Annotated in this window: 67 protein-coding genes, 2 rRNA genes and 2 other annotated features (2 of these 71 cut by a window edge); of the genes, 68 read left to right on the top strand and 1 reads right to left on the bottom strand. The window is 41.8% G+C overall.

Features of this window, described 5'->3' with window-relative positions; genetic code table 11:
- From QNH43_RS00540 to rpsI, 68 genes are all read left to right on the top strand, one after another.
- A 23S ribosomal RNA gene (locus QNH43_RS00540) occupies positions 1-1426 on the top strand; it begins 1506 nt to the left of the window's first position.
- Between the two features lie 64 nt (positions 1427-1490).
- Positions 1491-1606 (top strand): 5S ribosomal RNA (gene rrf / locus QNH43_RS00545).
- Positions 1607-1968: 362 nt separating this feature from the next.
- Positions 1969-2430 carry a CtsR family transcriptional regulator gene (locus tag QNH43_RS00550; protein WP_048677843.1) on the top strand — a complete coding sequence of 154 codons (462 nt, stop codon included), beginning with the start codon at positions 1969-1971 and terminating at the stop codon, positions 2428-2430.
- 21 nt (positions 2431-2451) lie between these two features.
- Complete coding sequence (locus tag QNH43_RS00555) at positions 2452-3003, top strand: protein-arginine kinase activator protein McsA (protein ID WP_283916481.1); 552 nt, start codon at positions 2452-2454, stop codon at positions 3001-3003.
- Positions 3000-4076, top strand: coding sequence for a protein-arginine kinase McsB (locus QNH43_RS00560; RefSeq protein WP_283916482.1), 1077 nt, complete (start codon positions 3000-3002; stop codon positions 4074-4076). The genes QNH43_RS00555 and QNH43_RS00560 overlap by 4 nt, the downstream gene beginning before the upstream one ends.
- A 130-nt stretch (positions 4077-4206) precedes the next feature.
- Entirely contained in the window at positions 4207-6648 is a 2442-nt protein-coding gene (gene clpC, locus QNH43_RS00565) for an ATP-dependent protease ATP-binding subunit ClpC (RefSeq protein ID WP_076372907.1), read from the top strand.
- Positions 6649-6856: 208 nt separating this feature from the next.
- Positions 6857-8245, top strand: coding sequence for a DNA repair protein RadA (radA, locus tag QNH43_RS00570; RefSeq protein ID WP_076372905.1), 1389 nt, complete (start codon positions 6857-6859; stop codon positions 8243-8245).
- A 2-nt stretch (positions 8246-8247) separates the two neighbouring features.
- Positions 8248-9321, top strand: a complete 1074-nt coding sequence (gene disA / locus QNH43_RS00575) for a DNA integrity scanning diadenylate cyclase DisA (protein WP_283916483.1) — start codon at positions 8248-8250, stop codon at positions 9319-9321.
- A 225-nt stretch (positions 9322-9546) separates the two neighbouring features.
- Positions 9547-10644 (top strand): PIN/TRAM domain-containing protein, encoded by a 1098-nt coding sequence (locus tag QNH43_RS00580; RefSeq protein WP_076372901.1) that lies wholly within the window; start codon positions 9547-9549, stop codon positions 10642-10644.
- Between the two features lie 21 nt (positions 10645-10665).
- Positions 10666-11355, top strand: coding sequence for a 2-C-methyl-D-erythritol 4-phosphate cytidylyltransferase (ispD, locus tag QNH43_RS00585; RefSeq protein ID WP_283916484.1), 690 nt, complete (start codon positions 10666-10668; stop codon positions 11353-11355).
- Between the two features lie 14 nt (positions 11356-11369).
- Entirely contained in the window at positions 11370-11849 is a 480-nt protein-coding gene (gene ispF / locus QNH43_RS00590; protein ID WP_283916485.1) for a 2-C-methyl-D-erythritol 2,4-cyclodiphosphate synthase, read from the top strand.
- Between the two features lie 90 nt (positions 11850-11939).
- Positions 11940-13397, top strand: a complete 1458-nt coding sequence (gene gltX / locus QNH43_RS00595; protein WP_283916486.1) for a glutamate--tRNA ligase — start codon at positions 11940-11942, stop codon at positions 13395-13397.
- A gap of 42 nt (positions 13398-13439) precedes the next feature.
- Positions 13440-13688, top strand: a binding site (T-box leader).
- 85 nt (positions 13689-13773) lie between these two features.
- Complete coding sequence (gene cysE, locus QNH43_RS00600) at positions 13774-14424, top strand: serine O-acetyltransferase (RefSeq protein ID WP_076372893.1); 651 nt, start codon at positions 13774-13776, stop codon at positions 14422-14424.
- 1 nt (position 14425) lies between these two features.
- Positions 14426-15823 carry a cysteine--tRNA ligase gene (cysS, locus tag QNH43_RS00605; RefSeq protein ID WP_076372891.1) on the top strand — a complete coding sequence of 466 codons (1398 nt, stop codon included), beginning with the start codon at positions 14426-14428 and terminating at the stop codon, positions 15821-15823.
- A 3-nt stretch (positions 15824-15826) separates the two neighbouring features.
- On the top strand, positions 15827-16249 hold the full coding sequence (locus QNH43_RS00610) for a Mini-ribonuclease 3 (RefSeq protein ID WP_076372889.1): 423 nt from the start codon (positions 15827-15829) through the stop codon (positions 16247-16249).
- Positions 16246-16989 carry a 23S rRNA (guanosine(2251)-2'-O)-methyltransferase RlmB gene (gene rlmB / locus QNH43_RS00615; protein WP_076372887.1) on the top strand — a complete coding sequence of 248 codons (744 nt, stop codon included), beginning with the start codon at positions 16246-16248 and terminating at the stop codon, positions 16987-16989. Before QNH43_RS00610 ends, rlmB begins: the two co-directional genes overlap by 4 nt.
- Positions 16990-16993: 4 nt before the next feature.
- The gene (locus tag QNH43_RS00620) at positions 16994-17503 is read left to right on the top strand and encodes an NYN domain-containing protein (protein ID WP_283916487.1); all 510 of its coding nucleotides are present in this window, start codon (positions 16994-16996) and stop codon (positions 17501-17503) included.
- A gap of 85 nt (positions 17504-17588) precedes the next feature.
- Positions 17589-18221 (top strand): RNA polymerase sporulation sigma factor SigH, encoded by a 633-nt coding sequence (sigH, locus tag QNH43_RS00625; protein WP_094246690.1) that lies wholly within the window; start codon positions 17589-17591, stop codon positions 18219-18221.
- A 199-nt stretch (positions 18222-18420) separates the two neighbouring features.
- Positions 18421-18570, top strand: a complete 150-nt coding sequence (rpmG, locus tag QNH43_RS00630; RefSeq protein ID WP_076372885.1) for a 50S ribosomal protein L33 — start codon at positions 18421-18423, stop codon at positions 18568-18570.
- 50 nt (positions 18571-18620) lie between these two features.
- Positions 18621-18803 (top strand): preprotein translocase subunit SecE, encoded by a 183-nt coding sequence (gene secE / locus QNH43_RS00635; RefSeq protein WP_076372883.1) that lies wholly within the window; start codon positions 18621-18623, stop codon positions 18801-18803.
- Between the two features lie 257 nt (positions 18804-19060).
- Entirely contained in the window at positions 19061-19594 is a 534-nt protein-coding gene (gene nusG, locus QNH43_RS00640) for a transcription termination/antitermination protein NusG (RefSeq protein ID WP_048677866.1), read from the top strand.
- A 175-nt stretch (positions 19595-19769) separates the two neighbouring features.
- Positions 19770-20195, top strand: a complete 426-nt coding sequence (gene rplK, locus QNH43_RS00645) for a 50S ribosomal protein L11 (RefSeq protein ID WP_063235791.1) — start codon at positions 19770-19772, stop codon at positions 20193-20195.
- 104 nt (positions 20196-20299) lie between these two features.
- Positions 20300-20992, top strand: coding sequence for a 50S ribosomal protein L1 (rplA, locus tag QNH43_RS00650; RefSeq protein WP_076372881.1), 693 nt, complete (start codon positions 20300-20302; stop codon positions 20990-20992).
- Positions 20993-21041: 49 nt separating this feature from the next.
- Positions 21042-21192: a sequence feature (ribosomal protein L10 leader region), on the top strand.
- A gap of 39 nt (positions 21193-21231) precedes the next feature.
- Positions 21232-21732 (top strand): 50S ribosomal protein L10, encoded by a 501-nt coding sequence (rplJ, locus tag QNH43_RS00655; RefSeq protein ID WP_076372879.1) that lies wholly within the window; start codon positions 21232-21234, stop codon positions 21730-21732.
- Between the two features lie 62 nt (positions 21733-21794).
- Complete coding sequence (rplL, locus tag QNH43_RS00660) at positions 21795-22154, top strand: 50S ribosomal protein L7/L12 (RefSeq protein WP_034305050.1); 360 nt, start codon at positions 21795-21797, stop codon at positions 22152-22154.
- A gap of 195 nt (positions 22155-22349) precedes the next feature.
- Positions 22350-22955: a class I SAM-dependent methyltransferase gene (locus QNH43_RS00665; RefSeq protein ID WP_283918262.1), complete on the top strand. Its 606-nt coding sequence runs from the start codon at positions 22350-22352 to the stop codon at positions 22953-22955.
- Positions 22956-23193: 238 nt separating this feature from the next.
- Positions 23194-26763 (top strand): DNA-directed RNA polymerase subunit beta, encoded by a 3570-nt coding sequence (gene rpoB, locus QNH43_RS00670; RefSeq protein ID WP_283916488.1) that lies wholly within the window; start codon positions 23194-23196, stop codon positions 26761-26763.
- A 184-nt stretch (positions 26764-26947) separates the two neighbouring features.
- A complete protein-coding gene (gene rpoC, locus QNH43_RS00675) occupies positions 26948-30547 on the top strand; it encodes a DNA-directed RNA polymerase subunit beta' (protein WP_283916489.1) in 3600 nt (1199 codons plus the stop codon).
- Between the two features lie 293 nt (positions 30548-30840).
- Positions 30841-31089 (top strand): 50S ribosomal protein L7ae-like protein, encoded by a 249-nt coding sequence (locus tag QNH43_RS00680; RefSeq protein ID WP_034305040.1) that lies wholly within the window; start codon positions 30841-30843, stop codon positions 31087-31089.
- A 104-nt stretch (positions 31090-31193) separates the two neighbouring features.
- A complete protein-coding gene (gene rpsL, locus QNH43_RS00685) occupies positions 31194-31616 on the top strand; it encodes a 30S ribosomal protein S12 (protein WP_034305038.1) in 423 nt (140 codons plus the stop codon).
- A 41-nt stretch (positions 31617-31657) separates the two neighbouring features.
- Positions 31658-32128 (top strand): 30S ribosomal protein S7, encoded by a 471-nt coding sequence (rpsG, locus tag QNH43_RS00690; protein WP_048677878.1) that lies wholly within the window; start codon positions 31658-31660, stop codon positions 32126-32128.
- 44 nt (positions 32129-32172) lie between these two features.
- The gene (fusA, locus tag QNH43_RS00695) at positions 32173-34251 is read left to right on the top strand and encodes an elongation factor G (RefSeq protein ID WP_214751057.1); all 2079 of its coding nucleotides are present in this window, start codon (positions 32173-32175) and stop codon (positions 34249-34251) included.
- A 120-nt stretch (positions 34252-34371) separates the two neighbouring features.
- Positions 34372-35559 carry an elongation factor Tu gene (tuf, locus tag QNH43_RS00700; protein WP_048677883.1) on the top strand — a complete coding sequence of 396 codons (1188 nt, stop codon included), beginning with the start codon at positions 34372-34374 and terminating at the stop codon, positions 35557-35559.
- A 422-nt stretch (positions 35560-35981) separates the two neighbouring features.
- Positions 35982-36290, top strand: coding sequence for a 30S ribosomal protein S10 (gene rpsJ / locus QNH43_RS00705; RefSeq protein WP_019244375.1), 309 nt, complete (start codon positions 35982-35984; stop codon positions 36288-36290).
- Positions 36291-36330: 40 nt separating this feature from the next.
- Entirely contained in the window at positions 36331-36960 is a 630-nt protein-coding gene (rplC, locus tag QNH43_RS00710) for a 50S ribosomal protein L3 (protein WP_192207443.1), read from the top strand.
- A gap of 25 nt (positions 36961-36985) precedes the next feature.
- Positions 36986-37609 carry a 50S ribosomal protein L4 gene (rplD, locus tag QNH43_RS00715; protein WP_192207444.1) on the top strand — a complete coding sequence of 208 codons (624 nt, stop codon included), beginning with the start codon at positions 36986-36988 and terminating at the stop codon, positions 37607-37609.
- A complete protein-coding gene (rplW, locus tag QNH43_RS00720) occupies positions 37609-37893 on the top strand; it encodes a 50S ribosomal protein L23 (protein WP_034305023.1) in 285 nt (94 codons plus the stop codon). Before rplD ends, rplW begins: the two co-directional genes overlap by 1 nt.
- A gap of 26 nt (positions 37894-37919) precedes the next feature.
- Positions 37920-38750: a 50S ribosomal protein L2 gene (rplB, locus tag QNH43_RS00725; RefSeq protein WP_034305021.1), complete on the top strand. Its 831-nt coding sequence runs from the start codon at positions 37920-37922 to the stop codon at positions 38748-38750.
- A 60-nt stretch (positions 38751-38810) separates the two neighbouring features.
- A complete protein-coding gene (rpsS, locus tag QNH43_RS00730) occupies positions 38811-39089 on the top strand; it encodes a 30S ribosomal protein S19 (RefSeq protein ID WP_034305018.1) in 279 nt (92 codons plus the stop codon).
- A 17-nt stretch (positions 39090-39106) separates the two neighbouring features.
- Positions 39107-39448 (top strand): 50S ribosomal protein L22, encoded by a 342-nt coding sequence (gene rplV, locus QNH43_RS00735; RefSeq protein ID WP_283916490.1) that lies wholly within the window; start codon positions 39107-39109, stop codon positions 39446-39448.
- A gap of 3 nt (positions 39449-39451) precedes the next feature.
- A complete protein-coding gene (rpsC, locus tag QNH43_RS00740; RefSeq protein ID WP_034305014.1) occupies positions 39452-40108 on the top strand; it encodes a 30S ribosomal protein S3 in 657 nt (218 codons plus the stop codon).
- A 1-nt stretch (position 40109) separates the two neighbouring features.
- The gene (rplP, locus tag QNH43_RS00745; RefSeq protein WP_034305012.1) at positions 40110-40544 is read left to right on the top strand and encodes a 50S ribosomal protein L16; all 435 of its coding nucleotides are present in this window, start codon (positions 40110-40112) and stop codon (positions 40542-40544) included.
- Positions 40534-40737 carry a 50S ribosomal protein L29 gene (gene rpmC / locus QNH43_RS00750; RefSeq protein ID WP_034305010.1) on the top strand — a complete coding sequence of 68 codons (204 nt, stop codon included), beginning with the start codon at positions 40534-40536 and terminating at the stop codon, positions 40735-40737. Before rplP ends, rpmC begins: the two co-directional genes overlap by 11 nt.
- An 18-nt stretch (positions 40738-40755) precedes the next feature.
- Positions 40756-41019, top strand: a complete 264-nt coding sequence (gene rpsQ / locus QNH43_RS00755) for a 30S ribosomal protein S17 (RefSeq protein WP_048677887.1) — start codon at positions 40756-40758, stop codon at positions 41017-41019.
- 41 nt (positions 41020-41060) lie between these two features.
- Complete coding sequence (gene rplN / locus QNH43_RS00760; protein ID WP_034305005.1) at positions 41061-41429, top strand: 50S ribosomal protein L14; 369 nt, start codon at positions 41061-41063, stop codon at positions 41427-41429.
- Positions 41430-41472: 43 nt separating this feature from the next.
- On the top strand, positions 41473-41784 hold the full coding sequence (rplX, locus tag QNH43_RS00765) for a 50S ribosomal protein L24 (RefSeq protein ID WP_034305002.1): 312 nt from the start codon (positions 41473-41475) through the stop codon (positions 41782-41784).
- Positions 41785-41813: 29 nt separating this feature from the next.
- Positions 41814-42353 (top strand): 50S ribosomal protein L5, encoded by a 540-nt coding sequence (gene rplE, locus QNH43_RS00770; protein ID WP_048677889.1) that lies wholly within the window; start codon positions 41814-41816, stop codon positions 42351-42353.
- Positions 42354-42378: 25 nt separating this feature from the next.
- Positions 42379-42564, top strand: a complete 186-nt coding sequence (locus QNH43_RS00775) for a type Z 30S ribosomal protein S14 (protein WP_034304998.1) — start codon at positions 42379-42381, stop codon at positions 42562-42564.
- 30 nt (positions 42565-42594) lie between these two features.
- Entirely contained in the window at positions 42595-42993 is a 399-nt protein-coding gene (rpsH, locus tag QNH43_RS00780) for a 30S ribosomal protein S8 (RefSeq protein WP_034304995.1), read from the top strand.
- Positions 42994-43023: 30 nt separating this feature from the next.
- Positions 43024-43560: a 50S ribosomal protein L6 gene (rplF, locus tag QNH43_RS00785; protein WP_207439805.1), complete on the top strand. Its 537-nt coding sequence runs from the start codon at positions 43024-43026 to the stop codon at positions 43558-43560.
- 32 nt (positions 43561-43592) lie between these two features.
- The gene (gene rplR / locus QNH43_RS00790) at positions 43593-43955 is read left to right on the top strand and encodes a 50S ribosomal protein L18 (protein WP_076372859.1); all 363 of its coding nucleotides are present in this window, start codon (positions 43593-43595) and stop codon (positions 43953-43955) included.
- Between the two features lie 22 nt (positions 43956-43977).
- Positions 43978-44478 (top strand): 30S ribosomal protein S5, encoded by a 501-nt coding sequence (rpsE, locus tag QNH43_RS00795; RefSeq protein WP_034304987.1) that lies wholly within the window; start codon positions 43978-43980, stop codon positions 44476-44478.
- A 16-nt stretch (positions 44479-44494) separates the two neighbouring features.
- Positions 44495-44677 carry a 50S ribosomal protein L30 gene (rpmD, locus tag QNH43_RS00800; protein ID WP_076372857.1) on the top strand — a complete coding sequence of 61 codons (183 nt, stop codon included), beginning with the start codon at positions 44495-44497 and terminating at the stop codon, positions 44675-44677.
- Between the two features lie 32 nt (positions 44678-44709).
- Positions 44710-45150, top strand: coding sequence for a 50S ribosomal protein L15 (gene rplO, locus QNH43_RS00805; protein ID WP_034304982.1), 441 nt, complete (start codon positions 44710-44712; stop codon positions 45148-45150).
- The gene (gene secY, locus QNH43_RS00810) at positions 45150-46445 is read left to right on the top strand and encodes a preprotein translocase subunit SecY (RefSeq protein WP_034304981.1); all 1296 of its coding nucleotides are present in this window, start codon (positions 45150-45152) and stop codon (positions 46443-46445) included. Before rplO ends, secY begins: the two co-directional genes overlap by 1 nt.
- A 58-nt stretch (positions 46446-46503) precedes the next feature.
- On the top strand, positions 46504-47157 hold the full coding sequence (locus QNH43_RS00815; RefSeq protein WP_076372856.1) for an adenylate kinase: 654 nt from the start codon (positions 46504-46506) through the stop codon (positions 47155-47157).
- Positions 47158-47722: 565 nt separating this feature from the next.
- Positions 47723-47941: a translation initiation factor IF-1 gene (gene infA, locus QNH43_RS00825; RefSeq protein ID WP_028390440.1), complete on the top strand. Its 219-nt coding sequence runs from the start codon at positions 47723-47725 to the stop codon at positions 47939-47941.
- 40 nt (positions 47942-47981) lie between these two features.
- A complete protein-coding gene (gene rpmJ, locus QNH43_RS00830; protein WP_003156543.1) occupies positions 47982-48095 on the top strand; it encodes a 50S ribosomal protein L36 in 114 nt (37 codons plus the stop codon).
- A gap of 22 nt (positions 48096-48117) precedes the next feature.
- The gene (gene rpsM, locus QNH43_RS00835) at positions 48118-48483 is read left to right on the top strand and encodes a 30S ribosomal protein S13 (protein ID WP_034304978.1); all 366 of its coding nucleotides are present in this window, start codon (positions 48118-48120) and stop codon (positions 48481-48483) included.
- 22 nt (positions 48484-48505) lie between these two features.
- On the top strand, positions 48506-48895 hold the full coding sequence (rpsK, locus tag QNH43_RS00840; RefSeq protein WP_028390438.1) for a 30S ribosomal protein S11: 390 nt from the start codon (positions 48506-48508) through the stop codon (positions 48893-48895).
- Between the two features lie 177 nt (positions 48896-49072).
- A complete protein-coding gene (locus QNH43_RS00845; protein ID WP_034304976.1) occupies positions 49073-50017 on the top strand; it encodes a DNA-directed RNA polymerase subunit alpha in 945 nt (314 codons plus the stop codon).
- Between the two features lie 83 nt (positions 50018-50100).
- Positions 50101-50463: a 50S ribosomal protein L17 gene (gene rplQ / locus QNH43_RS00850; protein WP_034304973.1), complete on the top strand. Its 363-nt coding sequence runs from the start codon at positions 50101-50103 to the stop codon at positions 50461-50463.
- A 381-nt stretch (positions 50464-50844) separates the two neighbouring features.
- On the top strand, positions 50845-51684 hold the full coding sequence (locus QNH43_RS00855; RefSeq protein ID WP_283918263.1) for an energy-coupling factor ABC transporter ATP-binding protein: 840 nt from the start codon (positions 50845-50847) through the stop codon (positions 51682-51684).
- Positions 51660-52526 (top strand): energy-coupling factor ABC transporter ATP-binding protein, encoded by an 867-nt coding sequence (locus tag QNH43_RS00860; protein WP_283916491.1) that lies wholly within the window; start codon positions 51660-51662, stop codon positions 52524-52526. The genes QNH43_RS00855 and QNH43_RS00860 overlap by 25 nt, the downstream gene beginning before the upstream one ends.
- Positions 52526-53323, top strand: a complete 798-nt coding sequence (locus tag QNH43_RS00865) for an energy-coupling factor transporter transmembrane component T family protein (protein WP_076372851.1) — start codon at positions 52526-52528, stop codon at positions 53321-53323. The genes QNH43_RS00860 and QNH43_RS00865 overlap by 1 nt, the downstream gene beginning before the upstream one ends.
- Positions 53324-53337: 14 nt before the next feature.
- A complete protein-coding gene (gene truA, locus QNH43_RS00870; RefSeq protein WP_076372849.1) occupies positions 53338-54078 on the top strand; it encodes a tRNA pseudouridine(38-40) synthase TruA in 741 nt (246 codons plus the stop codon).
- A 267-nt stretch (positions 54079-54345) separates the two neighbouring features.
- Positions 54346-54783, top strand: a complete 438-nt coding sequence (gene rplM / locus QNH43_RS00875; protein ID WP_034304960.1) for a 50S ribosomal protein L13 — start codon at positions 54346-54348, stop codon at positions 54781-54783.
- 20 nt (positions 54784-54803) lie between these two features.
- A complete protein-coding gene (gene rpsI / locus QNH43_RS00880) occupies positions 54804-55196 on the top strand; it encodes a 30S ribosomal protein S9 (RefSeq protein ID WP_034304957.1) in 393 nt (130 codons plus the stop codon).
- A gap of 169 nt (positions 55197-55365) precedes the next feature.
- Here the strand turns inward: rpsI and QNH43_RS00885 are convergent, their stop codons facing one another.
- Positions 55366-56614 carry the 3' portion of a DHA2 family efflux MFS transporter permease subunit gene (locus tag QNH43_RS00885; RefSeq protein ID WP_283916492.1) on the bottom strand. The gene runs 206 nt beyond the window's last position, so the window shows 1249 of its 1455 coding nt (coding positions 207-1455); the start codon falls outside the window, past its right edge; the stop codon is at positions 55366-55368.

The raw sequence follows: 56614 nt of genomic DNA on the forward strand, positions 1-56614 counted from the left end.
ATATGCGCGTCCAAGCAGTTAGGCCGGAAACGAGGCAAATCCCGTTTCCATTAAGGCGGAGCTGTGATGGCGAGGGAAATATAGTACCGAAGTTCCTGATTCCACGCTGCCAAGAAAAGCCTCTAGTGAGATGTAAGGTGCCCGTACCGCAAACCGACACAGGTAGGCGAGGAGAGAATCCTAAGGTGTGCGAGAGAACTCTCGTTAAGGAACTCGGCAAAATGACCCCGTAACTTCGGGAGAAGGGGTGCTTTTTAGGGTGAATAGCCCAGAAAAGCCGCAGTGAATAGGCCCAGGCGACTGTTTAGCAAAAACACAGGTCTCTGCGAAGCCGCAAGGCGAAGTATAGGGGCTGACACCTGCCCGGTGCTGGAAGGTTAAGGGGAGAGGTTAGCGCAAGCGAAGCTTTGAACCGAAGCCCCAGTAAACGGCGGCCGTAACTATAACGGTCCTAAGGTAGCGAAATTCCTTGTCGGGTAAGTTCCGACCCGCACGAAAGGTGTAACGATCTGGGCACTGTCTCAACGAGAGACTCGGTGAAATTATAGTACCTGTGAAGATGCAGGTTACCCGCGACAGGACGGAAAGACCCCGTGGAGCTTTACTGCAGCCTGATATTGAATTTTGGTACAGCTTGTACAGGATAGGTAGGAGCCTGAGAAGCCGGAGCGCCAGCTTCGGTGGAGGCGTTGGTGGGATACTACCCTGGCTGTATTGAAATTCTAACCCGCGCCCCTCATCGGGGTGGGAGACAGTGTCAGGTGGGCAGTTTGACTGGGGCGGTCGCCTCCTAAAGAGTAACGGAGGCGCCCAAAGGTTCCCTCAGAATGGTTGGAAATCATTCGTAGAGTGTAAAGGCACAAGGGAGCTTGACTGCGAGACCTACAAGTCGAGCAGGGACGAAAGTCGGGCTTAGTGATCCGGTGGTTCCGCATGGAAGGGCCATCGCTCAACGGATAAAAGCTACCCCGGGGATAACAGGCTTATCTCCCCCAAGAGTCCACATCGACGGGGAGGTTTGGCACCTCGATGTCGGCTCATCGCATCCTGGGGCTGTAGTCGGTCCCAAGGGTTGGGCTGTTCGCCCATTAAAGCGGTACGCGAGCTGGGTTCAGAACGTCGTGAGACAGTTCGGTCCCTATCCGTCGCGGGCGCAGGAAATTTGAGAGGAGCTGTCCTTAGTACGAGAGGACCGGGATGGACGCACCGCTGGTGTACCAGTTGTCTTGCCAAAGGCATAGCTGGGTAGCTACGTGCGGACGGGATAAGTGCTGAAAGCATCTAAGCATGAAGCCCCCCTCAAGATGAGATTTCCCATGGCGCAAGCTAGTAAGATCCCTGAAAGATGATCAGGTTGATAGGTCAGAGGTGGAAGCATGGTGACATGTGGAGCTGACTGATACTAATAGATCGAGGACTTAACCAACGCTTTTTAAAAAATGAAATACCTTCTTATTATCTAGTTTTGAAGGAACAACGTTCCTTACATGTTTGGTGGCGATAGCGAAGAGGTCACACCCGTTCCCATTCCGAACACGGCAGTTAAGCTCTTCAGCGCCGATGGTAGTTGGGGGTTTCCCCCTGTGAGAGTAGGACGCCGCCAAGCCATTTAAAAAGATCAGCCATCCGGCTGGTCTTTTTTGTTGTTTGTAATTTAAAAAAGGTTTTTTACTTTAAGGGACAGCATAGGGCTGGCCTTATTTGAATTGTTTACAATATCATGAGGGGGAATTGGGCAGGATTTAAGTGGTGAAACCTTAAGAGAGAAGAAAAATATCAGGTTTTGCATTTATCTTTTTAGGGTATTAATGTAAGATATTTAAACTTTAATGTTCAATGGGGTATGTAACTACATATAATTTGGAGAAAATGGATAATACAGAAAGAAAGTGCGTTTAAGTTGCAAAATGCATTATTCCTTGTATAATAATAGTCAAATATAGTCAAAGTCAGAATGGAGGAGGCTGAGTGAGAAACATATCTGATGTTATCGAAACTTATTTGAAGCAAGTACTTGAAATAAGTCAAAAAGATATCTTGGAGATTAAAAGAAGTGAAATAGCAGATAAATTTCAGTGTGTTCCTTCTCAAATCAATTACGTAATCAATACCAGGTTTACCATCGAGAGAGGTTATGTTGTAGAGAGTAAGCGTGGAGGCGGCGGTTATATACGCATCATGAAAGTCGAATCGCAGGATTCCGTGCAACTTATCAACCAATTATTATCGCTTATTGGTTCAAGGGTAACCCAATCGATGGCTGAAGGAGTAATTTCAAGGCTGATGAATGAAGACGTCATTAATGAAAGAGAAGCAAAGATTATGATGAGCGTCATAGATAGATCGGTGATTTATATCGACCTACCTGACCGCGATGAGCTTAGGGCAAGAATTTTAACTGCGATGCTTACGACTTTAAAATATAAATGAAACTGGCAGAGGTGATGAACGTTGATTTGCCAAGAATGTCATCAAAGGCCTGCTACCCTGCACTTCACCAAAATCATCAATGGAAAAAAGACTGAAGTCATGATTTGTGAGAAATGTGCTCAGGAAAAAGGTGAAATGTTCATGGATGCAGGAGGACCTGGTTTTTCAATAAATAATTTATTAGCAGGATTGTTGAATATGGAGTCGAATATTCAACAGACAAAGGCAAATGCATTTCCCAAAACGGAAGAGAGGCGTTGCCCGCATTGTCATCGATCTTATAAAGAATTTGTCCATATTGGTAAGTTTGGCTGTGCCGATTGTTATAAAACGTTCAATGAACAGTTAAATCCCATTTTAAAGAGGGTTCATAGCGGCAATACAGCACATATAGGGAAAATTCCAAAAAGGATCGGTGGCACCATATATCTTCGAAAGCAAATTTTGGATTTAAAAGAAGTTTTAAAGGCCCACATTGATCAAGAGGAGTTTGAGAAAGCGGCAGAGGTAAGAGATAAGGTTCGTTCCCTTGAAAAAAGGTATGAAGCGCAAGAGGGAGGCGAGGAATTATGAGCTTGGAAAAGTTTGTAGAAAACGCCTTGAGTTCCTGGATGAGTGCCGAAGGGCCGGAAATCGATATCGTATTGAGTTCGCGGATTCGGCTGGCCAGGAATTTTAAAGACTTTACCTTCCCAACCTCCTTTTCTAACGAAGAAGCTATAGAAATCATTGAATTGGTCAAAAAAAGAATCGAAGAAGAAGTAACCCCAGAGATTGGAAAGCTGGAACTTTTAGAGATTGACCAATTGCAGCCACTGGAAAAGCGCGTTCTCGTTGAAAAACATTTAATCAGTCCCCATTTAGTTGAAGATTCAGCGAAAAGCGCATGTCTCCTTTCGGAAAATGAAGAAATAAGCATCATGATAAACGAAGAGGATCATCTCCGTATTCAATGCTTAATGTCGGGGTTGCAGCTAAAGGAAACCTTAAAGATTGCAAATGTTCTTGACGATTGGATTGAAGAATCCATAGACTATGCATATGATGAGGAAAGAGGATACCTGACTAGTTGTCCGACTAATGTGGGAACAGGGTTGAGAGCTTCAGTCATGATGCATCTGCCGGGCCTTGTCCTTACACAGCAGATGAATAATATCATACCAGCTATCAACCAATTGGGGTTGGTGGTTCGCGGGATTTATGGAGAGGGCAGTCAAGCCTTGGGGAATATTTTTCAAATCTCCAATCAGATTACTCTTGGAAAGTCGGAAAGGGATATCGTTGAAGATCTAACAAGTGTAGTGCAACAAATCATAGCCCAGGAACGGTCAGCGAGGGATGCATTAGCGAGGACTTCACACATACAATTAGAAGATAGAATTTTCCGTTCATATGGGATTTTGTCCAATGCCCGCATCATCGAGACCAAGGAAGCAGCTACCTGTATCTCAGATGTTAGATTAGGGATAGATCTTGGGTATATAAAGAATATTTCTAAAAGCATTCTAAATGAGTTGATGATTTTGACGCAGCCGGGATTTTTACAAAAGTACGCAGGTGGTCCTTTAAGACCCCATGAAAGGGATATCCGTAGAGCAGCACTCATCCGGGAACGCTTGAATTTCACGGAATCTTCCTCCTCATAGAGGTCATTGCCTCTTTAGGGAGTAGCAAATTTCATGTAATAGATATGGAGCAAGAAGAAGCTTCTGCCATAACTTTAGAGAATTGCCAGCAACTTTATTCAAAACGAAAATTCTTAAGGAGGAATTCCCTATGATGTTTGGTCGTTTTACTGAAAGAGCCCAGAAAGTATTAGCATTAGCCCAAGAAGAGGCAATCCGTTTAGGTCACAATAATATTGGAACGGAACATATTCTGCTGGGCCTTGTCCGAGAAGGTGATGGTATTGCAGCCAAAGCATTATTTGCTCTTGGATTGGGTCCGGATAAGATTCAGAAAGAAGTGGAAAATCTAATTGGCCGTGGACAGGATACGGCTCAAACGATACATTATACCCCAAGAGCCAAGAAAGTCATTGAGCTTTCCATGGATGAGGCAAGAAAATTAGGTCACTCATATGTTGGGACAGAGCATGTTCTTCTAGGTCTTATCCGAGAAGGTGAAGGTGTAGCTGCCCGCGTATTGAATAATTTGGGTGTAAGTTTAAATAAAGCTCGGCAACAAGTATTACAACTTCTGGGAAGCAATGAATCAGGTGGTCATCAAGGTTCAGCCGCTTCAAATGCAAGCACGCCTACACTGGATGGCCTTGCACGTGATTTAACGGCGATTGCCAGGGAAGGAAGTTTGGATCCCGTTATCGGAAGAAGTAAGGAAATACAGCGTGTCATCGAGGTATTAAGCCGTCGTACAAAAAATAACCCAGTATTGATCGGTGAACCTGGGGTTGGTAAAACAGCCATTGCTGAAGGGCTTGCCCAACAGATCATCAATAATGAGGTACCTGAAATTTTACGTGATAAACGCGTAATGACACTAGATATGGGTACTGTTGTGGCTGGCACTAAATACCGGGGTGAATTTGAGGACCGGTTGAAGAAAGTTATGGATGAAATACGTCAGGCGGGTAATATCATCCTATTCATCGATGAATTGCATACATTGATTGGTGCTGGTGGTGCAGAAGGTGCCATTGATGCCTCCAATATCCTTAAACCATCATTGGCGCGAGGTGAATTACAATGTATCGGTGCCACGACTTTGGATGAGTACCGGAAGTATATTGAAAAGGATGCTGCGCTTGAACGTCGTTTCCAGCCAATCCAAGTCGATGAGCCGACAATCGAGGAATCCATCCAAATTCTCAAGGGGCTGCGTGACCGTTATGAGGCACATCACCGCGTATCGATTACTGACGAAGCGATTGATGCCGCAGTCAAATTATCCGACCGTTATATTTCCGATCGCTTTTTACCGGATAAGGCGATTGACTTGATTGATGAAGCTGGTTCCAAGGTTAGGCTGCGTTCATACACAACGCCACCTAACTTAAAAGAACTTGAAGTGAAGCTGGATGATGTTCGTAAGGAAAAGGATGCTTCCGTTCAGAGTCAGGAATTTGAAAAAGCTGCTTCGCTTCGCGATACAGAACAACGCTTAAGAGAACAATTGGAAGAAACGAAAAAAACTTGGAAAGAAAAACAAGGGCAGGAGAACAGTGAAGTGACTGTGGATGACATTGCACACGTCGTATCCAGTTGGACGGGAGTTCCAGTCACTAAATTGGCGCAAACAGAGTCAGACAAACTGCTTAATATGGAGTCAATCCTCCATGATCGTGTAATTGGGCAGGAAGAGGCTGTCATTGCGGTTTCTAAAGCGGTAAGACGTGCAAGGGCAGGTTTGAAAGATCCTAAACGTCCAATTGGCTCATTCATTTTCTTGGGACCTACAGGGGTCGGTAAAACCGAGCTTGCCCGTGCTTTAGCTGAATCCATTTTTGGTGATGAAGATGCCATGATCCGCATCGATATGTCCGAATATATGGAGAAACATTCGACTTCACGTCTTGTTGGATCCCCTCCAGGATATGTTGGATACGAAGAAGGCGGTCAGTTAACGGAAAAAGTGCGGAGGAAACCATATTCCGTCGTTCTGCTTGATGAAATTGAAAAGGCGCATCCGGATGTCTTCAATATTCTTCTTCAAGTATTGGAAGACGGAAGACTGACAGATTCCAAGGGACGTACTGTCGATTTCAGGAATACCATCCTGATTATGACGTCGAATGTAGGGGCGTCGGCCTTGAAAACTGATAAGTATGTCGGCTTTAACATCCAAGATACTGGCCAGGACTATAAAAATATGAAAGGGAAAGTGATGGAAGAACTCAAACGTGCATTCCGTCCGGAATTCCTGAATCGTATTGATGAAACTATCGTGTTCCACTCTTTAGAGAAGGATCATTTGAAACAAATCGTTACATTAATGTCAAATCAGCTTACTTCCCGTTTGAAAGAACAGGAGATATACTTGGAGCTGACAGATGCGGCTAGAGAAAAAATTGCTACTGAAGGTTTTGATCCCGAATATGGGGCACGGCCAATCCGCAGGGCACTTCAGAAGCATGTAGAAGATTATCTATCCGAAGAGTTGCTTAAGGGCAACGTGAAAAAAGGGCAAACGGTCGTAATGGATGTCGTGAATAATGAGTTTGCAATCCGACAAGGCGAGCCTGTTAATGTAAGTGAATAACCTGATCCTAAACTTCGAGGTACACGCAGATTCTTTTGCAGTGTACCTCTGTTTTTTATCTATAGGTAGATTTGAGTATAATAAATGGGACAAGCAGAGTGCAGAATGAATATTTTTTTAAAAAAACTTAGCCTTAAGAAGGTTTAAATAAAACCGAGGTATAATATCCTTAATATAGATATTTTTTCCAAAGGAAAAGGAGTAATTTATGGCTGTAAAGAAGAAAACAAAATTTATGTGTCAGTCTTGTGGATATGAGTCCCCGAAATGGATGGGGAAATGCCCAGGATGCGGCGAATGGAATAAAATGGTCGAGGAAACCGAGATCGTTAAACCAGCCAGAAAAGGGGCTTTTACCAATTCAGAGGTTAGAGGTTCAGGGGAACGGGAGAAGGCAGCGCCCATAACGACTATTCAATCAGAAAAAGAACCCCGGATTAAGACGGATTTAATGGAATTGAATCGTGCTCTTGGGGGCGGGATCGTACAGGGATCACTTGTATTGATCGGTGGGGACCCTGGTATCGGTAAGTCCACCCTGCTTTTACAGGTATCATCCCAATTGGCGCATAAACAGAAAAAAGTGCTTTATATTTCAGGTGAAGAATCAGTCAAGCAGACCAAATTGAGAGCGGATCGGCTTGGGACCATGTCGGAAAATCTATTCGTTTATGCTGAAACCGATATGGATTATATCCAACAGGCAATTACGGATGTAAAACCGGATTTGGTCATTATTGACTCCATTCAAACGGTATACCATTCGGAGGTTACATCTGCCCCGGGAAGCGTTTCACAAGTGAGGGAGTGCACAGCCTCACTCATGCGCATTGCTAAAACGAACGGAATCGCGATTTTTATCGTCGGCCACGTTACAAAGGAAGGGGCCATCGCGGGGCCGCGGCTGCTTGAGCACATGGTTGACACTGTATTATATTTTGAAGGTGAAAGACACCATACATATCGAATTATACGTGCGGTTAAAAATCGCTTTGGTTCGACGAATGAGATGGGCATTTTTGAAATGAAAGAACATGGATTGGAAGAGGTCGCGAATCCATCGGAAATTTTCCTTGAAGAACGGTCGCAAGGAGCCTCGGGTTCCACAGTCGTCGCATCCATGGAGGGCACAAGGCCGGTGCTAGTTGAAATTCAAGCATTGATTTCACCTACGAGTTTTGGCAATCCGCGGCGAATGGCCACGGGAATCGACCACAATCGGGTTTCGCTTTTAATGGCTGTTCTGGAAAAGAGAGTGGGCTTGCTGCTCCAAAACCAAGATGCGTATTTAAAGGTTGCTGGTGGTGTCAAGCTGGATGAACCTGCAATTGACCTCGCTGTCGCAATAAGCATTGCTTCAAGCTTCCGTGATAAACCAACAAACCCTGCCGATTGCATCATTGGTGAAGTGGGGCTGACTGGTGAGGTAAGAAGGGTGTCAAGAATTGAACAAAGGGTGCAGGAAGCCGCAAAATTAGGGTTTGAGCGGGTTATCATACCGGCTAATAATATAGGGGGATGGACCGCGCCGAAGGGTATTAAGATCGTGGGTGTTTCATCGGTTTCGGAGGCTCTTAAACAATCGTTAGGGGGTTAAGTATGACAGATAAAAAAGGGTATGAGAAAACAAAATTGGAAATTCTGCAAATTGTAGCTCCAGGTACCCCGCTTAGGGAGGGGATTGAAAATGTCCTGAGGGCAAACACAGGTGGTTTGATAGTGGTCGGATATAATGAGAAGGTGCGAGTGATCGTGGATGGCGGTTTCGAAATCAACTGCAGCTGTACCCCCAGCACATTATATGAGTTGGCAAAGATGGATGGGGCCATCATTTTAAATGAAACAGCCGATAAGATCATTTTCGCAAATGCCCAGCTAGTGCCGGATAACAGTACACCTTCCACTGAAACGGGAATGCGGCATAGGACAGCGGAACGTGTTGCAAGGGAGACCAAGTCGTTGGTCGTCGCAATCTCACAACGTCGGAATGTCATCACATTATATCAAGGCAACTTCCGATATGCCCTTAAAGATATAGGAGTCATACTTGCCAAGGCTAATTTAGCCATCCAGACCTTGGAAAAATACAAGGTGGTCCTGCAGCAGAGCATATCGGTTTTAGGAGCGCTCGAGTTTGAGGAAATCGTGACCTATGCCGACCTTTTGCAGGTATTTCACCGATATGTAATGGTGCTCAGAATCAAGGCGGAGCTATTAACGTACCTTAATGAGCTTGGTACGGAAGGAAGATTGATCCGTTTGCAAATGAATGAAATCCTGGCAGATATTGAAACGGAAGGAAAATGGCTTATCAAGGATTATACCTCCAGTAATGATGAAAATCCTGAGGAAATCATTTTTAGGCTTCAAGAGTTGGCCATGCAGGAAAAATTGGATGAAAGCATTCTTCTTAAGGTGCTGGGTTATCATGGATACATACACCTTGATGAGTCAGTACATCCCCGTGGTTACCGTATTCTTCATAAAATCCCACGCTTGCCGGGTTTGATCATCGAAAATTTAGTGAAACAGTTCGGAAGCTTTAGTGAAGTCAATAAAGCTACGGTTGAAAACCTTGATGATGTGGAGGGCATAGGCGAAGTCCGGGCCAATAAAATCAAAGAAGGACTCCGGATTTTAAAAAATCAGCTTGTCACAAATAGAAGGATGTAGGTGCGGCTGACCTTTAAAATTCCCCTGAACTAGCTTGAAATTGGTTGGTGTTTATTTTTGACACTCAAAACTCAGGGTGCTAGGCTAATATTACGAAAAAGAGAAGAAATCATATTTGTAAATCCACTAATTCCTTAAGTGAATTTAACGTATATAATGAAAACGAATTTTCGAAGGTTTCATTTTATTTTATTGGTCAATAATGAGTAGAAGGAGGTGAAAGGGATGTTAAAACGCATTATACAAGCATGCTTCTTAATAGTCGGCGGAACACTTGGTATGTTACTTATTCCAGAATTATTAATTGTTTTACATGCAGATGATATTGCTTTAATAAACAATCCTTATGTAAGTGTACTGTTGGGTGCCATTATCTTTTATCTTATAACTTTTTGGGCAGTAGATCATGTGATCTATTTTATGAAGTGGCTGGAGGAACAGCTTGTAAAGATACCGATTACGGATATAATCTTTGGCAGCGTCGGTCTTTTAGTGGGACTGCTTGCGGCGTTCTTGGTTGGCTCTGCCTTCAGTGCCATCAAGGTTCCTATTCTAAATACAGTGGTTCCCATCATCCTTACGCTTTTATTTGGTTATCTTGGTTTTCAGGTGGGCTTTAAAAAGCGTGATGAGCTATTGAGTTTATTCACGAAAAGCAATAAGAAAAAGAACACGGATGGTGAAGCGAGCGAAGAGGATGAAGAGGGGTATAGCAAGCGGCTGAAAATCCTCGATACAAGCGTCATCATTGATGGCAGAATTGCGGATATTTGTCAGACAGGCTTTCTGGAGGGTACCATAGTCATTCCTCAATTCGTATTAAACGAACTGCAGCACATTGCCGATTCATCCGATGCATTGAAAAGGAATCGTGGAAGGCGTGGTTTGGATATCTTGAATCGGATTCAAAAAGACCTTCCGATTAAAGTGGAGATGTACGAGGGGGATTTTGAAGACATTCAGGAAGTGGACAGTAAACTAGTGAAACTTGCCAAAATATCGGGCGGAATGGTCGTTACCAATGATTTCAATTTAAACAAAGTATGCGAGTTTCAAAATGTGGCGGTCCTTAATATCAATGACCTTGCCAATGCCGTAAAACCTGTTGTCCTTCCTGGGGAAGAGATGAATGTTCAGGTCATCAAGGATGGGAAAGAGCAGAACCAGGGCATCGCTTATTTAGACGATGGCACCATGATCGTTGTCGAGGGTGGCCGTGACCATATCGGGAAACGCATCGATGTACTTGTCACAAGTGTATTGCAAACTTCTGCAGGCCGTATGATATTCGCTAAACCGAAACTATTAGAAAAAGCATTATAAAGAAGAGTAGGAGAAACCGTTATGTTTTATGAAGTAGTGATACCTGCAGCTGGACAAGGCAAAAGAATGAAGGCGGGCAAGAATAAACTTTTAATTGAACTATCGGGTATCCCGATTATTGTTTATACACTGCGTGTCTTCGAAGAAGATCCTGACTGTCGGGGAATCATCCTTTCGATAAACCCGGCAGAAAAGGATTATTTCAATCAATTGATTGCAGCGTATGGGCTTAAAAAGGTCAAGAAACTGGTCATGGGTGGAAAGGAGCGCCAACAAAGCGTTTATAAGGGACTGCAACATGCAGGAGAAGAAATCATCCTGGTCCACGACGGCGCCCGCCCTTTTATCAATGTTGGGCAAATCAGTGAATTGACTACTGCCGCCTCCCTTCATGGAGGTGCCGTAATTGCAGTGCCCGTTAAGGATACGATTAAAAAAGCATCAAACAATAAGGTAGTGGAAACAGTGGAACGATCAAGCTTGTGGGCGGTACAAACTCCACAAGCTTTTCGTGTATCCATATTAAAAAGTGCGTATGAACAGGCAGAAGCCGATGCATTTTTAGGGACGGATGATGCAAGTTTGCTAGAGCGGATCAATGAACAGGTAGTTATTATTGAGGGCAATTATGATAATATTAAAATTACGACTCAGGAAGACCTTTATTTTGCAGAAGCGATTTTACATAAACAACAACATGGAAAACGATGATTGGGGAGAATGATATGTTTAGAATAGGACAAGGATATGACGTTCATCAGCTTGTGGAGGGGAGACCTTTGATCATTGGCGGGATTACGATTCCGTATGAGAAAGGTTTGCTAGGTCATTCGGATGCGGATGTCCTTCTGCATACTGTTGCTGATGCCTGCTTGGGGGCAATTGGTGCAGGGGATATCGGTAAGCATTTTCCGGATACCGATCCTGAATTTAAAGATGCCGATTCGGCAAAACTGCTGCAGCATATTTGGGCGATCGTAAAAAAAGAAGGATATTCGCTAGGTAATGCGGATTGTACAATCATTGCACAAAGCCCGAAAATGGCACCGTATATTGAGGAGATGCGAGGCAGGATTGCTGAACTTTTGGATGCGTCTATAGACAGGATTAATGTAAAGGCGACCACTACCGAGAAACTTGGATTTACAGGCAGGAGCGAAGGAATCGCGGCACAGGCTGTGGTTTTATTGGTTAAATCAAACTAATTTCGTTTTTAGAGTGGATGCCTTTATCCCAATGTATTTAAATGATAATATATACAATAGAATAGAACGACTGGGAGGTCTATATATATCATGAGCAGCGATATTCGAGTTCGCTATGCACCGAGTCCGACTGGACATTTACATATTGGCAATGCACGGACTGCTTTATTTAATTATTTATACGCACGAAATAAAGGCGGGAAATTCATCATCCGTATTGAAGATACCGACCAAAAGAGAAATATTGAAGGCGGAGAGGAAAGTCAGCTTAAATATTTGAAATGGCTTGGTATGGATTGGGATGAAGGTGTTGATGTTGGCGGTGAATTCGGGCCATATCGTCAATCCGAAAGGAACGACCTTTATCAGGAATTGTATCAAGAGCTTTTAGATAAGGGTTTGGCATATAAATGCTATTGTACGGAAGAAGAGCTTGAAGCAGAGCGTGAAGGACAGGTCGAACGGAATGAAACGCCAAAATATTCAGGGAAGTGCAAGCATTTAACCGAAGCAGAGCAAGCGGAGCTAGTGGCTCAAGGAAGAAAACCGAGCATTCGCTTTGCCGTACCAGCTGGGAAGGTCCTTACTTTCAAAGATATGGTTAAGGATGAGGTTTCGTTTGAAGCGGATGGCTTTGGTGATTTTGTCATCGTTAAAAAAGATGGCATTCCAACCTATAACTTTGCAGTGGCCGTCGATGATCACTTGATGAAGATTTCCCATGTCCTTCGCGGTGATGATCATATCTCCAATACTCCAAAACAACTGATGATTTATGAAGCTTTCGGCTGGGAACCGCCGGTATTCGGACATATGACGCTGATTGTAAACGAAAGCAGGAAGAAACTGAGTAAACGTGATGAGTCGATCATTCAATTCATTGAGCAATATGAAGAGCTTGGTTATGTACCTGAAGCTTTATTCAATTTCATTACATTACTTGGATGGTCTCCGGTCGGGGAAGAAGAGATTTTCACGAAGGAAGAATTCATTAATCTTTTCGATGCTGATCGGCTGTCTAAATCACCTGCACTTTTCGATAAACAAAAGCTTACATGGATGAATAACCAATATGTGAAGCAATTGGACGGAAATCGTGCAGTGGAATTGTCAATGCCTCACTTAATTAAAGCCGGTAAGGTTTCAGAGACACTGACCGCAGAAGAAGAAGAGTGGGTACATGGGCTAGTTTCCCTTTTTCAAGAGCAGATGAGCTATGGAGCGGAAATAGTCGAGCTATCTGAACTGTTTTTCAAGGATGAGGTCGTGTTCGAGGAAGAAGCTAAGGAAGTACTGGCTGAAGAACAGGTACCGGAAGTCATGAAAGCTTTCCTTCAGGAGATCGAAGGCCTTGAAGAATTTAACGCGGATGAAATCAAGAAGTCGATTAAAGCCGTACAAAAAAGCACAGGCCATAAAGGGAAAAAATTATTCATGCCGATAAGGGCGGCCGTCACGGGTCAAACCCATGGTCCTGACTTGCCTAAGGCGATTTCATTACTCGGCAAAGAAAAAATTAAACAGCGTATTCAGAGTATTTTATATTAACAATTTGTCAAAAATGTAATATAGTATTTAATAATCTTACAAAAGAACGCGTAGATGGGGAGAAGTAAGTAAACGAAGCTTTTTAGAGAGAACCATAACCTGCTGAAAGTGGTTCAGGCCTCTCGTTTTCTGAAATGCACCCTTGAGTCCTTTGCTGAACTAACCTATAGTAGGCACAGGCGGAATGTCCTCCGTTACAGGGATTAAAGTTGGGGATGAAAAAACAGGAAAAGGCTTTACCTGCTTCGTACATTCCAAACAGAGTGGAACCGCGCTTAAAGCGTCTCTGTCTATTTGGACAGAGACGCTTTTTTTATATGCTTTAAAAGCTTCAAAGGGGATGTTGGAAAAGTACGGAACATAGGGGGGAATCATTTTGTTAAAGATGTTTAAAGAGGATATCGAAGTGGTTTTTGATCAAGATCCTGCTGCGCGCAGCTATTTGGAAGTCATATTGACGTACGCGGGTTTACATGCGATTTGGAGTCATAGGATGGCTCACGCATTATTTAAGAAGAAATTCTTTTTCCTGGCAAGAAGTATATCTCAGATCAGTCGGTTCTTTACCGGAATTGAAATTCATCCAGGGGCTACGATTGGCCGTCGTTTCTTCATTGACCATGGAATGGGGATCGTCATTGGCGAAACTTGTGAAATTGGCGACAATGTATCTGTCTTTCAAGGTGTAACCCTTGGGGGGACAGGAAAGGAAAAGGGAAAACGTCATCCTACGATAAAGGATAACGTATTGATTGCTACAGGAGCAAAAGTGCTGGGTTCCATCACTGTTGGGGAAAACTCAAAAATCGGTGCAGGATCGGTCGTTTTAAAGGAAGTGCCACCTAATTCCACTGTGGTGGGCATTCCAGGTAAAGTGGTCATTCAAGATGGTATCAAAATCAACAAAGATCTAAATCATTGTGATCTTCCTGATCCAATCGCTGATCGCTTTAAGGAATTGGATAGTGAAATCAGGGCTTTAAGAGCGAAGATGGCTGAACAGAGGCAGGAAGAAAGGAGTCTATAATATGGCGATTAAAATATATAACACAGCTACAAGAAAAAAGGAAACCTTCGTCCCGATTGAAGAGGGAAAGGTGAAGATGTACGTATGCGGACCCACTGTTTATAATTACATTCATATTGGTAATGCAAGACCCGCAATCGTATTCGATACCGTTCGTAGGTATTTGGATTACCGTGGATATGATGTGCAATTCGTTTCGAACTTTACGGATGTGGATGATAAGCTGATTCGTGCTGCAAAAGAATTGGGGGAAGATGTCCCAACCATATCGGAGCGTTTCATCAAGGCTTATTTTGAAGATGTGTCGGCATTGGGCTGCAAAAAAGCGGATGCTCACCCAACCGTAATGGAGAACATGGATGCAATCATTGAATTCATCTCGGCATTAATTGAGAAAGGATTCGCTTATGAATCTGAAGGGGATGTGTATTACCGAACTCGTAAGTTTGAGGGGTATGGAAAACTTTCACATCAGTCCATCGATGAGCTGCGAGTGGGGGCACGTATTGAAATAGGGGAGAAAAAACAAGATGCCCTTGATTTTGCCCTTTGGAAAACGGCCAAGGATGATGAAATATCTTGGGAGAGCCCATGGGGTAAGGGGCGTCCTGGCTGGCATATCGAATGCTCCGCAATGGTCAAAAAGTATTTGGGAGATACAATCGATATTCATGCAGGAGGTCAAGATCTGGCTTTCCCGCATCATGAAAATGAAATTGCACAATCCGAAGCATTGACTGGTAAGACCTTTGCGAATTATTGGATGCATAACGGGTATATAAATATTGAGAATGAAAAAATGTCTAAGTCCTTAGGCAATTTCGTCCTTGTGCATGACATCATTCAGAAGCATGATCCACAAGTGTTACGCTTCTTTATGTTATCTGTACATTACCGTCATCCCATCAATTATAGTGAAGAAGTGCTTGAAAATGTAAAAGCGTCCCTCGATCGCTTAAGGACTTCTTATCAAAACTTAAAACATCGCCTTCAAGTTAGTGACGGATTGACTGAGAATAATGATGTTTGGTTGGGGAAGCTGAATGAATTACATGAACAATTCATTAAGGAAATGGACGATGATTTCAACACGGCTAATGCAATATCCATGCTCTTTGAACTTTCCAAACAGGCAAATTATTACTTGATGGAGAAAAACACAGACAAGGAAGTGATTGATGCTTTCCTTGATAAATTCAACATCTTATTTTCTGTCCTAGGTTTGTCCCTTGAAGAGGAGGGGCTTTTGGATGAAGAAATTGAAGGCTTGATACAGCAGAGAATTCAAGCGCGGAAAGACCGCAATTTTGGGTTATCTGATGAAATTCGTGATCGCTTGAAAAACATGAATATCATATTAGAGGATACCCCTCAAGGTACAAGATGGAAAAGAGGGTAATTAATGCTTCATTACGATAGTAAGGTAGATGCAAAAATGCTGAACAGTCTTGCTTTAGCATATATAGGTGATGCTGTATACGAAACGTATATACGGCATCACCTCATTCAAAAAGGAGCGGTCAAGCCCAATCTGCTCCACAAAAAAGCTACATCTTTTGTAGCTGCTAAAGCGCAAAATAAAATCATCCACTTTTTCCTGGAGTCAGATTGGTTATCGGAAGAGGAATCAGCTGTCGTTCGGCGTGGGCGAAATGCAAAATCCGGTACGGTACCGAAGAATACAGATGTGCAAACGTATCGCTACAGTACAGCATTCGAGGCACTTATGGGCTTTTTGTATTTATCCGGCCGAAAAGAAAGAATGGAAGAACTCATCAAAAAATCCATTGAATACATTGAAGAAGAAAAGGGGAGTAACCCATGAGCGAAGAATATATCATTGGCAGGAACCCCGTATTGGAGGCACTTCGCTCCGAACGGGATATTAATAAAATTTGGATAGCCGAGGGCTCGCAAAAAGGCTCGATGCAACCGCTCATCGGTCTGGCGAAGGAAAAGAAGGTATTCGTGCAAATCGTCCCGAAGAAAAAGATCGACCAAATGGCAGAAGGCATCCATCAAGGCGTTATCGCACAAGTGGCTGCCTATGAATATGTGGAGCTGGATGACTTATTCGCAAAAGCGGCTGAACGGGACGAAGCACCTTTTTTCATGATTCTTGATGAAATTGAAGATCCGCATAATTTAGGGTCGATCATGAGGACGGCTGATGCAGTCGGGGCCCATGGAATCATCATCCCAAAAAGAAGAGCGGTGGGCTTGACGGCAACAGTGGCAAAAGCTTCGACGGGTGCAATCGAATATATTCCGGTAGCTCGCGTGACAAATTTGGCAAGAGCGGTGGAAGAGTTGAAAGAGCGAGGGGTATGGATAGTCGGTACCGATGCGAAAGGCAGCGATGATTACCGTAACATGGACGGAAAGATGCCTATCGGACTTGTTATCGGCAGCGAAGGAAAAGGCATGGCCCGGTTAATGAAGGATAAATGTGATTTTCTCATCCGTCTCCCTATGGCAGGACAAGTAACTTCGTTAAATGCATCGGTAGCGGCCGGTTTATTGATGTATGAGGTTTATAGAAAAAGAAATCCTCTAGGACAATAATGAAATGAATATTCTGTTGGTGGACGGTTATAACATTATTGGAGCTTGGCCGGAACTGAGAGAATTAAAAGAACGGGATCTTGCTGCTGCAAGAGATCGGCTGATAGAAATGATGGCGGAATATCAAGCATTTACCGGATACCGTGTAATTGTCGTATTTGACGCTCAATATGTTCAGGGAATTGCCCGCATTTTCAAAAATCACAAAGTTGACGTAATTTTTACAAAAGAAAATGAAACTGCGGATGAAAGAATAGAAAAGATGGCGATTGAACTGAATAATGTCAAAACGCAAATTCAAGTGGCAACCTCTGACTTCACGGAACAGTGGGTGATCTTTGGCCAAGGGGCCCTAAGGAAATCCGCTCGTGAACTGCTTATTGAAATGGAAGATATTCAAGGCGAAATCAAGAAAGATGTAAGAAAAACAACGACGATAAGACCTGTGGCTAAAATTCCTTTAAGTGAAGAAGTGGCAGAAATTTTCGAAAAATGGCGCCGGGGTAAAATTTGAACCATTGACGGGTAAAATTTACCTGCTGTATAATATTTCTATCTGAGTCAGGTCAGGGGGATATAATGTGGGTCTCAAATTCGGAATGAAGCTGAACGAAAAGTATCTGCAGTTTGAGGATGATGAATTGATAGGGTTGGTGCACACTGGAGACAGTGAAGCGCTGGATTATTTGATCCAAAAGTATCGTAATTTTGTAAGAGCGAAGGCAAGGACTTATTTCTTGATTGGTGCCGATAAGGAAGACATCGTGCAAGAAGGTATGATTGGTTTATATAAAGCCGTCCGTGATTTTAAAGGGGATAAATTATCTTCTTTTAAAGCATTTGCAGAACTATGCATTACGAGGCAGATCATTACAGCTATCAAAACAGCAACACGTCAAAAACATATTCCGCTCAATTCCTATGTTTCCCTGGACAAGCCCATTTATGATGAGGAATCGGATCGAACTCTAATGGATATCATATCGGGTACGAAAGTTTTGGACCCGGAAGAACTGATCATCAACCAAGAAGAGTTTGACGATATCGAATTAAAGATGGCCGAGCTCCTGAGTGATCTTGAGAGAAAAGTGTTAGCTCTTTACCTTGATGGACAAACCTACCAAGAAATTTCGGAAGAGTTGAACCGGCATGTTAAGTCAATCGACAACGCCCTTCAGCGGGTGAAAAGAAAGCTCGAGCGCTATCTGGAAGTAAGGGAAATCAGTTTATAATCCCTCCGCCTTTTCCGCTTAATTTCATCTGTCCCTTCTCCACATGGAAGTTTATTATTCACTAAAATTTTTAATGGATGTCATGTAACCGATGTTTTGATTTCCGGTGTCCGTAATGGGTGAAACCGCTTTGATATTGACAATAAAAAACAGCCGTGATAAGGTTTTATGGATATAGTAGATAGGATAGGTGTATCTAATGCGAAAAAAAATAGTTCTTGCATGCAGTGATTGCGGTTCAAGAAATTATAGTTATGAGAGCAAACAATCGACAAGCGGCGAACGACTGGAAATCAAGAAATTTTGCAGTACGTGCAACTCACACTCGATTCATAAAGAAACGAAATAACCGTTTTATAAATAGATTGACAGAAGCTTCTAAAGCTTGGAGGTACATTCATGAAACGTTTTACCGAATTTTTCAGCGGAGTCGCTCGCGAAATGCGAAAAGTAAGCTGGCCGAAACGCAAGGAGCTTACCAAATATACAATCGTGGTAGTAACGACTGTATTGTTCATGGCTTTGTTCTTTACAGTGGTCGATTTGGGCATTTCCGAATTAATTCGCTTAGTTATTGAATAAGAGATTCAAAAATAAGGTATAATAGTGATAGAATAATATGTGTCAGCAGAAAAGCCCGGAAACGGGTTTTTTAATTTGTCTTTTTTAATAAGTGAAGAAGCTCAAAATCGAGCACTGCTGTAATATGAATCATCACAATATTTTCTAGTTGAGTCGGGATGACGCCGGTATGGTATTTTGGCTAAAACGTTCAAAGATAAAGATTAATAAAGAAAATGATTGATTGCAGGGAGGGAAGGACGTTAAAGTCCTAACACATGGAAAAGAATTGGTATGTAGTTCACACCTATTCAGGTTATGAGAACAAGGTTAAGGCTAACTTGGAAAAACGTGTTGAAACTATGGGGATGGAAGACAAGATCTTTCGCGTTGTAGTTCCAGAAGAAGAAGAAACAGAAGTTAAAGATGGCAAAAAGAAAGTGACAAAAAAGAAAGTGTTTCCAGGTTATGTATTGGTTGAGATCATCATGACGGATGATTCATGGTATGTTGTACGGAATACGCCAGGCGTAACAGGTTTCGTAGGTTCATCTGGAGCTGGGTCAAAACCGACTGCATTGCTTCCGGAGGAAATTGAAGTCGTCCTTAAACGAATGGGCGTAGATGAAAGCAAAATCGAGGTTGATTTTGAAATCGGTGATACGGTCCAAGTTAAAGAAGGACCATTCGCAACCTTTGCAGGTCCAATTGAAGAACTTGATAAAGACAAAGGTAAAGTAAGGGTCCTAGTCAATATGTTCGGTCGTGATACACCGGTTGAACTTGATTTTAATCAAGTGGAAAAATTATAAACGGAAAAAAACTTGAAATTGCCTTTTGAAAGTGGTAAAATTTCAAAGGTCAGTATGTTTCAAATTTTTAGGCCTCAACGATACAAGCATTCTTTATTAATATATAAAGAATTCAAGATGAGTGGGAGGGTATTACCCTATTACCACATCACGGACTTATAAGGAGGTGTGTCTCGTGGCTAAAAAAGTAATTAAAATGGTTAAATTGCAAATTCCTGCTGGTAAAGCGAATCCGGCACCGCCAGTCGGTCCTGCATTAGGTCAAGCTGGTGTAAACATCATGGGATTCTGTAAGGAGTTCAACGCTCGTACAGCAGATCAAGCTGGTCTAATTATTCCTGTTGAAATCACGGTATTTGAAGACCGTTCATTTACATTCATTACAAAAACTCCGCCGGCTGCAGTATTGCTTAAGAAAGTAGCTGGTATCGAGTCTGGTTCTGGTGAACCTAACCGTAAAAAAGTTGCTACAGTCAAGCGTGATCAAGTGCGCGAGATTGCTGAAACTAAAATGCCTGACCTAAACGCTGCAAGCGTAGAAGCTGCAATGCGTATGGTTGAAGGTACTGCTCGCAGCATGGGTATTGTCATCGAAGACTAATCCATGTAATTGCTATTTGTTTCTACGGGGTTGCGATTGATACTCGCAACCTTTATTCGTGGGAGGTCATTCCGTTAAAACCACAATTTAGGAGGATTTATATCATGGCGAAAAAAGGTAAAAAGTATCTTGAAGCAGCTAAGCTTGTAGAAGTTTCTAAGGCTTATGCTGTAACTGAAGCAATCGAAGTTGCTAAAAAAGCAAACTTCGCAAAATTCGATGCGACTGTTGAAGTTGCTTTCCGTTTAGGCGTAGACCCTAAGAAAGCTGACCAACAAATTCGTGGAGCTGTTGTTCTTCCGAATGGTACTGGTAAAACTCAACGCGTATTAGTGTTCGCTAAAGGCGAAAAAGCAAAAGAAGCGGAAGCTGCTGGTGCTGACTACGTTGGCGAATCTGACTACATCAACAAAATCCAACAAGGATGGTTCGAATTCGATGTAATCGTTGCGACTCCAGACATGATGGGTGAAGTTGGTAAACTTGGCCGTGTATTAGGACCTAAAGGTTTAATGCCTAACCCTAAAACTGGCACAGTAACTTTCGATGTAACGAAAGCTGTTAATGAAATCAAAGCTGGTAAAGTTGAATACCGCGTAGATAAAGCTGGTAACATCCATGCTCCAATCGGTAAAGTATCTTTCGAAGATGCTAAACTAGTGGAAAACTTCACTACTATCTATGATACATTATTAAAAGTTAAACCTGCGGCTGCTAAAGGAACTTACATGAAAAACGTTTCTGTAACAACTACAATGGGCCCTGGTGTGAAAGTTGATCCTTCTACTTTCAAATAATAATTGACATACCAAAACTATTATTGTTATAATAAGTTTTGTTGTGAATAAATGAATACTATTTGTACCGTAGACAGTAGGTGCTCATTACGAGCTTAATTCCCTGCCGAGGTAATTCGATAATAATAGTCCTGGACTATGACTTTTGAAATTACTGCCTTCATGTCTGCAATAGAGATGAAGGCTTTTTCTTTGAAACGGTATAAATGTTTTCAAGCAAATCTACAGGAGGTGTAAGGATGAACGCAATTATTGAACAAAAGCAAAAAATCGTTGCTGAGATTTCTGATAAGTTAACTTCAAGCCAATCAACAGTAGTTGTTGACTACCGTGGATTGACTGTTGCTCAAGTAACAGAACTTCGTAAGCAACTTCGTGAAGCTGGCGTTGAGTTTAAAGTTTACAAAAACTCTTTAACTCGCCGTGCTGCTGAAAGTGCTGAACTTAGCGCTTTGAACGAATCATTAACAGGTCCAAACGCAATTGCATTCTCAACTGAAGATGTTATTGCGCCAGCAAAAATCCTTAACGATTTTGCGAAAAAACATGAAGCTTTAGAAATCAAAGCTGGAGTTATCGAAGGAAATGTTGCAACTGCTGAAGAAATTAAAGCTCTTGCAGAACTACCTTCACGCGAAGGCCTACTTTCTATGCTACTCAGCGTGCTACAAGCACCTATGCGCGGACTTGCTCTTGCTACAAAAGCTGTTGCAGAGCAAAAAGAAGAACAAGGCGCGTAAGCTAACCGCTTATCTAGCCTATTGATTCAAAAAAAACCAACCATTTCGAGGAGGAAATAAAAATGACTAAAGATCAAATCATTGAAGCAGTTAAAAATATGACTGTTTTAGAATTAAACGACCTTGTAAAAGCAATCGAAGAAGAATTCGGCGTAACTGCTGCTGCACCTGTAGCCGTAGCTGCTGCTGGTGGCGCTGCTGCTGAAGAAAAAACTGAGTTTGATGTAATCCTTACATCTGCTGGAGATCAAAAAATCAAAGTTATCAAAGCTGTACGTGAAGTTACAGGTCTTGGACTTAAAGAAGCAAAAGAACTTGTTGACAACACTCCAAAAGCAATCAAAGAAGCTGCTTCTAAAGAAGAAGCTGAAGAAATCAAAGCTAAACTTGAAGAAGTTGGAGCTGGCGTTGAAGTTAAGTAATCTTGCATAAACAAAAAGCTCGCTATCACTGGCGGGCTTTTTTTCTTCATTTTTAAAGAAATGACGGAAACTAGCCGTTAATGGTTTGGTAACGAGGATTTCGTTATTCGAACATTCCGGCGTGCAAGCATCCATTCTTCAATTCTCTTCTCTCATTAAATCTTCAATATTCCTTTCTGATAGGGGGAGATGACTCTGACAGAGCATTACTACTCACATAAACCGGATGTCGTAAGCAATCCGAAATTTTGGGATTTCACATTAAAGGGACGTACATTTCGCTTCAAAAGTGATAATGGTGTTTTTTCGAAAAAGGAAGTTGATTTCGGATCGCGTCTTTTGGTTGAAAGTTTTAACCTTGATGAAGCTGTGGAAGGAGATATTCTCGATGTTGGCTGCGGTTATGGGCCAATTGGAATATCGATTGCAACAGCTTATCCCGATAGAACAATAGAAATGATTGATATAAATAGCCGGGCAGTTGAATTGTCAAAAGAGAATGCGGCATCTAATGGGGTCGTAAATGTGAAGATTTACGAAAGTGATCGTTTTGACAAAGTTGCCTCCAATCAATTCGCGGCGATTCTTACGAACCCTCCCATTCGCGCAGGTAAAAGTGTAGTCCACGAAATTTTAGAAGAAGGCTATCGCAGTTTGGTAGCTGGTGGAGAATTATGGGTTGTCATTCAAAAAAAACAAGGGGCTCCTTCCGCAATGGATAAAATGGAGCAATTATTTGGAAATATTGAAGTGCCCGTTAAGAAAAAAGGTTACTATATACTATTATCCAAAAAGGTTTGACTCTAAATTTTCGCTATGTTAGTATTATAAAATGCATATATATAATTCCGTAACTATGCAATTTTTATACCATTGATGTATAATCAATGGATAATATGGAAAAAATATATAAATAATAGTTCGTTTTATGAGAAATAGTGGTTTTTAAAATAAAAACCATTTTCTTTTTGTCTATGGAAATGATTCCTTTTCCGAGGCAAATGGATCCTTATAACGCTTGATTTAAGGGGTGAATCAGTTGACAGGTCAACTTGTTCAGTATGGACGACACCGCCAACGTAGAAGTTATGCAAGAATCAGTGAGGTTTTGGATCTTCCAAATCTGATTGAAATTCAAACAGCTTCTTATCAATGGTTTCTAGATGTAGGTTTAAAGGAAATGTTCCAGGATATTTCTCCTATTGAGGATTTTACAGGTAATTTATCGTTAGAATTCATCGATTACAGCTTAGCTGAGCCGAAGTATTCTGTGGAAGAAACAAAAGAACGCGATGTTACGTATTCTGCACCACTTCGTGTGAAAGTGCGCCTTGTTAACAAAGAAACAGGGGAAGTGAAAGACCAGGATGTATTTATGGGCGACTTCCCGCTGATGACTGAAACAGGTACATTTGTCATCAATGGTGCTGAACGGGTAATTGTATCCCAATTAGTGCGCTCACCGAGTGTTTACTACAATGGGAAAATGGATAAAAACGGTAAGCTTGGATTCTCTGCGACCGTTATTCCTAACCGTGGCGCATGGCTCGAATATGAAACAGACGCCAAGGATGTTGTGTATGTCCGGATCGACCGCACCAGGAAATTACCGATCACGGTATTGATGCGTGCCCTTGGATTCGGAACAGATCAAGAAATCATCGATTTGATCGGAGACAACGAATACCTTCGCAACACTCTTGAAAAGGATAACACCGAGAGTGTGGAAAAAGCATTACTAGAAATCTATGAGCGTCTACGCCCAGGTGAACCGCCTACTGTCGAAAACGCGAAAAGTCTTTTAGTATCACGCTTTTTTGATCCAAAACGTTATGATTTAGCTAATGTTGGCCGTTATAAAATTAATAAAAAACTGCATATCAAGAACCGTTTATTCGGACAACGTATTGCAGAGACTTTGATTGATCCTGAAACAGGTGAAATCATCGTTGAAAAAGGGACAATGCTTGATCGTCGGACTCTTGATAGGATCCTGCCTCATATCGAAGGTGGAATCGGATTCAAAACATTCCATCCATCAGGCGGTGTAGTAGAGGAAGAAACTCTTCTTCAACCTATTAAAGTGTTTGCGCCAAACGATGCTGAAGGTGAAAAAGTGATCAATATCATCGGTAATGCCTATGTGACCGACCAGGTCAAAAACATTACACCGGCTGATATCATTTCTTCCATCAGTTATTTCTTTAATTTATTGCATGGTGTGGGAATCACGGATGACATTGACCATTTAGGTAACCGTCGTCTGCGTTCAGTTGGTGAATTGCTGCAAAACCAATTCAGAATTGGTTTATCCCGTATGGAGCGTGTTGTCCGTGAAAGGATGTCCATTCAGGATACGAACACAATCACTCCACAGCAACTAATCAACATTCGCCCGGTCATAGCATCCATTAAAGAGTTCTTTGGAAGCTCACAGCTTTCCCAATTCATGGATCAAACGAACCCGTTGGCTGAATTGACACATAAACGTCGTCTATCTGCATTGGGACCTGGTGGTCTGACACGTGAGCGTGCTGGCTTTGAAGTACGTGACGTTCATTATTCCCACTATGGCCGCATGTGTCCGATTGAAACGCCTGAGGGACCGAATATTGGTTTGATTAACTCGTTATCCAGTTTTGCAAAGGTTAACCCATATGGCTTCATTGAAACTCCATATCGCCGTGTTGACCCTGAAACAGGTAAAATTACAAGCCAAATCGATTACTTAACAGCTGATGAGGAAGATAATTATGTAGTTGCCCAAGCGAATGTACGACTGTCAGATGACGGCTCATTCCTTGACAATGATGTTGTTGCACGTTTCCGTGGTGAAAATACCGTTGTTCCGCGTGACCGCGTAGATTACATGGATGTATCTCCTAAACAGGTTGTATCTGCTGCGACAGCATGTATTCCTTTCTTGGAAAATGATGACTCCAACCGTGCCCTTATGGGAGCGAACATGCAACGTCAAGCAGTTCCTTTGCTGCAACCGGAAGCCCCTCGAGTAGGAACGGGTATGGAGTATGTTTCAGCGAAAGACTCCGGTGCTGCCGTAATCTGTAAACACCCTGGTATCGTAGAACACGTTGAATCACGTGAAGTATGGGTGCGTAGGGTAAGTGAGGTTGACGGAAAGCAAGTAAAAGGAAACCTTGATAAATACCGTCTATTAAAATTCATTCGTTCCAACCAAGGAACGTGCTATAATCAACGCCCTATCGTAAGTGTTGGAGACAACGTTGTAAAAGGTGAAATTCTTGCTGATGGTCCTTCAATGGAAAAAGGTGAGCTGGCACTTGGACGTAACGTATTGGTTGCCTTCATGACATGGGACGGATATAACTATGAAGATGCCATCATCATGAGTGAACGATTGGTTAAAGATGATGTGTACACTTCCATTCATATTGAAGAATATGAATCTGAATCACGCGATACAAAATTAGGACCTGAAGAAATCACACGTGATATCCCTAACGTAGGGGAAGATGCGCTTCGTAATCTTGATGAGCGCGGAATAATCCGTGTGGGTGCTGAAGTGAAAGACGGAGACCTTCTCGTTGGTAAAGTTACGCCTAAAGGTGTAACGGAACTGACTGCTGAGGAACGTCTATTACATGCAATCTTCGGTGAAAAAGCACGTGAAGTAAGGGATACATCACTTCGTGTACCTCACGGCGGCGGCGGAATCGTTCTTGATGTTAAAGTATTCAACAGAGAAGACGGCGATGAACTGCCTCCTGGTGTAAACCAACTAGCACGTGTATATATCGTTCAAAAACGTAAAATCCATGAAGGCGATAAAATGGCTGGACGACATGGTAACAAAGGGGTAATCTCCAGGATTCTTCCTGAAGAAGATATGCCTTATTTACCAGACGGCACTCCAGTCGACATCATGTTAAACCCGTTGGGTGTACCTTCACGTATGAACATCGGTCAGGTGTTGGAGCTTCACTTAGGTATGGCTGCACGCGCACTTGGCATTCATGTAGCATCTCCTGTATTCGATGGTGCCACTGAGGAAGATGTTTGGGGTACGATTGAAGAAGCCGGGATGTCCCGTGATGCAAAAACAGTCCTTTATGACGGCCGTTCAGGTGAAGCATTCGATAACCGTGTATCAGTTGGTGTCATGTATATGATCAAACTGGCACATATGGTCGATGATAAACTTCATGCGCGTTCAACTGGACCTTACTCCCTTGTTACGCAGCAACCACTTGGTGGTAAAGCGCAATTTGGCGGACAGCGTTTCGGTGAGATGGAAGTATGGGCACTTGAAGCTTATGGTGCTGCTTATACATTACAAGAAATCTTAACCGTTAAATCAGATGATGTCGTAGGTCGTGTTAAAACGTACGAAGCGATTGTCAAAGGTGAAAATGTCCCTGAACCAGGCGTTCCTGAGTCCTTCAAAGTATTGATTAAGGAGCTTCAAAGTTTAGGATTGGATGTTAAAATCCTAAATGCCGAAGATCGTGAAATCGAAATGCGTGATTTGGAAGATGAAGATGATGCCAACCAAGCCGACAAATTAAGCCTTGATTCAGAACCTAAGGATATGGTTGCTTCCGAAGTAGGGGCACCTGTCAAAGAATAAAATTAAATATAAACATATCTAGTTATATATTACCTGCTCTGACTGGCAGCGAGATGTTCATTTGAAGATCATGCTGCCTTGTTAGAGCCTTATTGATTCAATCAACCATCATCCGGTGTAAGATTGCCTGATATTTGACGGCAATCAAGGGTTAAACCTGGAGATTAAAAGGGAGGTAGGCCCCTTGTTAGACGTTAATAATTTTGAGTATATGAAAATTGGTCTTGCTTCACCAGACAAGATTCGTTCTTGGTCCCATGGAGAAGTTAAAAAACCAGAAACAATCAACTATCGTACGTTAAAGCCAGAAAAAGACGGTTTATTCTGTGAGAGAATTTTTGGACCTCAAAAGGACTGGGAATGTCATTGCGGGAAATATAAACGTGTTCGTTATAAAGGCGTAGTCTGTGACCGTTGTGGCGTTGAAGTCACTCGTGCTAAGGTGCGTCGTGAGCGTATGGGTCATATTGAGCTGGCAGCTCCGGTTTCACACATATGGTATTTTAAAGGAATCCCTAGCCGTATGGGACTTGTACTTGACATGTCTCCACGGGCTTTGGAAGAAGTCATTTACTTTGCATCTTACGTCGTAACTGAAACGGGCGATACAACTTTAGAAAAGAAACAGCTTCTTTCCGAAAAGGAATATCGTACATACCGTGAAAAATACGGTAAGAAATTCCAAGCCGCCATGGGTGCGGAAGCTATTAAAAAACTTTTGCAAGATATTGATACGGAAAAGGAAGTAGAGTCGTTGAAAGAGGAGCTTAAAACAGCTCAAGGACAACGCAGAACCCGTGCAATCAAACGCTTGGAAGTGCTTGAAGCATTCCGTAACTCCGGAAATGAGCCTTCATGGATGATCCTTGACGTGCTTCCGGTCATTCCACCGGAACTTCGTCCTATGGTTCAACTTGATGGAGGACGTTTTGCCACATCAGATCTAAATGATTTATATCGCCGTGTTATCAACCGTAATAATCGGTTGAAAAGATTACTGGACCTTGGAGCACCAAGCATTATCGTTCAAAATGAGAAGCGTATGCTGCAAGAAGCTGTCGATGCTCTTATCGATAATGGCCGTCGGGGCCGTCCGGTAACTGGACCTGGTAACCGTCCGTTAAAATCTTTATCTCACATGTTAAAAGGTAAACAAGGTCGTTTCCGTCAAAACCTTCTTGGTAAACGTGTTGATTATTCTGGCCGTTCCGTTATCGTAGTCGGACCAAACTTAAAGATGTACCAATGTGGTCTTCCAAAAGAAATGGCGATTGAATTATTCAAACCATTCGTTATGAAGGAGCTTGTTCAAAGAGGCCTGGCACATAACATCAAATCCGCTAAGCGTAAAATTGAACGTTTATCTCCGGAAATTTGGGATGTATTGGAAGAAGTTATTAGAGAACACCCAGTACTATTGAACCGTGCACCGACTCTTCACAGACTTGGGATCCAAGCATTTGAACCAACTTTGGTTGAAGGTCGCGCAATTCGTTTGCATCCGCTCGTATGTACAGCTTACAACGCTGACTTTGATGGTGACCAAATGGCGGTCCACGTTCCTCTATCTTCTGAAGCCCAAGCTGAAGCGCGCATGCTTATGCTTGCAGCACAGAACATTTTGAACCCTAAAGATGGTAAACCTGTCGTTACGCCTTCTCAAGATATGGTATTAGGTAACTATTACTTAACATTGGAAAGAGAAGGCGCTATCGGTGAGGGCATGATCTTTAAAGATACAAGTGAAGCATTACTTGCATACCAAAACGGATATGTGCACTTACATTCCCGTTGTGCCGTACATGCATCGTCACTAAATAACGAAACTTTCACTGAAGAACAAAACGGCCAACTTCTCATTACGACTGTTGGTAAATTGATCTTCAATGAGATTTTGCCAAAATCATTCCCGTATATTAACGAACCGACACGATATAATTTGGAAACGAAAACTCCAGAGAAATATTTTGTGGAAAAAGGCGCTAATATCCCTGAGTTGATTAAGGCCCAACCTGCTATCGATCCTTTCAAGAAAAAAATTCTTGGAAATATCATTGCGGAAGTCTTTAAACGCTTTAAAATTACCGAAACATCAAAAATGCTTGACCGGATGAAAGATCTTGGATTCAAATATTCGACAAAGGCTGGTATTACCGTTGGTGTGGCTGATATCGTCGTTTTAAAAGAAAAACAAGAAATCATTTCTGAGGCTCAAACCAAAGTGGATAACGTCTTGAAACAATTCAGACGCGGTCTTATTACTGAGGATGAGCGTTATGATCGCGTCATTTCGATTTGGAGTGCTGCCAAGGATACCATTCAGTCCAAACTTATGGACTCACTGGACCGCCGCAACCCGATCTTCATGATGAGTGACTCCGGTGCCCGTGGTAATGCTTCCAACTTTACGCAGCTTGCGGGTATGCGTGGTTTGATGGCCAACCCGGCTGGACGTATCATTGAATTACCGATCAAATCAAGTTTCCGTGAAGGTTTAACAGTGTTGGAGTACTTCATCTCTACACATGGTGCGCGTAAAGGTCTTGCCGATACAGCGCTTAAAACAGCCGATTCCGGTTACCTTACCCGCCGACTTGTTGACGTTGCACAAGATGTCATCATCCGTGATGACGATTGCGGAACTGACCGCGGCTTGAAAATTTCAGCCTTGAGAGAGGGTACTGAAATAATTGAGCATCTTGAAGAGCGCCTAATCGGCCGTTATGCAAGAAAAGCGATCAGACATCCAGAAACAAATGAAGTAATCGTGGCTGAAAACGACCTTATTACTGAAGATCTTGCTAACTATATTGAATCACTTGGAATTGAAACAGCGTGGATCCGTTCCGCATTTACATGTAATACCAGTCATGGTGTATGTAAAAAATGTTACGGACGCAACTTGGCTACCGGTCAAGAAGTTGAAGTGGGCGAAGCAGTCGGTATTATTGCCGCTCAATCAATCGGAGAACCTGGTACACAGTTGACGATGCGTACATTCCATACAGGTGGGGTTGCCGGGGACGATATCACTCAAGGTCTTCCTCGTATCCAAGAGATATTTGAAGCGAGAAATCCTAAAGGTCAAGCTGTCATTTCCGAAATCGAAGGAACGATTGTTTCGATTAATGAAATTCGGGATAAACAACAGGAAATCGTTGTCCAAGGTGCTGTTGAATCACGCACGTATACTGCGCCGTACACAGCGCGTTTAAGAGTAACTGTCGATACGCCTGTCCGTCGTGGTGAAGAGTTGACTGAGGGTTCCATCGATCCGAAAGAATTGCTGAAGGTTACAGACGTGCTTACTGTTCAGGAATACCTGCTTCATGAAGTTCAGAAAGTATACCGGATGCAAGGTGTTGAAATCGGCGATAAACATATCGAGGTAATGGTTAGACAAATGATGCGTAAAGTCCGTGTGCTTGATGCAGGTGAAACTGAAGTGCTTCCAGGAACATTATTGGATGTTAACCAGTTCACTACTGCAAACACTGATGCATTGCTTACCAACAAATTACCGGCTACAGGACGCCCTGTGTTGCTAGGTATCACAAAAGCATCCCTAGAAACGGATTCCTTCTTGTCCGCCGCGTCATTCCAAGAAACAACTAGAGTCTTGACTGATGCAGCAATTAAAGGAAAACGTGATGAATTGCTTGGGCTTAAAGAAAATGTCATCATCGGTAAACTTGTCCCTGCAGGAACGGGAATGCTTAGATACAGAAAAGCAAACCCTGTCGTTGTTGGTGACGAAAATGCCGACACCGTAACGGTGGATTAAAGGAAAAAGGATCAGCTCAATAATTTAAACTGAAAACTCCACTCCAGTTTCTCATTGGAGCTGTAGGATCAGAGTTTATTGAGCTGGTCTCTCTTATTACTCATGGCTGACTGAAAAGCAGTATGAGGATTTGATATATTCCGTTTAGGCAAATTGATAATTTTAATAGAATTATGTAAGGAAAACCTTTTGCTTGAATTATTTTTTTGAAAGAAGTTGACAGTATCCGACTAATAATGATACTATAGCAAAGGTGCTCCTATGTTACCCTGTAACTTTGGAGGATATGGACCATGTCTTATGAAAAAGTAATACAGGCAAAGTCAGTGATTATAGGGACGAAGCAAGCAGTTAGAGCTCTTAAAAACAATTTAATTCAAGAAGTTATCATCGCTGATGATGCAGATATATACTTGACTGGGCGTGTCGTTGAGACTGCCAAAGAATTGGATGTTCCTATCACATATGTTGATTCGATGAGAATGCTTGGCAAAGCATGTGGTATTGATGTCGGAGCAGCAACTGTTGCCATCAAAAAGTAAAGATGTTTTTGCAATTATATTTGCAAAGACTTTGTTTTTACCCATTTATGAACCACCTGGATGTGTGGTACTAGAAATGAAAACGTGAAGGGAGGAAAAATGTAATGCCTACTATTAATCAATTAGTGCGTAAAGGACGCGAGTCTAAAGAGGTTAATTCAAAATCTCCAGCACTTAACAAAGGCTACAACAGCTTTAAAAAAGCACAAACTAACGTATCATCTCCGCAAAAACGTGGTGTTTGCACTCGTGTGGGTACTATGACACCGAAAAAACCAAACTCCGCGTTACGTAAATATGCGCGTGTACGTTTAACAAACGGTATCGAGGTAACAGCTTATATCCCAGGTATCGGTCACAACCTACAAGAACACAGCGTGGTTCTTATCCGTGGCGGTCGTGTAAAAGATTTACCAGGGGTACGTTACCATATCGTACGTGGTGCTCTTGATACAGCTGGAGTTAACAATCGTATGCAAGGCCGTTCTAAATACGGTACTAAGCGTCCGAAAGCAGCAAAAAAATAATCTTAAACAAAAATTGAACTTTCTTGAAAGGAGGAAATATAATGCCTCGTAAAGGACCTGTAACGAAAAGAGACGTATTACCAGATCCAATATATAATTCAAAACTTGTGACTCGCTTAATCAACAAATTAATGGTTGATGGACAAAGAGGTAAATCACAAAAAATTCTTTACTCTGCATTTGATTTAATCAAAGAACGTACTGGCAATGAGCCGATCGAAGTTTTCGATCAAGCACTTAAAAACATCATGCCTGTACTAGAAGTAAAAGCACGCCGTGTGGGTGGAGCTAACTACCAAGTACCAGTTGAGGTGCGTCCAGACCGCAAATCGACTCTAGGACTTCGTTGGTTAGTAAACTACTCTCGCCTTCGTGGAGAAAAAACGATGGAAGAGCGTTTAGCTTATGAAATCATGGATGCTGCTAACAACACTGGAGCAGCAGTTAAGAAACGTGAAGATACTCACAAAATGGCTGAAGCCAACAAAGCTTTCGCACATTATCGCTGGTAAGATCAAACACTATAAAATCCTTATAGAAGGAAGGAGAAAGACAAATGGCAAGAGAGTTCTCCTTAGCAAACACTCGTAATATTGGTATCATGGCTCACATCGATGCTGGTAAAACGACAACAACAGAACGTGTTCTATATTACACTGGTAAAATCCACAAAATTGGTGAAACGCACGAAGGTGCTTCACAAATGGACTGGATGGAACAGGAACAAGAACGCGGAATCACGATCACATCCGCTGCAACAACTGCACAGTGGAAAGGTCACCGTGTAAACATCATCGATACACCGGGACACGTAGACTTCACAGTTGAAGTTGAACGTTCTTTGCGCGTACTTGATGGAGCTGTAGCCGTACTTGATGCCCAATCAGGTGTTGAGCCTCAAACTGAAACAGTTTGGCGCCAAGCTACAACTTACGGTGTACCACGTGTCGTATTCGTAAACAAAATGGACAAAATCGGTGCAGATTTCTTGTATTCAGTTGGAACAATCCACGACCGTTTACAAGCTAACGCTCACCCAGTTCAGTTACCAATCGGAGCAGAAGATCAATTCTCTGCAATCATCGACCTTATTGAAATGAAAACTCATTTCTACGGTAATGACCTAGGAACTGATATCACTATCGGTGAAATTCCTGAAGAACACCGGGAATTAGCTGAAGAATACCGTGAGAAGTTAATTGAAGCAGTAGCAGAAGTTAATGAAGACTTAATGGAAAAATACCTTGGCGGCGAAGAAATCAGCATTGCTGAATTGAAAGCAGCTATTCGTACAGCAACCGTTAATGTTGAATTCTTCCCTGTTATTTGTGGATCAGCTTTCAAAAACAAAGGTGTTCAATTAATGCTTGATAACGTTATCGACTTCCTTCCGTCTCCATTGGATGTACCAGCTATCAAAGGTACATTACCGGATTCAGAAGAAGAAGTAGAACGTCATTCAGATGATTCTGAACCGTTCTCGGCTTTAGCGTTTAAAGTTATGACTGACCCTTACGTTGGTAAACTTACATTCTTCCGTGTGTACTCAGGTACATTAGAATCAGGATCTTATGTAATCAACTCGACTAAAGGTAAACGTGAACGTATTGGACGTATCCTTCAAATGCACGCAAACAGCCGTGAAGAAATATCTACTGTATATGCAGGTGATATCGCAGCTGCTGTAGGATTGAAAGATACTACAACTGGAGACACTCTATGTGATGATAAGAATCAAGTAATTCTTGAGTCCATGGTATTCCCAGAACCGGTTATTTCACTTTCAGTTGAACCGAAATCAAAAGCAGACCAAGACAAAATGTCTCAAGCTTTACAAAAGCTTCAAGATGAAGATCCAACATTCCGTGCGCATACTGACCAAGAAACTGGTCAAACAATTATCGCTGGTATGGGTGAACTTCACTTGGACATCCTTGTTGACCGTATGCGTCGCGAATTCAAAGTGGAAGCTAACGTAGGTGCTCCTCAGGTAGCATACCGTGAAACTTTCCGTGGTTCAGCTAAAGTTGAAGGTAAATTCGTTCGCCAATCTGGTGGTCGTGGACAATTCGGACACGTATGGATCGAATTTGGTCCAAACGAAGAAGGTAAAGGATTCGAATTTGAAAATGCTATCGTCGGTGGTGTAGTACCACGTGAATACATCCCTGCTGTACAAGCTGGATTAGTTGATTCACTTGACCGTGGTGTACTTGCTGGTTACCCGCTAGTCGACATCAAAGCAAAATTATTTGACGGATCTTACCATGACGTTGACTCCAACGAAATGGCATTTAAAATCGCTGCATCCATGGCACTTAAAAATGCAGCATCTAAATGTAAGCCTGTCATCCTTGAACCAATCATGAAAGTGGAAGTAGTTATTCCAGAAGATTACCTAGGCGACATCATGGGGGATATCACATCTCGTCGTGGTCGTGTAGAAGGTATGGAAGCTCGCGGTAACACGCAAATGGTTAAAGCGATGGTTCCACTATCTGAAATGTTCGGATATGCTACATCTTTACGTTCTAACACTCAAGGACGCGGAACATTCTCTATGCACTTCGATCATTATGAAGAAGTACCTAAGAGCATTTCTGAAGAAATCATCAAAAAAAATAAAGGTGAATAATTGATTTTCATCTCTTATTAAAGTATAACTATCTTATGTAAGCTGTGATGGAAGAATTAGTCTTCTTTCACAGCCCTATATACTTAATCTTTTATTTATAATTTTAAGGAGGAATTCCTAATGGGAAAAGCTAAATTTGATCGTTCAAAACCGCACGTTAACGTTGGAACAATTGGTCACGTTGACCATGGTAAAACAACTCTAACTGCTGCAATCACAACTGTACTTGCTAAATCTGGTGGCGCAGAAGCTCGCGCTTATGACCAAATCGATGGTGCTCCAGAAGAAAGAGAACGTGGTATCACAATCTCTACTGCACACGTTGAGTACGAAACAGCTACTCGTCACTATGCACACGTTGACTGCCCAGGACATGCTGACTATGTTAAAAACATGATCACTGGTGCTGCACAAATGGACGGCGGGATCTTAGTAGTATCTGCTGCTGATGGCCCAATGCCACAAACTCGTGAGCACATCCTTCTTTCTCGTCAAGTAGGTGTACCATACCTAGTAGTATTCATGAACAAATGCGACATGGTAGATGACGAAGAACTTCTTGAATTAGTAGAAATGGAAATCCGTGATCTATTATCTGAATACGAATTCCCTGGCGATGACATTCCAGTTATCAAAGGTTCTGCACTAAAAGCTCTTCAAGGAGATGCTGCTTGGGAAGAAAAAATTCATGAATTAATGACAGCTGTTGACGAGTATATCCCAGAACCAACTCGTGACACTGACAAACCATTCATGATGCCAGTTGAGGATGTATTCTCAATCACTGGTCGTGGAACAGTTGCTACTGGTCGTGTTGAGCGTGGACAAGTTAAAGTCGGTGACGTTGTTGACATCATCGGTTTCAACGAAGAGTCTAAACCAACAACTGTAACTGGTGTTGAAATGTTCCGTAAACTTCTTGACTATGCTGAAGCTGGTGACAACATCGGTGCACTTCTTCGTGGTGTATCCCGTGAAGATATCCAACGTGGACAAGTTCTTGCTAAACCAAGCACTATCACTCCACACACAAAGTTCAAAGCTGAAGTTTATGTTCTTTCTAAAGAAGAAGGTGGACGTCACACTCCATTCTTTACAAACTACCGTCCTCAGTTCTACTTCCGTACAACTGACGTAACTGGTATTTGTAACCTTCCTGAAGGCGTAGAAATGGTTATGCCTGGAGACAACATCGAAATGACTGTAGAACTTATCGCTCCAATCGCTATCGAAGAAGGTACTAAATTCTCTATCCGTGAGGGTGGACGTACTGTAGGCGCTGGCGTAGTTGCTACAATCCAAGAATAATTGATTGATAAAACAATATTGGAAGGGACGCCTTCCGGAAGAAGCAGATGGGACGCCATCTGCTTCTTTTCTATTTTTAAAGGATATTCATTCTTTCTTCTATAATATATCCGTAAAAAATGAAGTGCACTTAATTGGTATATTGAACATTTCCGAAATGAAGAAAATGGATTTGAAAGACCACGTGGAATGTACTTGTAAATACTAGTGAAAGTATGTATAATAATAAAAGTGTGTTGCACAAGAAAAATTTAAGTTTAACTTGCATTTTACTTGTGTTATATGTATAATAGACAATGTTGGTCTTTGACTGCGATGATATGGAAGGTTGCTGACACACCCGGCCGCTTTGCCATGGCGAGTGTGTGGGAAATTTCCATTGAGAAGGTCTATTTTAAAATAGGCGAAAAGGAGGGAAAATTATGGCAAAACAAAAAATTCGTATCCGTTTAAAAGCATATGATCACAGAATTCTTGATCAATCTGCTGAGAAAATTGTTGAAACTGCAAAACGTTCTGGTGCGGCTGTATCTGGTCCAATTCCATTACCTACTGAAAGATCGGTATATACGATCCTACGTGCGGTTCATAAATACAAAGACTCTCGTGAACAATTCGAAATGCGTACGCATAAACGTCTAATCGACATCGTTAATCCAACTCCACAAACAGTTGATTCATTGATGCGTTTAGATTTACCATCAGGCGTTGACATTGAAATCAAATTATAATTCATATAAATATGAACAATTACTCTAGGAGGTGTGACTTATGACCAAAGGAATCTTAGGAAGAAAAATCGGTATGACTCAAGTTTTTGCTGAAAACGGTGAACTTATTCCGGTAACAGTTATCGAAGCTGCTAATAACGTGGTTCTTCAAAAGAAAACTGTTGAAACTGATGGCTATGAAGCAGTTCAAGTTGGTTTTGAAAACAAACGTGAAAAGCTTTCTAACAAACCTGAAAAGGGCCATGTTGAAAAAGCAAATACTACTCCTAAGCGCTTCATTCGCGAATTCCGCGGAACGGATCTTAATGAATATGAGATCGGTCAAGAAGTCAATGTAAGTATTTTCGCTGAAGGCGATTTAGTAGATGTATCAGGAATTTCAAAAGGTAAAGGATTCCAAGGCTCTATCAAGCGTCATGGACAATCTCGCGGACCAATGTCTCACGGTTCTCGTTACCACCGTCGCCCAGGTTCAATGGGTCCTGTAGCTCCAAACCGCGTATTCAAAGGTAAACTTTTACCAGGACGTATGGGTGGAGAACAAATCACTGTTCAAAACTTAGCTATCGTTAAAGTTGATGTTGAACGTAACCTACTATTGATCAAGGGTAATGTACCTGGTGCTAGAAAAGCATTGATCAAAGTTAAATCTGCTGTTAAAGCAAAGTAATTTCTAAGAAAGGAGGAGCAATAGAATGCCAAAAGTTACATTGTTCAACCAAACAGGTTCTCAAGTTGGCGACATCGAACTAAATGAATCCATCTTTGGTATCGAACCTAATAATCACGTATTATTTGAAGCAATCATCATGCAACGAGCTTCCTTACGTCAAGGAACTCATAAAGTTAAAAACCGTTCTGAAGTAGCAGGCGGTGGACGTAAACCTTGGAAACAAAAAGGAACTGGACGTGCGCGTCAAGGTTCTATCCGTTCTCCACAATGGCGTGGCGGTGGTATTGTTTTTGGACCAACTCCAAGATCTTACTCTTACAAGCTGCCTAAAAAGGTACGTCGTTTAGCTATTAAATCTGCATTGTCTGCAAAGGCATTGGAAGAGAACATTTTGGTACTTGAAAGCTTGTCTTTCGAAGCTCCAAAAACAAAAGAGTTTGTAGCGGTTCTTAAAAACCTTTCTGTTGACACTAAAACTTTAGTCGTTACTGACGGTTTAGATGAGAAAGTTGCTCTTTCTGCACGTAACATCCCTGGTGTTACTGTAGTTGAAGCTGATGGTCTTAATGTTCTTGATGTTGTTTCACACAACAAATTGATCTTGACTAAATCAGCTGTCGAAAAAGTAGAGGAGGTGCTTGCATAATGGATGCACGCGATATCATTAAGCGCCCCGTAATCACTGAACGCTCTTCAGACATAATGGCTGAAAAGAAATATACTTTTGAAGTTGATGTTAGAGCTAATAAAACTCAAGTTAAAGATGCTGTTCAAGAAATTTTCGGCGTTAAGGTTGAGAAAGTAAACATCATGAACTACAAAGGTAAATTCAAACGCATGGGCAAACATGCAGGCTATACTAACAAGCGCCGTAAAGCTATTGTTAAATTAACTGCTGACAGCAAAGAAATCGAGCTATTCGAGGCTTAATTCATTAGAGAAGGAGGGAAATACAAATGGCGATTAAGAAGTATAAACCTACCTCTAACGGTCGACGTAATATGACAACTTCCGATTTTGCTGAGATCACTACAGACAAACCGGAAAAATCATTACTTGCTCCTTTACACAGCAAAGGCGGCCGTAATAACCAAGGTAAGTTAACAGTTCGTCATCAAGGTGGCGGCCACAAGCGTCAATACCGTATCATCGATTTCAAACGGAATAAAGATGGTATACCAGGACGCGTTGCTACTATTGAGTACGATCCAAATCGTTCTGCAAACATTGCATTAATTAATTACGTTGATGGAGAAAAACGTTATATCCTAGCTCCGAAGAACCTAGAAGTAGGTTTGGAAGTTATGTCAGGTCCAGAAGCTGACATCAAAGTGGGTAACGCACTACCTCTTATTAACATCCCAGTTGGTACAGTAATTCATAACATCGAACTTAAACCAGGAAAAGGTGGACAATTGGTCCGTTCAGCAGGTACATCTGCTCAAGTACTTGGTAAAGAAGGTCGTTATGTACTTGTACGTTTAAACTCAGGTGAGGTTCGTATGATTCTTGCTACTTGCCGTGCTTCAATCGGTCAAGTTGGTAATGAACAACATGAACTTATCAACATTGGTAAAGCTGGCCGTAACCGTTGGTTAGGTAAACGCCCAACAGTTCGTGGATCTGTAATGAACCCGAATGATCACCCGCACGGTGGTGGTGAAGGTAAAGCTCCAATCGGACGTAAATCACCAATGTCTCCATGGGGTAAACCTACTCTTGGATTCAAAACTCGTAAGAAGAAAAACAAATCCGATAAATTTATCGTACGTCGTCGTAAAAAATAACGGGATTGAACTACGGTTCATATATAGAACCGTAGAACAGTCACGAAGGGAGGTACTCGCATGGGTCGTAGCTTAAAAAAAGGACCTTTTGTTGATGATCATTTATTGGTAAAAGTTGAAAAATTAAATGAAGCTGACAAGAAACAGGTAGTAAAAACTTGGTCTCGTCGCTCAACAATCTTCCCGCAATTCATCGGACACACAATCGCCGTTTATGACGGTCGTAAGCATGTTCCGGTTTATGTAACAGAAGATATGGTAGGTCACAAACTAGGCGAATTCGCGCCTACACGCACTTATAAAGGTCACGCAAGTGATGACAAGAAAACAAGACGTTAATGAGAGGAGGGCATCTCATGCAAGCAAAAGCTGTCGCTAGAACAGTTCGTATTGCTCCTCGTAAAGTGCGTTTAGTCGCAGACTTAATTCGAGGAAAACAAGTAGGTGAAGCAGTAGCGATTCTTCGCTTAACACCAAAATCTGCTTCTCCAGTCGTAGAAAAAGTTTTGAATTCTGCTATCGCAAATGCAGAACATAACTACGAAATGGATATCAATAACCTAGTCGTTTCAGAGGCATACGTTAACGAAGGACCAACATTAAAACGTTTCCGTCCTCGCGCTCAAGGTCGTGCGAGTGCAATTAACAAACGTACTAGTCATATTACAATCGTTGTATCAGAAAAGAAGGAGGGGTAATCTGTGGGTCAAAAGGTAAATCCAATCGGTATGCGTATCGGGATAATCCGTGACTGGGAATCCAAATGGTACGCTGATAAAGACTACGCAGTTCTTTTGCATGAAGACATCAAAGTTCGTGAATATATCGCGAAACGTCTAAACGATGCTTCTGTTTCAAAAGTTGAAATCGAACGTGCAGCTAACCGTATCAATGTATCTGTCCACACTGCTAAACCAGGAATGGTTATCGGTAAAGGCGGTACTGAAGTCGAAGCACTTCGTAAAGCTTTGAACCAGTTGACTGGCAAAAGAGTTCATATCAATATCATTGAAATTAAAAGAGCAGATCTTGACGCAAAATTGGTTGCAGAAAACATCGCTCGTCAATTAGAAAACCGTGTTTCATTCCGTCGCGCTCAAAAGCAAGCTATCCAACGTACTATGCGTTCTGGAGCAAAAGGAATCAAAACTCAAGTTTCTGGTCGTCTTGGCGGTGCTGATATTGCTCGTGCTGAACATTACAGCGAAGGAACAGTTCCACTTCACACACTTCGTGCAGACATAGATTATGCTCATGCTGAAGCAGATACTACTTACGGTAAGCTAGGCGTGAAAGTTTGGATCTACCGTGGAGAAGTTCTTCCTACTAAGAAGAAATCTGAGGAAGGAGGAAAATAATATGTTATTGCCAAAACGCGTAAAATACCGTCGTGAACACCGCGGTAAGATGAGAGGGATGGCTAAGGGCGGCACTGAAGTTCATTTCGGAGAATTTGGACTTCAAGCTCAAGAAGCTTCCTGGATCACGAACCGCCAAATCGAAGCAGCTCGTATTGCGATGACTCGTTATATGAAACGTGGAGGGAAAGTTTGGATCAAAATCTTCCCAAGCAAACCTTACACAGCTAAGCCGCTTGAAGTACGGATGGGTTCCGGTAAAGGTGCTCCTGAAGGTTGGGTAGCAGTAGTTAAACCGGGCAAAGTTATGTTTGAAATCTCTGGTGTATCTGAAGAGGTGGCAAGAGAAGCATTGCGCCTTGCAGCACACAAACTTCCAATCAAATGCAAGTTTGTAAAAAGAGAGGAAATTGGTGGTGAAACAAATGAAAGCTAATGAAATCAAAGATCTAACCACTGCTGAAATTGAACAAAAACTAAAATCTCTTAAAGAAGAACTATTTAATCTTCGTTTCCAGTTAGCTACTGGACAACTTGAAAATACAGCTCGCATCCGTGAAGTTCGCAAATCGATTGCTCGTATGAAAACAGTTGTTCGTCAAAGAGAGATCGGTGTCACTAATCGATAATGAATGGAGGTTTGCAGAATGAGCGAACGCAACCAACGCAAAATCTACACTGGACGCGTAGTATCCGACAAAATGGATAAAACAGTTACAGTAGTTGTAGAAACCTATAAAAAGCATTCTTTATACGGTAAACGCGTGAAATACTCTAAAAAGTTTAAAGCTCATGACGAGCTAAACGAAGCTAAAGCAGGCGACGTAGTACGTATCATGGAAACTCGTCCACTTTCAGCTACAAAACGCTTCCGTCTTGTAGAAGTAGTAGAAAAAGCAGTAATCATTTAATATAGTTCGGATTAAGCTAATTCCGAAGGGAGGTACCGTACATGATTCAACAAGAATCTCGTTTAAAAGTCGCTGACAATTCAGGTGCTCGTGAAGTGCTAACAATTAAAGTCCTAGGTGGTTCTGGCCGTAAAACTGCAAACATCGGTGATATCATCGTTTGTACAGTTAAACAGGCAACACCAGGAGGCGTTGTTAAAAAAGGTGAAGTCGTTAAGGCTGTTGTTGTCCGTACAAAACGTGGTATGCGTCGTCCTGACGGTTCTTACATTCGTTTTGATGAAAACGCATGTGTAATTATCCGTGACGATAAGAGCCCACGTGGAACACGTATTTTTGGACCTGTTGCTCGTGAATTACGTGACAATAGCTTCATGAAGATCGTTTCTCTTGCTCCAGAAGTTCTATAATATGTAAAATTTGTATAAAGCCTTTCAAGGAGGTGCCAAGCTAATGCATGTTAAAAAAGGTGACAAAGTCGTAGTCATCTCTGGTAAGGACAAAGGCAAACAAGGAACAATTCTTTCTGCGTATCCGAAACAAAATCGTGTGCTTGTTGAAGGAATTAACATCGTGAAAAAGCATTCTAAGCCATCTCAACTTAATCCACAAGGTGGAATTATCAGCAAGGAAGCTGCTATTCACGTATCCAATGTAATGCCACTTGATCCTAAATCAGGTAAACCGACTCGTGTTGGATATAAGATCGAAAATGGTAAAAAAGTACGCGTAGCTAAAATTTCAGGTGAATCTTTAGATAAATAAGTCATAAATGAAGGGAGGTACACTAAGCAATGAGCCGCCTTAAAGAAAAATTCAAAAGTGAAATTACACCATCATTGATGGGTAAATTCAACTATCAATCAGTAATGCAAGTACCAAACATTGAGAAAATCGTTATTAACATGGGTGTGGGTGACGCAGTATCTAACTCGAAAGCTTTAGATACAGCTGTTGAAGAACTTACATTGATCACTGGTCAAAAACCAGTTATAACAAAAGCAAAAAAATCAATCGCAGGCTTCCGTTTGCGTGAAGGTATGCCTATCGGAGCGAAAGTTACATTACGTGGAGAGCGTATGTATCAATTCCTTGATAAGCTAGTATCTGTATCTTTACCGCGTGTACGTGATTTCCGCGGCGTTTCAAAGAAATCCTTTGACGGACGTGGAAACTATACATTAGGCGTTAAAGAACAACTTATCTTCCCTGAGATTGATTACGATAAAGTGAGCAAAGTTCGTGGTATGGACATCGTTATCGTAACGACTGCCAACACTGACGAAGAAGCTCGTGAACTACTTACTCAAGTTGGAATGCCGTTCCAAAAGTAATCTCTAAATAAAGGGAGGCGAAATCGTGGCTAAAAAGTCTATGATCGTAAAGCAAAAACGCGAACAGAAGTTTAAAGTACAAGAATATACACGTTGCGAACGTTGCGGACGTCCACATTCTGTATTACGTAAATTTAAACTTTGTCGTATTTGTTTCCGCGAACTTGCATATAAAGGACAAATTCCTGGCGTTAAAAAAGCTAGCTGGTAAAACCCGAGTTTGGGAAGGAGGTAAAATATAATGGTCATGACAGATCCTATTGCAGATATGCTTACTCGCATCCGTAATGCGAATATGGTTCGTCACGAAAAACTGGAAGTTCCTGCTTCAAAGATCAAAAAGGAAATTGCTGAGATCTTAAAAAGTGAAGGCTTCGTACGTGACTTTGAATTAATCGAAGACAACAAACAAGGTATCATCCGTATCTTCTTAAAATACGGTGCAAACAACGAACGTGTTATCACTGGTCTAAAACGTATCAGCAAACCTGGTTTGCGTGTATATGCAAAAACTGGAGAGGTACCACGCGTTCTTAACGGTTTAGGTATCGCAATTGTTTCTACTTCTCACGGAGTTTTAACAGACAAGGAAGCTCGCTCTAAACAAGTTGGCGGAGAAGTTTTAGCATACGTTTGGTAATACATTTTCACAAGAATGGAGGTGCACATTATGTCTCGTATAGGTAAAAAACCTATTGAAATCCCTGCAGGCGTGACAGTTACTGTTACTGGAAGTGAAGTAACTGTTAAAGGACCTAAAGGTGAATTAACTAGATCATTCAATCCTGACCTTTCAATCGTTGTTGAAGAGAACGTGTTAACTGTTACACGTCCGTCTGACGAGAAGGCTCACCGTTCTTTACACGGTACTACTCGCGCACTTATCTCTAACATGGTTGAAGGTGTATCAACTGGATTCGTAAAATCACTTGAACTTATTGGGGTTGGGTACCGTGCACAAAAGCAAGGTAACAAGCTTATCCTTAACGTAGGATATTCCCACCCTGTAGAAATAGAGCCAGAAGCTGGCGTTGAAGTCGAAGTTCCTTCTAATACAAAAGTAATCATCAAAGGTGCAAGCAAAGAACGTGTAGGAGCTCTAGCAGCTAATATCCGTGATGTTCGCCCGCCTGAACCGTATAAAGGTAAAGGTATCCGTTACGAAGGCGAATTCGTTCGTCGTAAAGAAGGTAAAACTGGTAAGTAATGCCGCATAAGTAAACGAAAGGAGTGACGTAAATGATTACGAAGCTTGATAAAAATGCTACTCGTCAGAAAAGACATGCGCGTGTACGTGCTAAGCTTTCTGGAACAGAAGCTCGTCCTCGTTTAAATGTGTTTCGTTCAAACAAACACATTTACGCACAATTAATTGACGATGCAAAAGGCGTAACATTGGCAAGTGCTTCAACTCTTGATAAAGAGATCAGTATCGAAGCAGGTAGCAATGCTGAAGCAGCTCAAAAAGTTGGCGAACTTATTGCGAAACGTGCTGTTGAAAAAGGTTTCAAAGCTGTGGTATTTGACCGCGGTGGTTACCTCTTCCATGGTCGTGTAAAAGCATTGGCTGACGCTGCTCGTGAAAACGGCTTAGAATTTTAATGGATAAGGAGGGACATAACAGATGCGTAGCATTGATCCTAATAAATTAGAACTTGAAGAACGCGTAGTTACAGTAAATCGTGTAGCTAAAGTTGTTAAAGGCGGACGTCGTTTCCGTTTCACTGCACTAGTTGTTGTTGGTGATAAAAATGGTCATGTTGGATTTGGTACTGGTAAAGCTCAAGAAGTTCCGGATGCTATCCGTAAAGCAATTGAGGATGCTAAGAAAAATCTAATTACTGTACCGATGGTTGGTACTACTATTCCTCACCTTGTGAACGGTCGCTATGGCGCAGGTCACATTCTATTGAAACCAGCTTCTGAAGGTACAGGAGTAATTGCTGGTGGTCCTGTTCGTGCGGTACTTGAGTTAGGCGGAGTTAGCGATATCTTGTCTAAATCACTAGGTACTAATACACCTATTAATATGGTTCGCGCCACAATTGAAGGATTGAAGCAATTGAAACGTGCTGAAGACGTAGCTAAGTTACGTGGAAAATCAGTACAAGAACTGTTAGGATAAGGAGGGAAATCGAATTATGGCTAATAAATTAGAAATTACCCTCACTCGCAGCTTAATTGGTCGTCCTGAAGATCAACGTGTTACAGTTAACACTTTGGGTTTACGCAAAATGCATCAAACGGTTATCCAAGAAGATAACCCTGCGATTCGCGGTATGATTACCAAAGTTGCTCATCTTGTTACTGTAAAAGAACAATAAAATAATTTTTAACTTAACAAGGAGGTGCCAACATGAAACTTCATGAGTTAAAAGCTGCAGAAGGTTCTCGTAAAGAACGTAAACGTAAAGGTCGCGGTATTGGATCTGGTAACGGTAAAACAGCAGGTAAAGGACATAAAGGACAAAACGCTCGCTCCGGCGGCGGTGTGCGTCTTGGATTTGAAGGGGGACAAACTCCTCTATTCAGACGTTTACCTAAACGTGGATTTACCAACATCAACCGTAAAGACTACGCTATCGTTAACCTTGATACGTTAAATCTTTTCGAAGACGGTACTGAAGTAACACCAGCTCTTTTACTTGAGACTGGGGTTGTAAGTAAAGAAAAAGCAGGAATCAAAATTCTTGCCAAAGGAAGCATAGAGAAAAAGCTTACTGTTAAAGCTCACAAATTCTCGTCTACTGCTAAAGAAGCTATCGAAGCTGCTGGCGGTAATACAGAGGTGATCTAATGTTTCGCACGATCTCCAATTTTATGCGCGTGGGTGAAATAAGGAATAAGATTATTTTTACCCTTCTAATGTTAATCGTCTATCGCATCGGTACATTTATACCTGTACCGCATGTGAATGCCGATTTTCTCGCTGAACAGGACCAGCTGAGCGTCATCGGTCTTTTAAATACCTTTGGCGGCGGGGCACTGCAAAACTTCTCCATATTGGCGATGGGTATCATGCCGTACATCACGGCATCCATCATCGTTCAGCTGTTACAGATGGATGTTGTTCCTAAGTTCACTGAATGGTCTAAACAAGGGGAAGCAGGGCGCCGTAAATTAGCTCAATTCACTCGTTACTTCACTATTATCCTAGGATTCATCCAAGCAGTTGGTATGTCTTATGGGTTCAATAATATGTCAGGTGGCCAGTTGATTGAAAATCCTGGAATTGCAACATACTTGCTTATTGCGACTGTCTTAACGGCAGGAACAGCTTTTCTTTTGTGGTTAGGGGAGCTGATCACTGCTAAGGGTGTGGGTAATGGGATTTCCATCATTATCTTTGCTGGTATCGTAGCTAGTTTGCCTACTACGGCAAATCAGATTTACGCCCAACAATTTGAAAATGCCGGAGATCAATTATTCTTACGAATCATAACGATTATCCTCATTGTTTTAGCAGTATTAGCAATCGTGGTTGCTGTTATTTTCATTCAGCAGGCATTGCGTAAAATTCCTATTCAGTATGCGAAACGTGCTGCGGTAGGTCGTACACAAATGGGTGGCCAGTCTACTCATTTACCATTGAAAGTAAATGCTGCGGGGGTTATTCCGGTAATCTTTGCAATGGCATTTATCATTACTCCCACTACAATCGCTTCTTTCTTTGGAAAGAACAGCGTGACTAGTTGGATATCAACAAATCTTGATTACACCAAGCCAATTGGTATGATCATATATGTTGCTCTTATCATTGCTTTTGCGTATTTTTATGCATTCATTCAGGTTAACCCTGAACAAATGGCTGAGAATTTGAAAAAGCAAGGTGGCTATGTGCCGGGGATTCGTCCAGGTAAGAGTACACAAGAATATTTAACACGTGTTTTATACCGTTTGACGTTTGTAGGCTCTATATTCTTAGCCATCATTGCCGTTTTACCGGTATTTTTCATTAAGCTTGCTGATCTACCTCAATCTGCACAGATTGGTGGTACCAGTTTGCTGATCGTAGTGGGGGTTGCCCTTGATACGATGAAGCAGCTGGAATCACAACTTGTGAAGAGACACTATAAAGGCTTTATAAAGTAATGAGTTTTGGGAACGGCTTGTTCCCTTTACCCATTATAGAGTTTGAGGGGGAAGAAAATTGAATCTAGTTTTAATGGGTCTGCCGGGTGCTGGTAAGGGCACTCAAGCTGAACAAATCGTAGAAAAATATAATATCCCTCATATCTCTACTGGAGATATGTTCCGAACAGCTATCAAAGAAGGAACAGAACTAGGTCTAAAAGCGAAATCATTCATGGACAAAGGCGAATTGGTACCTGATGAAGTTACCATTGGCATAGTACGTGAACGTTTAAGCAAGGAAGACTGCCTTAAAGGATTTTTGCTTGATGGGTTTCCACGTACTGTGGCACAGGCAGAGGCACTTGAAAGCATTCTTGCTGATTTAGATCGTCAAATGAATTTTGTCATTAATATCGATGTTGATAAAAGCATCTTAATGGATAGATTGACAGGACGTCGTATTTGCAAATCATGTGGTGCGACATACCATCTTGTTTTCAATCCTCCTGCTAAAGATGATGTATGCGACCGCTGCGGCGGAGAATTATATCAACGTGCCGACGATAATGCAGAAACGGTTCAGAATCGCCTAGATGTGAATTTGAAACAAACCAAGCCACTTCTTGATTTCTACGGAGACAAAGGGTACTTGGTCAACATTAACGGACAGCAAGATATTAATAAGGTATTTGAAGATATCGATGTGTTGCTTGGTGCTTTACAAAATTAATCATTCGTATTGATTTATGAAATTCATACCATTTTTATAACTTACTAGTTAAACTTGGTGCATTCCTATAGTACAAAGGGTATAATGGATTTCGCGAGAGCATTCGCACATTTATTAATCAGGTTCTTGTACTTGGTATTCCCTGAATTGGGCGATTACTTTTCAAGTGATCTTCATGGACATATCCGGTCGGCAAAATTGATGAAGAAATGCAGTGACTCTATTGGGATTCCTAAAGAGTCGTGATATAGAGGGTTGAAAGAAGCTATGCCAGGCGTGCGCCTTTCAAACATCTCCCATGCTATTCAAACCTATGTCGAGACTAATTGCTTCTCTATTTCGAGAGTATGTCGGTCACGGAATCGGTCAAGACTTACATGAGGGCCCATAAAATCCTCATTTCGGTCCAACTGATAAAGGTCCTCAGTTAAAGCCTGGTTCTACAAAATGGTGAATACTTGATGCAGAATTGTAAGACTTATGAGGATAATTGGACTGTAGTAATGTTGACGGAAAGATGTGCACCTTTAATAGGTTCACGCATAGAGAAGGGAGAATCACTTTAATGGCGAAAGATGATGTAATTGAAGTAGAAGGCACAGTACAAGAGACTTTGCCAAATGCAATGTTTAAGGTAGAATTAGAAAATGGTCATACTGTTTTAGCTCATGTATCCGGTAAAATTCGTATGCACTTTATTCGCATTTTGCCTGGAGATAAAGTTACGGTTGAGCTTTCCCCGTATGATCTAACTCGCGGCAGAATCACATACCGGTTCAAATAATCCGGTTACGCTCCGATCTGTATAAGGAGGTTAGATAGCAATGAAAGTCAGACCATCAGTCAAACCAATCTGCGAAAAGTGTAAAGTTATCCGCAGAAAAGGTAAAGTTATGGTTATTTGCGAAAACCCTAAACATAAACAAAAACAAGGCTAAATAGAAGGAGGTGCACTCAAGCATGGCACGTATTGCTGGAGTAGATATTCCCCGTGACAAACGTATTGTTATCTCATTAACATATATATATGGTATTGGAAAACAAACAGCGATCAAGATTCTTGCAGAAGCAGGCGTTTCTGAAGAAACTCGCGTTCGTGACTTAACGGAAGACGAATTGAACAAAATTCGTGATATCATTGACAAGCTTAAAGTAGAAGGCGACCTTCGTCGTGAAATCTCCCTAAACATCAAACGTTTAATGGAAATCGGTTCTTACCGTGGTTTACGTCACCGTCGTGGTCTTCCTGTTCGCGGTCAAAATACAAAAAACAATGCTCGTACGCGTAAAGGACCTCGTCGTACTGTAGCTAACAAGAAAAAATAATTAGTAAAGGAGGTTACTTTTCATGGCACGTAAAACTAATACACGTAAACGTCGTGTGAAAAAGAATATAGAAACTGGTATTGCTCATATTCGTTCAACATTCAATAACACTATCGTTACGATCACTGACTCTCATGGTAATGCTATTTCTTGGTCAAGTGCTGGAGCTCTAGGATTCCGTGGATCTCGTAAATCCACTCCATTCGCTGCACAAATGGCTGCTGAAACAGCTGCTAAAACATCAATTGAACATGGTATGAAAACTCTTGAAGTTACAGTTAAAGGACCTGGTGCTGGACGTGAGGCTGCAATTCGTGCACTTCAAGCTGCTGGCCTAGAAGTAACTGCAATTAAAGATGTAACTCCAGTTCCACATAACGGATGCCGTCCACCAAAACGTCGCCGTGTTTAATTTTTCTGTATAGATTTTGTATTCCTGTCAATAATGGGATATAATACTGAGTTTGCGTTCTTACAGAGGATTAATTTTCAGTTGTTGCGCACAGCGGGAACGTATACATGGGGAATTTCGGTTTAAGTGACTTCGTTTACTTGCCGGGGTTTTGACGTTTTGAAGGAGGGTTTATTGATGATCGAAATAGAAAAACCAAAAATCGAAACGGTTGAAATCAACGACGATACCAAATACGGTAAATTCGTCGTAGAGCCACTAGAGCGTGGGTATGGTACTACATTGGGTAACTCCTTACGTCGTATCCTTTTATCCTCACTCCCAGGTGCTGCTGTCACAGCTATACAAATTGATGGAGTGCTACATGAGTTCTCAACAATTGAAGGCGTCGTGGAAGATGTAACATCTATCATTCTTAATGTGAAAAAACTAGCTCTTAAGATTTACTCTGATGAAGAGAAGACGCTGGAAATTGACGTTCAAGGTGACGGAGTCATCACGGCTGCTGATATCACTCATGATAGTGATGTAGAAATTCTTAATCCGGATTTATATATTGCTACAATTGGTAAAAACGGTCATATGCGTATGCGTTTATCTGCACGTCGCGGCCGCGGCTACACTCCTGCTGTTCAAAACAAGAGAGAAGACCAGCCAATTGGTGTAATTCCAATCGATGCTCTTTACACTCCGGTTTCACGCGTATCTTTCCAAGTTGAAAATACACGTGTTGGACAGTTGTCTAACTTTGACAAGTTAACGTTCGATGTTTGGACTGATGGCAGTACTGGTCCGCAAGAAGCGGTAGCACTTGGAGCTAAGATTTTAACAGAGCATTTGAATATCTTTGTTGGTTTAACCGATGAAGCTCAAAATGCTGAAATCATGGTTGAAAAAGAAGAAGATCAAAAAGAAAAAGTTCTTGAGATGACGATCGAAGAATTAGACCTTTCTGTTCGTTCTTACAACTGCTTGAAACGTGCTGGAATCAATACCGTTCAAGAGCTAGCTCATAAAACGGAAGAAGATATGATGAAAGTACGTAATCTAGGTCGTAAATCACTTGAAGAAGTGAAAGCGAAACTAGAAGAATTAGGCTTAGGTCTTCGTAAAGACGACTGATAACATGGCGGAATCAATCCATTATGTTGTGAGCCTTGTTATGGACACACAATATAGAACTTCAACAAAGGAGGGAATCTCTAATGGGTTACAGAAAGTTAGGACGCACTAGCGCACAACGTAAAGCATTACTTCGTGATTTAGCTACGGATCTTATTATCCATGAGCGCATTGAAACTACTGAAGCACGTGCAAAAGAATTACGTTCTGTAGTAGATAAAATGATCACTCTTGGTAAACGTGGTGACTTGCATGCACGCCGTCAAGCTGCATCTTTCATCCGTAACGAAATCGCTGACGCTGAGAATGGCACAGATGCCCTTCAAAAACTATTCAGTGACGTGGCTCCACGTTATGAAGAACGTCAAGGTGGATACACTCGTATCATGAAAGTTGGTCCACGCCGCGGTGACGGTGCACCAGTCGTGGTTATTGAATTAGTTTAATAACAACGATGAAAAAGGGCGGGACAAATGAATATACTCACTTGTTCTATGCCCTTTTTCTTTTTTTAAAATAGAAATTCTTTCATCTAGAAATTCGCATTGAGTGTTACGATGGCTGGCGGAACCTGTATTATGCAGGGAGCCTTCACGTCTAGCTCAAGCATCCCTTCCCGCTTTTGATAAGCGATTATAAGATAACCTGTTTTTCGTAACAGGCCCGCTGTTAGCTGCTCTTAATTTACCGAAAATTCTTTCGGTGGAAGGGGTGCAGCGTTTTTTTATATTTTCAGAAGGAAAAACGACTCTATATTTATATTTATATTTATATTGAGTGAGCAGAGTTTAGTTTAGACGAGTGCAGTCGAGGATGAGGAGGGCCACATAATGAAGAAGCTGGTTTCTTTAAAAAATATTGTTTTTAAATATGAGGGTCAGTCTCGAAACGCCTTGGATGATGTTTCTTTTGATATTCATCAGGGGGAGTGGCTTGCGATTGTCGGACATAATGGCTCTGGCAAGTCGACATTAGCAAAGTTACTGAATGGTCTTCAGTTCGCTAACTCAGGTACCATTACGATTAATGATCAACTTTTGACAGAAGAATCCGTTTGGGATGTACGCCAGAAAATTGGCATGGTTTTTCAAAACCCAGATAATCAATTTGTAGGCACTACAGTTCAGGATGATGTGGCTTTTGGTTTAGAAAACGCCGGTGTTTCTCAGCAGGTTATGGTGGAGCGTGTTCATGGTGCGTTAAATAAGGTTAAAATGAATGCCTTTCTTAATCAAGAGCCGCACCATCTATCCGGCGGTCAAAAGCAAAGAGTGGCCATAGCAGGTGTAATAGCCTTGCAGCCAGACATAATCATCTTAGATGAAGCAACCTCCATGCTTGACCCAAGAGGCCGTGAAGAAGTGCTTGAAACAGTTAGGGAATTGAAACAGGAAAACGAGATCACTGTCATATCAATCACCCATGATCTTGAGGAAGCTGCCAAAGCCGATCGAATGATAGTCATAAACCAAGGTCGGTTATATCGTGAAGGGCCGCCTCAGGATATTTTTGAGTTAGAGGAAGAATTGATTGCTCTTGGTCTGGATATTCCCTTTTCAGTGAAACTAACCAAGGAGTTACAAAAAAATGGTGTTCGTGTAGTTGATGGGCATTTGACAGAGGAAGAGTTGGTGAAGGATTTATGCGAATTACACTCGATGATGTAGAATACCGCTATCAGGTGAATACTCCTTTTGAACATCTAGCCCTTCATGATGTCAATATTTCAATGGAGCCGGGATCCTATACCGCAATCATCGGGCATACAGGGTCCGGGAAATCCACGCTACTGCAGCATTTGAATGCTCTTTTAAAACCGACGAAGGGTCGTGTTTTCATTGGGGATCGGACGATTGAAGCCGGAAGAAAAGAAAAGGCTTTGCGGCCAATAAGACAAAAGGTCGGAATTGTTTTTCAGTTTCCGGAACATCAGTTATTTGATGAAACGGTTGAAAAGGATATATGTTTCGGACCTATGAATTTTGGCCTTTCTGAAAACGATGCTAAGCAACTGGCCAGGAAAGCCATCGCGCAAGTCGGATTGAATGAGGAAATTCTTGAAAAATCTCCATTCGACTTATCCGGCGGACAAATGCGACGGGTCGCCATCGCTGGGGTACTTGCCATGGAGCCGGAAGTATTGGTTCTTGATGAGCCCACAGCGGGTCTGGATCCGCGGGGACGCAAAGAAATCATGGATATGTTTTATGATCTGCATAAAGCAAGGGGCATTTCAACGATTCTTGTGACACATAGCATGGAGGATGCAGCCAAGTACGCGGATGACATCATTATCATGCACAAGGGTACGGTGTTCAAAAAAGGAACACCCCAGGAAATTTTCGCAGAGCCGGAGCAATTAATGGAGCTTGGCCTGGATGTTCCTGATACGGTCCGTTTTCAGCTAAAGCTCCAGAAGGAACTTGGTGTTCGATTTGATCATCCATGTCTTAATATCGGAGATTTAGCGATAGAAATAGATAAAGTCATGAAACGGGGGAACCGCTGATGCTGGATAAAATGATTATCGGGCGTTATGTCCCTGCAAATTCACTGATGCACAAGATGGACCCAAGGGCTAAATTGCTCCTCGTGTTCCTGTTTGTTTGTGTCGTCTTTTTGGCGAATAATGTCGTTTCTTACGGTTTGCTTGCTGTATTCACGATCCTTTTGATCAGTATTTCCAAAATACCGCTTCGCTATCTTTATAATGGGTTAAAACCAATCTTTTTCTTGATCGTATTTACATTCCTTCTCCATATATTTTTTACGAAAGAGGGGGAATTGCTTTTTGAATACGGTTGGTTTGAAATCTATGAAGGCGGCCTGATTCAAGGTTTTTTCATATCCGTTAGATTTACTTTACTAATCCTTGTTACGTCACTTTTAACTTTGACGACATCCCCGATATCCATTACAGATGGGATGGAAGAGCTGTTGGGGCCCTTGAAAAAGTGGAAGATGCCTGTACATGAACTGGCATTGATGATGTCAATTGCCCTTCGTTTCATTCCAACGCTAATGGAGGAAACGGAAAAAATCATGAAGGCCCAAACTGCAAGGGGCGTTGACTTTTCTTCTGGCCCGATAAAGGAAAGGGTTAAATCGATTGTACCGCTGCTTGTTCCTTTATTTGTCAGTTCGTTCAAACGGGCGGAGGAATTGGCAACTGCCATGGAATCAAGAGGATACCGTGGCGGGGAAGGCCGCACGAAATATCGCCAATTGGACTGGAAGACGAGTGATAGTCTTTTGATGGTCTCGATAGGTGTTCTAACGGTCATGTTATTTTTATTACGTTCATAATAAGGAAGAGAACTATGCCAAAATATAAATGTGTGATCGCTTATGACGGCACGGATTTTGCTGGTTATCAGGTGCAGCCAGAGAAACGCACCATACAAAGTGAATTCGAGGCAGTCTTGGCCCAAATGCATAAAGGCACAATTATAAAAGTGACTGCTTCAGGCAGGACAGACTCAGGGGTCCATGCAAAGGGGCAGGTGCTTCACTTTGAATCGCCCCTTACATTCCCTACTGAAAATTGGGTAAAGGCGTTCAGCGCCCTTCTTCCGACCGATATCATCGTTCTGGAAGTCGATATCGTACCTGACGATTTTCATGCGAGGTTCCATACGACTGGGAAAGAGTACCGTTATATCATCGCCCGTTCGAAACTACGGGATCCGTTTAAGCGGAATTACGCCTATCATTATCCCTACCCATTAGATGGGGAGGCGATGAGGGAAGCAATCTCCTATTTGATAGGGACACATGACTTTACAAGTTTTTGTTCGGCAAAAACGGAAGTGGTCGATAAAGTTCGAACCATAAAAGAAATGGATTTTGAAGAGAGCGATGATTTCATGGTTTTCCGCTTCGTTGGCGAAGGTTTCTTGTATAATATGGTGCGTATCTTGGTTGGGACGCTCCTGGATGTCGGCAGCGGCAAGATGTCACCCCGTGACATGAGCGGGATTTTGGAAAAGAAGGACCGCAGTTTTGCAGGGAAAACAGCGCCAGCCCAAGGCTTATATTTATGGAAAGTATTTTACAAATAAAAATATTTCCGAAGTGATACCAGTTTTTTTACAACCGGGAAACGGGATGAAGTCAGTAATGGAGCGGTTTTTCGCTATACTACCCTTTTCATGGAGTTGCAGAGAGTGTTTTATAGACAACTTATCCTAGTGTAACATTCCCTTGACAATGAATATGGGAGAAGTTAATATAATATGGTATGTATTTTAATCCCACGATAAGCCCCGGAAGTTTATTGTGATTGAAAATAAATATAAAAAATTAAAAAGTTTTTTAGGAGGTTAACCATGCGTACGACATTTATGGCGAAAGCTAATGAAGTAGAACGTAAATGGTATGTGATTGACGCTGAAGGCAAAACTTTGGGTCGCCTTTCTACTGAAGTAGCATCCATCTTACGTGGTAAACATAAACCAACTTTTACACCGAACATTGACACTGGTGATCATGTAATTCTTATCAATGTTGAAAAAATCCACTTGACTGGTAAAAAATTGACAGACAAAATTTACTACCGTCACACTATGCATCCAGGCGGTCTTAAAACTAGAACTGCTCTTGAAATGCGTACAAACTACCCTGAGAGAATGCTTGAACTTGCTATCAAAGGTATGCTTCCAAAGAATTCTCTTGGTCGTCAAATCTACAAAAAATTACACGTATACGCTGGAGCTGAGCACCCACACGCTGCTCAACAACCAGAAGTATACGAATTACGCGGATAATTACTAAGGAGGTTACTATCTTGGCACAAGTTCAATATTATGGTACTGGTCGCCGTAAGAGCTCAGTAGCTCGTGTACGTTTAGTACCAGGCGAAGGTCGCATCGTTATTAACGGTCGTGACATCAATGAATATATTCCTTTCGCAGCATTACGTGAAGTTGTTAACCAACCACTAGTTGCAACAGAAACTACTGGAAATTACGACGTTCTAGTAAACGTTAGCGGTGGTGGATACACTGGTCAAGCTGGAGCAATCCGTCACGGTATCGCTCGTGCATTGCTACAAGTTGATCCAGAATACCGTCCATCTCTTAAAACTGCTGGTTTACTAACTCGTGACCCACGTATGAAAGAACGTAAAAAATACGGTCTTAAAGGCGCACGTCGTGCACCTCAGTTCTCAAAACGTTAATTCTATTACCGTTTCGAAAGGCTCTCAACCATTTTGGTTGGGGGTCTTTTTTTATCCGGAAAAAGATGTTGATCACAGCACGGACCATGAACTTATATATTAAAAATAATAAAGCATATCTGGGATATCCCAGATATGCTTTATTTTAAAGATTGCATTGTTGTCGATTTTAGTTAGGGGATTCACTTTCACTTTTTTTAATTGCGGCTTTTTTCGGCATAAAGCATGCAAAAATTAACGCCACAAAAGATAGGATTAACATGAAAACATAGGCACCACTTGAGCCAAAGATAGAAGCCAATGCCTCTAGTTGTATATCTGTAATGTTTTCATTTTGCATTGATAGCTCAGAGGCATGTGAAGTTGCTTGCATTGTATATACTGTGACGACAACGGCTGTTCCAATAGCACCTGACAATTGGCGGATGGTATTATTTACAGCTGAACCATGGGAACACAATTCTCCTGGTAAAGCATTCAATCCTGCTGTATTTAAAGGCATGGTAATAAAGCTTAATCCAATCCGTAATAAAATGGTACGAACCATTAAATAGATATAGGTTGTGGATTCGTTTAGATCTATGACTCCCCACATAGAAACAATGATAAATACTAAACCTGTAATAAAGAGTGGTTTAGCACCGTATTTATCATACATTTTACCAGTGACAGGGGACAAGAAGGCGTTGATCACAGCTCCTGGCAATAACAGTAAACCTGCTTCAAATGCTGTAAAGCCCCGTCCATTCTGCAAGTAAATTGGTAAAAGAATTAAATCCGCATACATAATCATCGTAATGAGTACATTGATGAAAGATGTGAGCGTGAAAACTTTGTATTTAAATACAGATAAATTCAATAATGGATAGCTGGATTTCATTTGACGTAAACAGAATAGAGCCGTCACGATTATTCCGGCGATAATTGTAGTAATGATAATGGGATTATCCCATCCCTTGTTTCCGGCGCTGCTAAATCCAAATAATATGCAGCCAAAACCAATCGTTGATAAAATGACACTTTTGGTATCTAATTTTGCTTTTGTTGTCTCTGCAACATTCATTAAATATTTGAACGCTAGAACAATGACGATTATGATAAATGGGGTTAACCCAATAAACAACCATCTCCATGAAACATATTCAATGATAAAACCAGATAATGTAGGTGCTATGGCTGGAGCAAAAATTATCGCAAAGCCGATTGTCCCCATAATACTTCCACGCTTTTCGCTAGGATATAAATATAAAATGACTGTCATCATTAGAGGCATTATAATCCCGGCACCAATTGCTTGAATCATTCTTCCCGTTAACAGCATGCCAAAATTCACCGCACATGCACTAAGTGCAGATCCGATTAACAAAAAGAACATCGAGCTAATAAATAGCTGCCTTGTTGCAAACCGTTTCATTAAA

This window comes from Peribacillus simplex (assembly GCF_030123325.1).
Lineage (GTDB): Bacteria > Bacillota > Bacilli > Bacillales > DSM-1321 > Peribacillus > Peribacillus simplex_D.

Excerpts from the sequence above, each read along its gene's own strand:
- rplR (WP_076372859.1), top strand. The coding sequence starts at position 43,593 with ATGATTACGAAGCTTGATAAAAATGCTACTCGTCAGAAAAGACATGCG.
- rplE (WP_048677889.1), top strand. The coding sequence starts at position 41,814 with ATGAGCCGCCTTAAAGAAAAATTCAAAAGTGAAATTACACCATCATTG.
- rpsQ (WP_048677887.1), top strand. The coding sequence starts at position 40,756 with ATGAGCGAACGCAACCAACGCAAAATCTACACTGGACGCGTAGTATCC.
- rpsG (WP_048677878.1), top strand. The coding sequence starts at position 31,658 with ATGCCTCGTAAAGGACCTGTAACGAAAAGAGACGTATTACCAGATCCA.
- disA (WP_283916483.1), top strand. The coding sequence starts at position 8,248 with ATGACAGATAAAAAAGGGTATGAGAAAACAAAATTGGAAATTCTGCAA.
- rpsH (WP_034304995.1), top strand. The coding sequence starts at position 42,595 with ATGGTCATGACAGATCCTATTGCAGATATGCTTACTCGCATCCGTAAT.
- rplC (WP_192207443.1), top strand. The coding sequence starts at position 36,331 with ATGACCAAAGGAATCTTAGGAAGAAAAATCGGTATGACTCAAGTTTTT.
- QNH43_RS00560 (WP_283916482.1), top strand. The coding sequence starts at position 3,000 with ATGAGCTTGGAAAAGTTTGTAGAAAACGCCTTGAGTTCCTGGATGAGT.
- ispD (WP_283916484.1), top strand. The coding sequence starts at position 10,666 with ATGTTTTATGAAGTAGTGATACCTGCAGCTGGACAAGGCAAAAGAATG.
- rplO (WP_034304982.1), top strand. The coding sequence starts at position 44,710 with ATGAAACTTCATGAGTTAAAAGCTGCAGAAGGTTCTCGTAAAGAACGT.
- rplQ (WP_034304973.1), top strand. The coding sequence starts at position 50,101 with ATGGGTTACAGAAAGTTAGGACGCACTAGCGCACAACGTAAAGCATTA.
- rplW (WP_034305023.1), top strand. The coding sequence starts at position 37,609 with ATGGATGCACGCGATATCATTAAGCGCCCCGTAATCACTGAACGCTCT.
- cysS (WP_076372891.1), top strand. The coding sequence starts at position 14,426 with ATGGCGATTAAAATATATAACACAGCTACAAGAAAAAAGGAAACCTTC.
- rpmJ (WP_003156543.1), top strand. The coding sequence starts at position 47,982 with ATGAAAGTCAGACCATCAGTCAAACCAATCTGCGAAAAGTGTAAAGTT.
- infA (WP_028390440.1), top strand. The coding sequence starts at position 47,723 with ATGGCGAAAGATGATGTAATTGAAGTAGAAGGCACAGTACAAGAGACT.
- secY (WP_034304981.1), top strand. The coding sequence starts at position 45,150 with ATGTTTCGCACGATCTCCAATTTTATGCGCGTGGGTGAAATAAGGAAT.
- QNH43_RS00845 (WP_034304976.1), top strand. The coding sequence starts at position 49,073 with ATGATCGAAATAGAAAAACCAAAAATCGAAACGGTTGAAATCAACGAC.
- QNH43_RS00860 (WP_283916491.1), top strand. The coding sequence starts at position 51,660 with ATGCGAATTACACTCGATGATGTAGAATACCGCTATCAGGTGAATACT.
- rpmC (WP_034305010.1), top strand. The coding sequence starts at position 40,534 with ATGAAAGCTAATGAAATCAAAGATCTAACCACTGCTGAAATTGAACAA.
- QNH43_RS00680 (WP_034305040.1), top strand. The coding sequence starts at position 30,841 with ATGTCTTATGAAAAAGTAATACAGGCAAAGTCAGTGATTATAGGGACG.
- clpC (WP_076372907.1), top strand. The coding sequence starts at position 4,207 with ATGATGTTTGGTCGTTTTACTGAAAGAGCCCAGAAAGTATTAGCATTA.
- rplL (WP_034305050.1), top strand. The coding sequence starts at position 21,795 with ATGACTAAAGATCAAATCATTGAAGCAGTTAAAAATATGACTGTTTTA.
- rpmG (WP_076372885.1), top strand. The coding sequence starts at position 18,421 with ATGCGAAAAAAAATAGTTCTTGCATGCAGTGATTGCGGTTCAAGAAAT.
- tuf (WP_048677883.1), top strand. The coding sequence starts at position 34,372 with ATGGGAAAAGCTAAATTTGATCGTTCAAAACCGCACGTTAACGTTGGA.
- ispF (WP_283916485.1), top strand. The coding sequence starts at position 11,370 with ATGTTTAGAATAGGACAAGGATATGACGTTCATCAGCTTGTGGAGGGG.
- rplM (WP_034304960.1), top strand. The coding sequence starts at position 54,346 with ATGCGTACGACATTTATGGCGAAAGCTAATGAAGTAGAACGTAAATGG.
- rpsJ (WP_019244375.1), top strand. The coding sequence starts at position 35,982 with ATGGCAAAACAAAAAATTCGTATCCGTTTAAAAGCATATGATCACAGA.
- rpsK (WP_028390438.1), top strand. The coding sequence starts at position 48,506 with ATGGCACGTAAAACTAATACACGTAAACGTCGTGTGAAAAAGAATATA.
- rplX (WP_034305002.1), top strand. The coding sequence starts at position 41,473 with ATGCATGTTAAAAAAGGTGACAAAGTCGTAGTCATCTCTGGTAAGGAC.
- radA (WP_076372905.1), top strand. The coding sequence starts at position 6,857 with ATGGCTGTAAAGAAGAAAACAAAATTTATGTGTCAGTCTTGTGGATAT.
- rplP (WP_034305012.1), top strand. The coding sequence starts at position 40,110 with ATGTTATTGCCAAAACGCGTAAAATACCGTCGTGAACACCGCGGTAAG.
- rpmD (WP_076372857.1), top strand. The coding sequence starts at position 44,495 with ATGGCTAATAAATTAGAAATTACCCTCACTCGCAGCTTAATTGGTCGT.
- rpsM (WP_034304978.1), top strand. The coding sequence starts at position 48,118 with ATGGCACGTATTGCTGGAGTAGATATTCCCCGTGACAAACGTATTGTT.
- secE (WP_076372883.1), top strand. The coding sequence starts at position 18,621 with ATGAAACGTTTTACCGAATTTTTCAGCGGAGTCGCTCGCGAAATGCGA.
- nusG (WP_048677866.1), top strand. The coding sequence starts at position 19,061 with ATGGAAAAGAATTGGTATGTAGTTCACACCTATTCAGGTTATGAGAAC.
- gltX (WP_283916486.1), top strand. The coding sequence starts at position 11,940 with ATGAGCAGCGATATTCGAGTTCGCTATGCACCGAGTCCGACTGGACAT.
- rplV (WP_283916490.1), top strand. The coding sequence starts at position 39,107 with ATGCAAGCAAAAGCTGTCGCTAGAACAGTTCGTATTGCTCCTCGTAAA.
- rplB (WP_034305021.1), top strand. The coding sequence starts at position 37,920 with ATGGCGATTAAGAAGTATAAACCTACCTCTAACGGTCGACGTAATATG.
- rpsE (WP_034304987.1), top strand. The coding sequence starts at position 43,978 with ATGCGTAGCATTGATCCTAATAAATTAGAACTTGAAGAACGCGTAGTT.
- rplJ (WP_076372879.1), top strand. The coding sequence starts at position 21,232 with ATGAACGCAATTATTGAACAAAAGCAAAAAATCGTTGCTGAGATTTCT.
- fusA (WP_214751057.1), top strand. The coding sequence starts at position 32,173 with ATGGCAAGAGAGTTCTCCTTAGCAAACACTCGTAATATTGGTATCATG.
- rpsS (WP_034305018.1), top strand. The coding sequence starts at position 38,811 with ATGGGTCGTAGCTTAAAAAAAGGACCTTTTGTTGATGATCATTTATTG.
- rplA (WP_076372881.1), top strand. The coding sequence starts at position 20,300 with ATGGCGAAAAAAGGTAAAAAGTATCTTGAAGCAGCTAAGCTTGTAGAA.
- rplN (WP_034305005.1), top strand. The coding sequence starts at position 41,061 with ATGATTCAACAAGAATCTCGTTTAAAAGTCGCTGACAATTCAGGTGCT.
- QNH43_RS00865 (WP_076372851.1), top strand. The coding sequence starts at position 52,526 with ATGCTGGATAAAATGATTATCGGGCGTTATGTCCCTGCAAATTCACTG.
- rplF (WP_207439805.1), top strand. The coding sequence starts at position 43,024 with ATGTCTCGTATAGGTAAAAAACCTATTGAAATCCCTGCAGGCGTGACA.
- sigH (WP_094246690.1), top strand. The coding sequence starts at position 17,589 with ATGAAGCTGAACGAAAAGTATCTGCAGTTTGAGGATGATGAATTGATA.
- truA (WP_076372849.1), top strand. The coding sequence starts at position 53,338 with ATGCCAAAATATAAATGTGTGATCGCTTATGACGGCACGGATTTTGCT.
- rplD (WP_192207444.1), top strand. The coding sequence starts at position 36,986 with ATGCCAAAAGTTACATTGTTCAACCAAACAGGTTCTCAAGTTGGCGAC.
- QNH43_RS00620 (WP_283916487.1), top strand. The coding sequence starts at position 16,994 with ATGAATATTCTGTTGGTGGACGGTTATAACATTATTGGAGCTTGGCCG.
- QNH43_RS00610 (WP_076372889.1), top strand. The coding sequence starts at position 15,827 with ATGCTTCATTACGATAGTAAGGTAGATGCAAAAATGCTGAACAGTCTT.
- QNH43_RS00580 (WP_076372901.1), top strand. The coding sequence starts at position 9,547 with ATGTTAAAACGCATTATACAAGCATGCTTCTTAATAGTCGGCGGAACA.
- rlmB (WP_076372887.1), top strand. The coding sequence starts at position 16,246 with ATGAGCGAAGAATATATCATTGGCAGGAACCCCGTATTGGAGGCACTT.
- rpsL (WP_034305038.1), top strand. The coding sequence starts at position 31,194 with ATGCCTACTATTAATCAATTAGTGCGTAAAGGACGCGAGTCTAAAGAG.